Origin of the sequence: Providencia sp. PROV040 (assembly GCF_032706145.1) — a bacterium.
Classification (GTDB): Bacteria; Pseudomonadota; Gammaproteobacteria; order Enterobacterales; family Enterobacteriaceae; genus Providencia; species Providencia hangzhouensis.
In genome coordinates, this window is sequence record NZ_CP120530.1 from 1,384,117 (window position 1) to 1,441,787 (window position 57,671).

Genomic DNA, 57,671 nt, shown 5'->3' on the forward strand with positions numbered 1-57,671 from the left:
TATTCCACAGCGTTATTGTGATACAGGTGATATCTACCAGCAGGAATGTGAAAAAACGGCAGAGGCGCTCCGTGAAGCGTTAAATTACCCAAGTGATAAAGTCATGCTGACCTATCAGTCACGCTTTGGACGTGAGCCTTGGCTGATGCCATATATGGATAAAACCATGCATGAATTACCCTCCCAAGGCGTAAAGTCGGTTCAGGTCATTTGTCCTGGTTTTTCAGTTGATTGCTTAGAAACATTAGAAGAAATTAGCGAGCAAAATAAAGAGTTTTTTATGAGTAGTGGTGGTAACAAATATAATTATATACCGGCATTAAATGATAATCCGAATAGCATTCATATGATTAATTCAATAATTCAAGATGTTCTAAAGTAATCAATTCAGTAAATTAATGCAGAAAAGTTTGCTTATCGATATATCAATAAGCTGATTATAGACTATAATCACTTATCTGAAATTATAAATGATTGAATAAATGTTATGTCTTTTGGAATTAATATGAGCAATAAGCAGCAGCCACCACAAGGTAATATAGAGCAGAAGTCACCTTCTGCTCATCAATTTCAAATACAGCAAAACGATGAAATTGATTTAATGGCCTTGTTTTCCATTTTGTTAAAACATAAATTTTTGATTCTTATATTTACGGTTGTTTGTATTGTGGTGAGTGTTGGTGTTGTAAAACTATTACCTCAAAAATGGAGCAGTACTGCTATTGTCATTCCTCCTGCATCTGAAGAGCTCAAAGAAGTTAACGCATTTAAAGCTCAACTGGATGTATTAGATATTCCTATTGATTTAAGTGCTCAACGTATTTTTAATGCATTTGTTGACCAGTATCGTTCGAAAGTTAATCAAGAAAGTTATATAAGAAGTACTGATTATTACCATAATCTGGCAGAGAAAATTGACCCGAAAGATGATGTTATTGCTCAACAAAGGCTAGTAAATTCAATCATTTCTAATGATATTAAAATTCAAGATCTCTCAAAAGAGAAAAACAGTACTTCAAATGATATTGTTTTGAGCTTTACGGCACCTTTGCCAACGGAAGCCCAAGATTTACTTGAAGGTTATATTCGCTATAGCGCATCGAAAGTAAGGCAACAGTTAAAAGTTGAAATCGACAATATGATTTCAGAGAAACTTATTTATGCCAGTGAGTCACTAAAACGCGAAGTTAGCAAAATTCAAACTGAATACGATGTTAAGGTTGAAAGGCTTAAACGAGCCGTTGATATTGCAAAAGCGGCTGGAATTGAAAAGCCGATAGCCAGCGATTCTGTTGCTATCAATGATGACCCTGATTACCCTATTGCATTAGGAACTGAAGCGTTAGAGAAAAAATTACTGATTGAAACCCAAAATCGTGATTTGGCATTGATGAGCGAAAATTTACAGAACCGTAAAATTTACCTTGATAATTTACAAGAAGTAACCGCTAAAGAATTAGATTTTACACCCGTTAAGTTTATTTTAACGCCAGGCTTACCGTTGCATAAAGATTCACCAAAATCATCGTTAATTGTTGCATTAAGCGCAATACTCGGTTTAATTTTGAGCTGTGCATTTGTGTTAAGTCGGGAGCTTTATCGCGATTATAAATATCAAAATCAATAAAATAACTTCCAAATGACAAACAATGGGGCCAGTGCCTTCTTTGCAGGTGCTGGCTTTATTTTATCGTGCTAGAATAGGGCGATGTTCCATTGTTAATCTTCTAATTATGAAATTCCCCGGTCAACGCAAGTCAAAACACTATTTTCCTGTTAGTCTCAGAGATCCTTTATTACAGCCTTTAAAAGAAACATTGGCGGATGATGAGAATTGTAAGTCCTATATTGTTGGTATCGACCAAACATTAGTCGATATTGAAGCGAAAGTAGATGACGACTTCATTCAGCGCTATCAATTGAGTAAGGGGCATTCGCTGGTTATTGAAGACGATGTCGCCGAAGCTTTGTATAAAGAACTTACAGATAATGCCTTGATTACTCATGAGTTTGCAGGTGGAACGATTGGCAATACGCTGCACAACTATTCGGTTTTAGCCGATGACAGGTCAGTTTTATTGGGCACAATGTGCAATAGCATCCAAATTGGTAGCTATGCGTATCGCTATTTGTGTCACACCTCAAGTCGCATGGATTTGAATTTTCTACAAGGTGTGGATGGCCCTATCGGGCGCTGTTTTACCTTGATCACTGAAAATGGCGAGCGAACGTTTGCTATCAGCCCTGGCCATATGAATCGCTTGCACCCAAATAGCATTCCCGAGGACATTATTGCTGGGGCTTCTGCATTGGTATTAACGGCTTATTTAGTCCGCTGTAAACCCGGAGAAACCATGCCTGATGCGACTATGCAGGCTATTGCATATGCGAAAAAGCACAATGTCCCCGTCGTGTTAACGCTCGGAACTAAATTTGTTATTGCTCAAGACCCTCAGTTTTGGCGTGATTTTTTAGCGGAACATATTTCAGTAGTTGCAATGAATGAAGACGAAGCGCAGGAACTGACAGGGCTGAGTGACCCATTACTTGCCTCTAATATGGCATTAGACTGGGTAGATTTAGTTTTATGTACGGCGGGCTCATCAGGCCTGTATATGGCAGGCTACACCGAAGACGCCTATAAACGTACGACGCAACATCCACTATTACCGGGGGCAATTGCAGAATTTAACTTGTACGAGTTTAGCCGAGCAATGCGCCAGCAAGATTGCCAAGTTCCATTACGAATTTTCTCTCATATCGAGCCTTATATGGGGGGACCTGAGAAAATAATGAACACAAATGGGGCGGGAGATGGGGCTTTATCGGCATTACTTCACGATATTACCGCCAATTCTTACCACCGTTCTAATGTGCCTAATTCCAGTAAACATGAGCGCCAATACTTAACGTATTCTTCTTTAGCTCAAGTATGTAAATATGCTAATCGTGTAAGTTATCAAGTATTAACTCAGCATTCGCCTCGTTTGACTCGTGGCTTACCTGAAAAAGAAGATAGCTTAGAAGAGTCTTATTGGGAACGTTAAAGCGAAATAATTCTCATTTTAATTAATGATATCGATTTTAAGGCACTTCAATATAATTGTTATTGAGGTGCCTTTCTTTTTGAACAATTATTTTGATGAGTTGTTGTCACTAAATTTTATTAATTAAGGTAATTATTTACCTTCAAATTATGTATCTATAAATAATGTAATGGTTAATGATGACTAATATAGATAACCATATAGTGAGTACAATATTAATAATTGATGAGAGTTTGAGTTAATTTCAGACTAATAAATAAAAGCCGTATGCTACTTTATGAGTATTCATATTTGGCATACAGCTAATTATCTTTAAATATATAAGTATGGTTAATGCTAATTAATGTTGTTTAGCAACAGCGAGTTCACTTTCTTCTTTAACTATTTCGGCTGCTTTTGCATCTTCAGCTTCATAACGCATCGCCTGCGGTACTGAGATTTTAATCGCAATAAATACCGCTAAGAAGCCGCCTACCAACTTACCAAGTAAAATAGGTAAAACGAGAGTGGGTTGGAAGTTAGCGGTGAAAGCAAGATGGTCACCGATGGTTGCCTGTGCACAAACACCGAATGCGACACATAATACTTTATCCCTCGCACGCATTTCTTTGAATAAGTGATAAGTAGCAATAATGTTTGCCATAACCATAATAAATCCTAAAGAACCCGTATCGCTCAGCTTTAAACGGTTACTTAATGCACGTACTAAAGGCTTACAGTAGCGTTGGAACAGATAGCAAATTGGGAATGTCCCCGCTAACATAATACCGATATAGCCTGCAATTTCGATGGCGCGGAATAGCTCATTTTGGTCAGCAAATAGTGGGTCGAAGCCCCATGCGCCGAAAACTTTAGTGAATACACCAGTAAAGTGTTCAACAATGGAAAACGCTAAGACTAATTTGACGAATGCATCCATGATTTTACCGAAAATCAGGAAGCCGGTTACCATTAACATCGGGCGATATTTTAGCCCAGCAGCCAATAAGAAACAGAATACAAACAGCGGCATCAAGTATTGCAACATGGTAAAGAAATCTAAGGTTAATTGATGTGCTGCCGGTGAGTTCGTGGAAATAATATCCCTGACAGGAATATTATTGAACGTAATTAACAGAAGTGAAGCGAGTACGCCAAATGGTATTGAGATCAACCCAGCCATTGCACCAAGTGCAAGATACTTATGATCTTTGCGATTTAACATTGTTAACCCTACAGGGATCAAGTAAACAATGGTGGCACCCGAGGTATAACCGATCAGCATTGCCGTGATCCACATATCTCGATTAGTTGTCAAAGCATCAGCTAGCTGGTAACCGCCCATATCAACCGCAATAATCGATAAAGCTGCAATGGAGACGTCTGATCCGACTGAAGAAAAGACGGGACCAAGGATGTAAGAGATTAACTGTGAGAGCAGCGGCACTGCGGCCATGATCCCCGCTTGAGCAAGAAATACAGGGCCGATAGAAAAGATCCCGTTAACAAACTCTTTCCCAAGTTCACTGGTTGGTTTCACTATGGATGCGACTGCGCCAATGATGGCTCCGCACATGATCAAATAAATAATATAATTTCCGAATTCAGCCATGGTAGGGTTTCCTTTTATTATTTTAGTGTCTTAATTGGCGAGAACGGGCAATGATGTCGCGATATTGTTCCATCACACCTTGCATATTCGTTCCATCAGGATGTGTCACAGTAGCGTTGCGTCTTACCGCCATTTCGTGAGTGATCCCTATGCCTTTGCGAGCCAATAAGGCAGCGCCTAGTGCGGTTACTTCACGGTTTGCTGGTGCTTCAATGTCTTTTTGTAATAAATTAGCTAAAAATTGCTTAAAATATTGATTTGAAGAAAGCCCTCCATCGACTGAGATTGATTGGCCTAGCGGTGAAATTTTTTCCATTGCAAAAATAACTTCAGCGGAGCGTGCTGCTATACCTTCCAAGACAGACTGCATCATGTCTTTTTTGTCAGTATCTAATGAAAGCCCAGCCCAGAGACCTGCGGCACTGCGATCCCAGTATGGGCACCCTAAACCAGATAACGCTGGGACAAAGGCAAGACCACGTTTAATGGCGGATTCAGCCCTGAAATCACCCAGTTCATCGAATGAGTCAAACAAACCGATTTTGCGAGCCCAATTAATGGCAGATGCTGCGTTGTATACGCCACCATCTAAGCCAAAGACAGGGGGTTGGTTGGGAAACTTCCAACAGAGTGTCGGTAATAAACCACTGTTATGAGTTTGTGGAATATCGGTGCCAGTAAGTGCTTGCAAGAACGCGCCTGTGCCGAAGGTGATTTTGGCATCACCTTTTTCACGACAACCATGGCCGAATGTGCCAGCAAATTGGTCAACAATAATGGCGGTGACTGGGGTGAGGTGCCCATCAAGATTTATCGCGCCAAAGTCACCAATATTGTCTTTAATAGGCGGTAAACAGTGGATGGGAACACCAAAAATGTCACATAGTTCTTGGTCCCACTCCAAGGTATGAATATTGAGTAATGAAGTTCGAGACGCTGAGTTGTAGTCGGTGACAAATACGCCACATAAGCGGTCGAGGAAGAATGCATCCATCGTACCAATACGTAATTTATTTTTATCCGCTAATGTTTTCGCACCGACGACATTTTCAATAATCCAACCCATTTTGCTGGCGGAAAAATAAGGGTCTAGCGGTAAGCCTGACTTAGACTGTACCAGCGGCTCTAACCCTGCTTCCTTGAGCATTGAGATAGTTTTTTCTGTCCGTAAGTCTTGCCAAACAATAGCATTGTATAAAGGGCGCTTGCTGTCCGCATCCCACGCCACAATACTTTCGCCTTGATGGCAAAGTCCAATAGCATCAACCACTTCACAGCTATGTAAGCATTTAATGATATTGGCCAGTATTTCCTCTGGGTCATGTTCAACCCAACCACTATTCAATGTGATTTGTTTATGAGGAATGCTCATAGGGGAGTGATAATGGCCGCCTTCTTCAAAGACAACGACCCGGGTTCCCGTTGTTCCCTGATCGATAGCCGCATAACGTTGATTGAGCATCACAGTATTCCCAGTGTTATAAATGTTGTAAATAGGTCTGTTTTTTTGCTTACTATCGTTTAATCGGAAATAAAATCCACAAAAAACTCACAGTAAGTTTCACTAATGTGACAAAAATCACAATAAAGTAACAATGTGAGTAATTTTTTGGTTGTTGTTGTGCTTTGTGTTGTTTTAATTATTGTGGTTGTGGGAATTATGTGGTTTTATGTGTGCAAGTTTTAAGTTAAGGATCTCAGCCATGGATATTAATAATAAAAAAATTTGGGATGTCATTGTCATCGGCGGTGGTGTCATTGGCTGTGCTGTGACACGTAAATTCACACTGATGGGTGCCAACACGTTGTTACTTGAACGTGGAGGTGACATCCTTTCGGGAGCAAGTAAGGCAAATAGTGCGCTATTACACACAGGTTTTGACGCCACACCAGGGAGTCTAGAACTTGAGTGCATGCAAGAGGGGTATCGTGAATTCATTGAAATCAGAGAAAAAATGAATTTACCTCTTCTTGAAACAGGGGCATTAGTGGTTGCATGGAATGATGAGCAGCTTAGTAAATTGCCTGCGATAGTAGAGCAAGCACACACTAACAATGTATTAGATGTGGCAATTATTGATAAAGAAGAACTCTATCGCAGAGAACCTCATCTAGCACCGGGAGCACTCGCGGCTGTTTCTGTGCCAGGTGAAGCGGTTATTGACCCATGGAGTACACCACTTTCGTATTTAACCCAAGCGGTGAAACATGGGGCTGAATACCGTTTTCATTGTGAGGTAAGCGGTGGAGCACTCAATGATAGAATATGGCGATTAACCACATCAAAAGGTGAGTTTTCTGCCCGTTTGGTCATTAATTGTGCGGGAATTAATGGTGACATTGTTGAATCAATTTGCCACCCATCACCGTTCCAAATAAAGCCACGTAAAGGGCAGTTTCTCGTCTATGATAAAGCCGCAGCAGCGGATATCAATGCAATTATCCTACCTGTACCGACCGCTATCACAAAAGGCGTATTGTTATCAAAAACTATCTTCGGCAACCTTTTGCTTGGTCCAACAGCGGAAGAACAAGATGACCGCTGGAAAGCTGAGGTAAAACAGGAAGTCCTTGAGGACTTAATTGCCCAAGGTTCACGTATGCTACCTTCATTGCATAATTACAGTGTGACCGCAACCTATGCGGGGTTACGTCCTGCTACAGAAGAAAAATATTACCGCATTAATGATTACCCTGAAAAGCAGTGGATATGTGCGGGGGGAATTCGTTCAACAGGCCTAACTTCAGCTTTAGGGGTGGCTAGTTATCTTGGTAAATTGTATCAAGAAAACTTCACACCACTTTTTGAATTGTCACCGCCAGAAGCGCTAATTTGGCCAACCATGCCAATGATTTCTGAATATCACCAACGGGATTACCAATGCAAAAGCAATGGCGGTATTGTTTGCCATTGTGAATTAGTAACTCAGCGGGAGATTGAAGCCGCATTTGATTCGGATATTCCTCCTGAGTGTTTAGGCGCTTTACGCCGCAGAACACGAGTGATGATGGGGCGCTGTAATGGGTTTTATTGTAGTAGTCAGGTGGCTGAAATCATTAATGGTCGCTTTGACCACACACTGGCAGTGGAGGCCGTAAAATGAGTTTAAATTATGATGTGATTATCATTGGCTCTGGCCCTACTGGTGTTGCGGCAGCGCAGGCGTTACGCCGTCGTGGTGTTCAAAATATCGCTATTATTGAACGTGAAGCTCAGGCGGGAGGCGTTCCGCGTCACTGCCAGCACCCTACATTTGGCATATTAGCCTTTAAACGGCCGATGAAAGGCAATCAATTTGCAGAAAAAATTGTCAATCAACTGGGAAACACGCCAATTTTCACCCGTAGTACCGTGACTGCGTTACAACCTAATGGAAAATTAACCGTTTCAACGCCAGAAGGCCTTGTTGAAATGCAAGCTAAACGAGTATTGATAGCGACGGGGGTAAGAGAGACACCTCGACACCCGCGCTTAGTTTCAGGTTTGCGCCCTCAAGGGGTATTAACAGCCGGGGCATTACAGCAATTTGTTTATTTAAACGGTAAGAAGCCTTGCCGTAATCCAGTGATTGTAGGCAGTGAATTAGTGAGTTTTTCTGCGCTATGGACACTAAAAAACGCCGGTGTTAAAGCCCAAGCGATGATTGAAAGTGGCGAGCGGATTTTAGCGTTTAAACCCGCGACTTTATTTGCCAAAGCGATGGGAACCCCCGTTTATTTGAATAGTAAAATTACTGAAATTGGTGGCTTAGATCGTGTGGAATATGTGGTTGTTGAAACTAACGGTAAAAGCCACAAAATTATGTGTGATTCGGTCATTTTTACGGGGCAATTTGTCGGTGAAAACACGTTAATCCGTAAAAGCCATTTGGAGTTTGATGCGGCGACAGGAAAACCGGTAACAGACCAATATGGGCGTTGTTCAGATGCCAGTTACTATGCTGCTGGTAATATGTTGCATCCAGCCGATATGGGCGACCAATGCTATCAAGAAGGATTGGTGACAGGAGAGCGGATTGCTGACGATTTATTAGCGAATCATCATCAACAACAATTAAAAGTGGCCCAATGTATTCCTGTGCAGTATGACCCGAAAATTTGTTTTACTGTTCCAGCATGTATAGATATTGATGATTTATCGGTGCGACAGATTGATTTTAATATCAAAGTTACACAACCAGTAAGCGGAACCATCCGTGTTATGGCAGGGAATACTCTGTTATATGAAAAACGGCATCGCTGCTTACCAACCCGACGTATTTTACTGAAAAACATTGATTTAACAAAAATACAACGGGGAGCTACTGAAATTAGCATCACTGTTGTATAGTGCTGGAAAGTTAAATGGTTAAGAAGGATTAAACTATGTGTGAGGGACGTTCCTCAAAAGTACGTCATCAAACCATCATTGAGTTACTTTCTACTCAAGGGCAGGTTTACGTACAGGAGCTTGCTAAACATTTTAATGTCGCGCAAGAAACTATCCGTCGTGACCTTAGTAAACTTGAAACACAAAAGTTACTAAAAAAAGTCCATGGTGGAGCCGTAAACATTCAGTCAAAATTTGAACGTAATTTTACGGAAAGAGCCCAAGCCGCGGTTGATGAGAAAAAAGCGATTGCAGCGAAAGCCGCGGAGCTGATTAAACCCGGAGACACATTGTTTATCGATTTTGGCACGACGACCTTTGAATTTAGCCAAAGAATCAAGTTGATTGATAATTTAACGGTTATTACGAATTCGCCTTTATTGGCAAATACGTTACAAGAAAACGTAACTATCGAAACAATTTTGATTGGTGGGCAATTTAACGCCGCACAAAACGCATGCTTAGGTGCTATTGCGCTAAAAAATATTGCTGAGTTTTTTGCAGATTACGCAGTGATTGGGGCAGGGGCGATACATGCATTGCATGGTGTGATGGATCAGCACGTCGATGAAGCCGCAATTGCGCAAAAGATGATGGAAAACAGCGATAAATTAATGGTGTTAGCGGATGGCACAAAGGCTAATAAGCATGCGATTAACTTTGTGACGAGTTGGGACAATATTGATTATTTGGTGACAACCAGCAAAGAATTTAAATTACCTGAAAATAAAAAACATCCTAAAACGAAAATTATTGTTGCGGATGTTGAATAAGCTTTAATTTTTATCATTCAATTATAAACACTCCCTATGAAATATATTTAATTATTTTTCATAGGGTTACTTTACCCAAAATTTGATTAACGCCAATACTAGGAATGGTTATGAGCCTCTATTTTATTGCTTGCCCTTATTCAGACCCCGATAGCAGTGTCGTAGAAATGCGCTTTGCTGAATGTACTAAATTTGCGGCAGAACTTGCGCTTAAAGGTATCGCTACTTATAGCCAAATCACGATGACCCATCCAATTAACCAATACTTGGCCTCACAGGGGCAAAAAGTCGCATGGTCTTCTATTGATATGGAATTTCTAAAGCGCTGTGATGGTTTAATTGTGCTAACATTGCCAGGCTGGGAAAAGAGCGGTGGTGTTGCAGCGGAAATTCAGTTTTTTAAAGACCAAGGGTTGCCGGTTTGGACAGGGGATGAGTTCAAAGTACAAATGGCAGAATAACGCTTATTTATAGTTTCTTGATGATCCATGACGTTTTATCGTCATGGATTTTTTGTGCACAAAAAAGCCGTAACCCAAAGGCTACGGCTTTAAAGATAGGGCGGTGTTTAGTGGCTAGGTTTTAGATATTCATCTAAGTTTTTGCCTTCAACTTTTTTATTGTCATTATCAATAAAATCATCGATTGAACAACCGAACTCTTCCACATCATTGCACATGAGAGTCGCCATGGATTTAGCAATCTCATGTTCACCAATAATGATATGGTCTGCTCCACGCTCTTTGATAAAGCTGACTTCATCATCATAATGGGCACGAACAATCACAGTGACATCTGGGTTCATTTCTTTTGCGGTTGCGACAATTTCACCGGCTTCATAACCATTAGGGATTGTTAAAAGCAATGTTTTGGCACATTCAATACGCGCAAGGCTAATGATATCTTTATTTGCGCCATTGCCTAAAATTGCACTAAAGCCATTTTCAGCAAGTTCTTCAAACCGAGCGCGGGTATCTTCAACAACAACAACCGGAATTTCCCTTCTACGCAGTTTGTCTGCAAGCATACCACCTACTCGACCATAACCGACGATGATTGCGTGGCCGCAGATATCGACAGGAACTTGGGTTTCTTCTTCCAGAGTCTCTTCCAGCAGTTGTTCTTCGATTGTCTCGGTTTTCTCAAGGTACTTATCTAATAAGCTAAATAACACAGGATTTAGCATAATCGAGACAATTGCGCCTGCTAATACTAAGTTTTGTGCATCTTTATCCATGACGCCTAGGGTTAAACCCATACCGGCTAAGATAAAGGCAAACTCACCAATTTGTGCAAGACTAACAGAAATGGTTAATGCAGTTCGCCGTGAATGACCAAACATTCTAACAAGTACTAAGGCGGCTGCGGATTTACCAATAATGATAATGGCGAGAACGGCTAAAATCCCTAGTGGTTGCTCAATTAATACCACTGGGTCGAATAGCATCCCAACTGAGACAAAGAACAGGACGGCAAAGGCATCGCGTAATGGCAGCGTGTCTTGTGCAGCACGGTGGCTGAGCTCAGACTCATTTAATACCATCCCTGCGAAGAACGCACCGAGGGCAAATGAGGCATCGAAAATAGCCACAGCGGCATAGGCAATACCCAATGCAAGTGCTAGTACGGCAAGAGTAAACAGTTCACGAGAACCTGTTGATGCGGTACGTGATAAAATCCATGGGATAACTTTACGCCCCACGACAATCATAATAAATATGAATAGAACAACTTTACCTATTGTCCATGCAAGGCCTAACGTGAGCTCACTGAAGCTAGCGTCATCGGTGTTCATGATAGCCGCAGCAGCAGGCAGAAGAACAAGTGTTAAGACCATAGCGAGGTCTTCAACAATCAGCCAGCCTATAGCAATTTGCCCACGCTGACTTTCAATCAGTTGGCGTTCTTCTAAAGCACGTAGTAATACGACGGTACTGGCGGTTGATAAACACAGGCCGAATACAACACCTGTAAATATTCCCCAGCCAAATAACATGGACAGGCCAAGACCCAGTAAGGTTGCTACTGCGATTTGTGCAATGGCTCCAGGAATGGCAATAGCTTTAACAGCAAGTAAATCTTTTAATGAAAAATGTAGGCCTACCCCAAACATCAGTAAGATAACACCGATTTCAGCAAGTTCAGGCGCCAATGCTGCATCAGCAACAAAGCCAGGGGTAAATGGGCCAGCGAGAACACCGGCCGCAAGATAGCCAACTAAAGGGGAAATTTTTAATCGCTGCGCGATCATACCTAACAAATATGCAAGGGCGAGACCACCAACAATGGTTGTGATTAAGGGCGTTGAATGCTCCATTTAGTCTCCTCTGGTGAATATAAAAATAGAAAGGTGGGTACATGCCGTTGACTTTTAAAATGAGGCCTTCATTTTAAAATGCAAATTGCATGTTTTTATATTCTAACTTTTTTTGAGATAAATTTCCTTAAAAAAATGAAATGTTTTTAAAAAAAAGACAGGTTAAAGGAGCTAAATCGTTACAAGCTGTGTGTTTGTGAGATTTTTATCTGAAATTAATCTGAATTATGGCAGGAAAGACCCATACTTATTTTTAGGTAAGTATGGGTAAAATAAGAAAATAAATCTATTTTTTGCCAATATTTGGCAGCAATACTGTAAAAATCCCAAGTAAGGGTAAGAAAGCACAATAATGATAAACTTGTTCAATACTGGTCTGGTCTGCGATATGGCCTAAAACGGCAGCGCCAACGCCCCCCATGCCGAATGCTAACCCAAAGAACAACCCTGATACCATGCCGGTTTTACCAGGGATCAGCTCTTGTGCGTAGACTAAAATAGCCGAAAATGCAGAGGCTAAAATCATACCAATAATTACGGTAAGTACCCCAGTCCAATAAAGAGATGCATAGGGTAAAATTAAGGTAAATGGCGCAACTCCAAGGATTGAGAACCAAATAACGTATTTACGTCCTATTTTGTCACCTATTGGCCCACCAATCATAGTACCTGCGGCAACGGCAAATAAGAAAACAAATAAATGAATCTGAGCATTTTGTACAGAAACACCGAACTTATCGATCAAATAAAAGGTGTAATAGCTACTGATACTTGCCAAATAGAAATATTTTGAAAAAATCAGAATTAACAGTACTGCCAAAGAGCCAATAATTGTTTTTCGTGGTAGGACTTTAACATTCCCTGCACTGATCGGCTTTTTACTTGCTGCGCGGTGTTGTTGTTTGTACCAGCTACTGACTTGCAACAAGATAACAATTGCAAGCAGAGCAGCGAGCGAGAACCAGCCAATATTGCCTTTTCCGTAGGGTTCAATAATTAGTGCTGCAAGTAGTGGCCCAAGGGAGGCGCCCAAGTTGCCTCCGACTTGGAAAAATGATTGTGCCAGACCATGACGCCCCCCTGAAGCCATACGAGCAACACGAGAAGATTCAGGATGGAAGACAGAAGAACCAGTTCCAACCAATGCTGCTGCAAGTAATATGGTCGGGAAGGTTTCTGCCATCGCTAACAAGATTAACCCCGTTAGCGTGAAGCTCATTCCTATTGGCAAGGAATAAGGTTGTGGATGTTTGTCCGTATAGTAGCCAATAATCGGTTGCAACAGTGATGCGGTAATCTGATAAGTAAGGGTAATCATCCCGATTTGGGCAAAACTCAATGAGAAATCAGATTGTAATAAAGGATAAATGGCTAAGATCAGTGACTGGATCATGTCATTGAGTAAATGAGAAACACTGATCGCAGTTAGGATACTAAAGACCGTTTTCCCTGTTTTATTTAATGGCTTTGACGGGCTTGGGTTGTTGGGGGTTGTGGTTTGCTCACTCATGTCATTATCAACTTTTTGTGTTACATAATTGTTATTAATATAACTGAAATACAATTTATTTAAATGAATAAATAAATCACGTGAATAACTAGTGCTCGTTAATTATTTGATGGCGATCTCATTTTCATGAAACGAATTTCTTATTCTGCAATAGGTATCAAATCCTGCTCATATTTTTATGCTATAAGACAGCAGGTAGTGACAAACTATAATCTAATATGACTGTATAAAAATTCCTATACCAGCAGGGAGAAATGTATGAAGTTTGCATTTAAGGCATGCGCATTAACGGTATCGTTAGCGTTAATACCCGCAACTATGGCAAATGCGTGGGAAAAAGACAAAACATACAATATTACCATTTTGCATACCAATGACCATCATGGCCACTTTTGGCACAACGACCACGGTGAATATGGTTTAGCAGCGCAAAAAACGGTAGTTGATGAAATTCGTGACGAAGTTGCTAAGCAAGGTGGCAGTGTTTTACTGCTCTCTGGTGGCGATATTAATACCGGTGTACCAGAGTCTGATTTACAAGATGCAGAACCTGATTTTAAAGGAATGAACTTAGTCGGTTACGATGCAATGGCATTAGGAAACCACGAGTTTGATAACCCACTTGAAACGCTGCGTCAGCAAGAAAAATGGGCAACTTTTCCGTTTTTATCCGCCAATATTTATCAAACCAGTACAGGTAAACGCCTTTTCAAACCTTACCAAATCTTTGATAAACAAGGTGTAAAAATTGCTGTTATGGGGTTAACCACTGACGACACCGTGCGTATTGGTAACCCTGCCAACTTCCCTGATGTCGAATTCCGTGTGCCTGCGGACGAAGCCAAAAAAGTGGTTGAAGAGCTCCGTGCGACAGAAAAACCAGACATTATCATCGCCGCAACCCATATGGGGCATTATGATGATGGCAACCATGGTTCGAATGCCCCAGGCGATGTAGAAATGGCACGCAGCTTACCTGCTGGTTATTTAGATATGATAGTGGGTGGTCACTCACAAGACCCTGTTTGTATGTCTCAAGAAAAGAAAAACTACAAACAGGAAGACTATGTACCCGGTACACCGTGTGCGCCAGATAACCAAAATGGAACTTGGATTGTGCAAGCCCATGAATGGGGTAAATATGTTGGCCGTGCGGATTTTGAATTTAAAAACGGTAAGTTTACCCTGAAGCACTACCAGTTAATCCCAATTAACTTGAAGAAAAAAGTCACAAAAGAAGATGGGACTAGCGAGCGAGTTTACTATACGCAAGAAATTGCTCATAACCCTGACATGATGAAATTACTGACACCTTATCAAGAAAAAGGTGACAAGCAATTGAGTGTTAAAGTGGGCTCTGTTGAAGGTAAACTTGAAGGTGATCGCAGTAAAGTGCGTTTTGTGCAAACCAATATGGGGCATCTTCTGTTAGCTGCACAAAAAGAACGCGCAGGGGCTGATTTCGCGATTATGAGCGGTGGCGGTGTTCGTGATTCCATTGAAAGTGGCGATATCACTTATAAAGATGTGCTTAAGGTTCAACCGTTTGCCAATGAGTTAGTTTATGTGGACTTCAAAGGTGATGAAGTTATCCCATATCTGACTGCGGTTGCGAATATGAAACCAGATGCAGGCGCGTATGGTCAGTTCTACAATGTGAATTTAACCCTGAATAAAGATGGCACGATTAGTGATGTCAAAATTGATGGGAAGCCTGTTGACCCGGCCAAGACGTATCGTATGGCAACGTTGAATTTCAATGCAATTGGTGGGGACGGTTACCCGAAAATTGATAACCACCCTAATTATGTTAATACCGGCTTTGTCGATGCGGAAGTGCTCAAAGGGTATATTGAAAAACACTCCCCGCTGAAAGCGGCAGACTATGAGCCAAAAGGTGAGATTATTTATAATAATAAATAATTAAATCATTATTACCTTGAAAGCCTCACCGCTCGCGGTGGGGCTTTTTATCGTCATTATTTAGAGCAAAAAACATGAGCGACTAAATGAGGGCCTTCATAAATATCAAATGAATGATAATTTAATAAATATTCATGAGGTGCATGTTCAACAAGAAAGCGCACAGTTCCTCGGCTTATTTGTCGATTATGGCTATTGCGTAAATGAAACGCTAGCTGGAATATCACACTCCAAGATTCATCGGGTTTGAGGCTGAAACGAGCAACAGCACAGTAAGACCCAATTGCTGGCGGCTGTTGCCTACCGCCTTCTTGAGCCGATAACCATTCAATCGTCGCTGCGATTGTCACGGGTTTAATATCATTTACGTATTTCAGCGAAGGTTGCATTCAGCACTTTGGCGAGATCGGTAGGAGCAAGTTCAATATCTAGCCCACGTTTCCCACCTGAAACAAACATAGTGGCATATTGCTGAGCTTGGTCGTCAATTACTGTTGGTAAGCGCTTTTTTTGACCTAATGGGCTAATTCCCCCAAGCAAATATCCCGTTGTTTTTTGAGCGATTTGTGGGTCCGCCATTTCAACTTTTTTGACCTTAAACACTTTGGCAACCTGTTTTAAATCTAATTGCCCTGAAACAGGTGTTACGGCCACGGCTAACGTTTTTTGATCGCCATTGAGTGCGACTAACAAGGTTTTAAACACTTGCTTGGCATCTAACCCAAGTTTTTGTACTGCTTCATCACCAAAGTTACTTTCATTTGGGTCGTGGTCATAAGGATGTAAAGTGAAGGAAATTTTTTGTTTTTCGAGTAATTTAACGGCTGGGGTCATTTTGAGCCTTCTATTTATGACTTAGTTTCGCAAATATTCTACCAGACTATTTTCACCAAACAGGTGTAACGCACCAACAGCAACCACATAGTTACCATCAGGAAGTGACCTAAGTTGTTCGCTCCAATTCGCGTTTCGTTGCTTCATCAATACTTGGTAAATATCTTCGCTAAAGGTATTGGGTAAAGCGGTACGATTATTGGGTTGGTAGTCTAGCCACCAGCCTATCATCGTTTGTAGCGAGCGCGCGTTTTCACGCCAGTGGTTCAATGAGTCTTGTAATAACGCTAACCCATTATTAGGCAAAGAAAGCAGCAATTCAACTTGAGAGGCGGTTCCTTCTAGTTCAATAATTGGTTTGAGTTGTGATTGCGCATTACGGATAAGTTGGTAGTCAATACCGTAATGGCCTCTAAGCCCGAGCTCTTGGGCTTGGGTTGCTTGCAAAATCAGGGCGATTTGCCATGAGGGTAAGGCATTAAAGCGTTCGGGGGATTGGCGGAGCTCTAAGCAATATTGTTGAAAAAGGTGATATTCATCAAGAGTGAGTCGTTGTTCGACAGGGATAAGTTCGGTGGTATCGCTAGGAAATGGGGAGTGAGTTTCAGTGATATCCGCCTCAACGATCAAGGCATCTGCGAGATTGAGTTTATCTAATAATGTGGCAGACAAAGGAAACATATTTTCTGTTCCCATATGGATGCTACCCACAACGTGCAATTTAAGATTTTTTGATAGCCGAATATCAATGGCAGGGTAAGGGTAAACCGGAGCGGTTTGCGTATGAAGCCAATTTTTTAAATTTTCGAACAGTTTACCCACGATTTCGTCCCTGTGTTATCTCTCATTTTATTAGGTTAAACAATCTTACCGTAATTTGCGAATACTCATCGGCAATTACGCATTTTTTAGTAGGTTGATGACATCGTGGAGGCGAAAAAATGCCCCAGTCAAAGGGGCATGGTAGGTTAATTATTTTTACTGATACCTTTAAATACACTGAGTAACGTGAACAAACTAAAGGAACTAAATACCATTTCGATACCAATTAGGGTTGTCAGTAAGGTAATTGATGTAATTGGGCCATTACCGATAAGTAAATAGGCAATAAAGAAATCTAACAGCCCAATGATGATTTGTAACCAGCCACCCGCTGAGCTAATTTGTTGGAAGCCGACATACAGCCGAATGACCCCACCCACGATAAATAAAGCCGCCACTAAAATAGCCAAAGCTACCAAACTTTGTAACGGGTCTTTAATAAACGAGTAGCCGACAATGATATAGATAAGGCCAATAACAAAACCAAATAACCGGGACCAACCGGTATAGATCACGGTACTTAGAATGCTTACAATCGCGCCAACGCCCCCAATAATCAGGAGCACCCCAAGTACGGTACTAACGGCAATGCCTGAAATCATTGGGTTGATAATGCAAAAAATTCCACCAGCCAACAGTAAAATGGATAAGATCACCAAAAAGGTACGTTGCTTTTTAAACTCTTCGCCTGCAAGTTTGGCGAGTTTTTCACGATCAATATTAAGCATTTTGTACTCCAAATATTAAGTAACTAACTATTTATAAGTATAGGCTTAGCTTGATATTAATGACATAAAAAATAATGCGATTTTTACTTAGTAAGAAAATGAAGTGTTGTAGTGATAAGGTTTAGATATGAACAGCATTCATCATTAAAAAGGGAGGAACTCATGTTCCTCCCACTTTTGGGTATTATTTTTCAGGTTTAAAGCGTAATAAGCGGTTTGCGTTACTGACCACGGTAATGGATGATAAAGCCATTGCTGCGCCTGCAACGACAGGGTTAAGTAAAGTCCCGGTAATTGGGTATAAAATACCCGCGGCAATTGGGATACCTAAGGTATTGTAAACAAAGGCCCCAAATAAGTTTTGCTTCATATTACGCAGTGTTCCTTTCGAAATAGACACTGCATCGGCTACACCATGTAAGCTTTGGCGCATCAGGGTAATCGATGCAGTTTCAATAGCGATATCACTGCCGCCGCCCATCGCAATACCTACGTCAGCTCGGGCTAGAGCAGGGGCATCATTGATACCATCACCCACCATCGCAACTTTGTGGCCTTTAGCTTGTAAGGCTTCAATCGCGGCGGATTTACCGTCTGGCATGACGCCTGCTATTACCTCATCAATACCCGCTTCTTTGGCTATCGCATTGGCAGTTACTGGGTTATCCCCGGTTAACATGACTAATCGGAAACCTTGTTTATGTAACCGCGCCAGCGCGCTTATGCTGTCTTCACGCAATGGGTCACGGATAGATAACAGTGCGGCAACTTTACCATCAACAGCCAGTAAAACAGGCGTTACGCCTTGAGTGGCTTGCTGGTGTAATGTTTCTTCAACGTCACGGGTATCAACATTATTTTGCGCTAACAGTTTTTGGTTACCTAACAAAATAGTTTGGTCGTTAATTATTGCACTAATACCTAACCCAGCTAAGGTTCTAAACTGCTCATTAGCGGGTAGTGTTAAGCCTTTTGCGCGACTTAAAACAGCGCGGGCAAGTGGGTGATTAGAGCCATTTTCTAATGAAGCGGCAAACTGTAAGGCGGTATCTTGTTCGAACCCATTAAATACGTGGATATCCGTAACTTGAGGCATTCCTTCAGTCAATGTGCCTGTTTTATCAAAGACAATGGTATCTAACTCACTGGCTTGCTGTAATGCATCCGCATCCCGTACTAACACGCCAAACTCAGCCGCTCGGCCCACGCCAGAAATAATCGACATTGGTGTTGCAAGGCCTAGCGCACAAGGGCACGCAATAATTAACACGGTTGTGGTGATAACGAGTGCGTAAGTAATCTGTGGTGCAGGCCCAACAAAGTACCAAATTGCACCTGAAATTAAGGCGATAGCCACTACAATCGGCACAAAGACGGCAGAAATACGGTCAGCAAGCTGGCCAATTTGTGGTTTACTACTTTGTGCTTGGCGAACAAGGTGAATAATTCGAGCTAAAGTCGTTTGGCTGCCAACAGCAGCGGCACGAAATAGCACGGTACCATCTTGTACCACAGTACCTGCATGGACTTGATCCCCTTTGCTTTTTTGCTGTGGGATCGGCTCACCCGTGAGCATGGCTTCGTCTAACCAAACCTCGCCTTCGATAATTTCACCATCAACAGGGACACGGTCACCAGTTGCTAAGCGTAAAACCATCCCTTTTTTGACTTGCTCCAGTGGCATATCCACTTCGCCTTGCTCTGTGACAACACGGGCAGTTGGCGGTGTCAGGTCTAGCAAGCGTTCAAGGGCTTTTGATGAACGTTGGCGAGCTCGCTGTTCTAGGGCATGACCAAGGTTAATAAGACCGATGATCATGGCACTGGCTTCATAATAAAGGTGGCGAGCTTGGTCTGGGAATAACTCAGGCCAAATATTCACCACAATCGAATAAAGCCAAGCCGCTCCTGTTCCTAACGCAACTAAGGTATCCATAGTGGCGCTGCCATTTTTCAGGCTTTGCCATGCATTACGATAAAAGTGCCCCCCTGCAAGTACCATTACCGCAAGGGTTAATGCACCAATGGTGAGCCAAATGGTATGGTTTTGCTCAGTCAGCACCATGTTATCGCCCATCATCCCCCATACCATCACAGGGATACCAAGGGCAAGAGCTAATGCCGATTGCCAGCGGAAGCGGCGCATATTGGCTTGCGCGACTTCTTGTTGGCGCTCACGGCGTTTGGCTTCATCTTGAATGATCTCCGCGCCATAGCCTGCTTTGACAACCGCGTCGATTAAATCATTTGGTTCAGCAGTTCCGGTGACTAAAGCACTGCGCTCTGCTAAGTTGACACGTGCATTTTCAACGCCCGGTACGCTATTTAAGGCTTTCTGGACTTTGTTGACACAACTGGCACAGGTCATGCCATCGAGCAGTAACTGTATGCTGTCATCCATTGGGCTAATTTCGGGCTGTTCACCTAAATCAGACTCTTGTGCCGGGATCTCACAGATTGCCGCTGAATCAGCTTCCGGCTGTTCAGTTGTGGTACTCAGCGGCTCAGTTTTTGGGTGAGATTCATCCACAGTGGCTTGGTAGCCAGCGGCTTGAACCGCAGCAATTAAGGCGTCTACGGAGGCCGTACCACGAACAACAGCGGTTTGGGTATCGACAGTTGTGCTTTCAACACCATCAACCGCTTCTAGCGCCTGCTGTGTTTTAGCGGCACATTTCATGCAAGTTAGACCCGAAAGGGCTAAAGTGATCGCTTTTGTTTGAGCCAGTTCTGCGTTGTAGCCTGCTTGTTGAACGGCAGCGATTAACGTTTGCGCATCGGCAGTGCCATATACCTTGGCGCTAGTCGTATCGACAACAGCAGCGGCGACACCGTCAACCTCTTCGAGTGCTTTTTGTGTTTTACCCGCACATTTCATACAGTTGAGGCCAGAAAGTTGTAATTCGATATCTGGGGTTGTAGCCACTTCAGCTTCATAACCTGCGTCAACGATGGTTTTAATTAAATCAGCCACATTGGCATCACTTTCCATCACGGCATAATCGATAGTGACTTTTAAGTTAGTGACATCACCGCGCCCTTCGAGCGCTTTAGTGACTGAGCCGACACAGTGCATGCAGCTTAGCCCCTGTAATTTTAAAATAATCATGTTACTCATTTTGCAGCCTCCAAAACCCGTTTGATGTATTGGGTCTATAACTTTATCTACAATTAGGTCTATAATTCGACAATGAGCAAAGGTTACACCTTCCAGCAAGGTTAAGGTCAAGAGGAATTATGAATATTAGTGAAATTGCCAAAAAAACGGGCCTAACTGCAAAAGCTATTCGTTTTTATGAAGACAAAGGGCTAATTACACCGCCTGAAAGAGGGGAAAATAGCTACCGTTATTATCAGGAGCGTCATTTAAACGAACTCGTATTGCTCAAACAGGCAAAAGATGTGGGTTTTACCTTGGATGAATGTGGCGAACTGTTAGGTTTATTTCGTAATCCAACCAGACATAGTGCGGATGTAAAAACGACAACGATAGCGAAGATAAATGAAATAGAGCAGACAATCGTTAAATTGTCTGCTATTCGAGATACATTACAAGAGCTCGTGGACGTATGCCCTGGGGATGATGGTGCAGATTGCCCAATTATTGACCACTTGGCACGTGGGTGCTGTCATCATGCGAAGGCTTAACCTGCAAGGTGATGCCGTCTACTGCGATGACCACCACTTCTGTATTGGCACTTAATGGCGTGTCGCTATAGACACGCCAACTGCCATCCGCAAGGCGTACACGGCTAAAACCTTCTTCAGTATCTGACAACAAACGGCTTTTAACACCGATGAGTTGATGGCTAATTTGGTTGACGTTATCTGCCTTATTTTTTTGCCTATTCCTCAACCAGTTGCGCCATAACACAGCAGAGACAACGGTAAAAATGGCAAATAAAATCCCTTGCCACTCCCAACCGATAAATGGCAGTGCCCAAGCGATAACCCCAACAAGCACCGCAGCAATACCCGACCATAAAAGATAGCCTGCGGTACCAAGAAGTTCACCAATCAGCAATAGCCCACCAAGGCACAGCCAAAACCATGCGGGTTGAGCACTGATAAGCTCTATCATTCTTTTACCTGCTTTTTCATGGCACTGGTTTTCTTGCTTTCTCCGATTAGCTCAGTAATCCCACCAATTGCGCCCATTAAATTACTGGCTTCTAATGGCATCATGATGACTTTGCTGTTTTCGGCAGAACCAATACTGGTCAGTGCATCGGTGTATTTTTGCGCCACAAAGTAATTAATAGCCTGCATATCACCAGCGGCGATAGCTTCAGATACCATTCGTGTCGCTTTTGCTTCCGCTTCCGCGGCTCTTTCACGCGCTTCGGCTTGTAAAAATGCCGACTGGCGTTCCCCTTCGGCTTTGAGAATTTGTGACTGTTTTTCACCTTCAGCTTTTAAAATTGCCGCTTGTCGGATCCCCTCGGCCTCAAGAATATCGGCACGTTTAGTACGTTCAGCCTTCATCTGCGCATTCATCGCACTAATCAATTCTTTTGGTGGCTTCACGTCACGAATTTCGATACGGGTAATTTTGACACCCCAAGGGTTGGTTGCTTCATCCACCACGTGCAGCAAGCGGCTATTAATGGAATCACGTTGTGACAACATTTCGTCTAGTTCCATGGAGCCTAATACGGTACGAATATTCGTCATGGTTAAATTCAGTACTGAAAGCTCAAGGTTACTAACCTCATAGGCTGCACGTACTGGGTCAACGACTTGGATAAAGCAGACAGCATCAATAGTGACATTGGCATTATCGCGAGAAATAACTTCTTGAGATGGGATATCAAGGACTTGTTCCATCATATTGATACGACGGCCAATTTTGTCCATAAATGGCACAATAATATGTAAGCCGGGTTGCAACGTACGGGTATAGCGACCGAAGCGCTCAACGGTCCATTGAAAGCCTTGCGGTACTGTTTTAACACAGGTAAAAACAATAACGACAGCGACAAAAATGATAATCGGTATTGCACCAAAGGCGAACAAGTCCATATTTAACCCTTAATTAGTAAAGTAATGAATATACTTGGCGACGGTATTTACTGGCAATTGCATCACCGGTTCCCATTGCCGACATAATATCCATCATGGTTTTTCTTACTGCGCCGTCACCCGCACCCAAGTCGGTACGTAAAAAGCCGAATAACATTTCCAGCGCTTCTTCGTTGCGGTTCACCTCATGCAGTTTTAGGGCTAATTGAACCGCTAACGTTGTATTTTGTGGATCTTGATTGAATTCATCTTGTAATTGCTGAATTTCAGGGGTGTCCGCAGCTTGCTTCAATAATTCAATTTGTGCGATTAAACCTTGGTAACGACTGTCTTTATCCTGTAATGGGACAGCTTCTAAAGTAGCTTGTGCGTCATCAACGAGATTTAAACCGATTTGTGTTTCTGCCAATAATAACGTGATGTCGCTATTTTTGGGGTTCAACTGATGCGCTTCTTTTAACAATGGCAGCGCTTCTTGTGTTTTACCTTCAGCAATTAATTCAGCGGCTTGTGCTGCTTTCATTTCTTCTGGGCTTGGCAGCACGCGAGATAAAATTTCCAACACCACCTCTTCTGGTTGTGGCCCTTCAAAGCCATCAACAGGGCGGCCATTTTGTAATACATACACAGTAGGGATCGCTTTTAAGCCAAACTGGCTTGCGATCATTTGTTCTTCATCACAATTAACTTTAGCTAAAATAAATGACCCTGCGTAGTCGTTGGCAATTTTTTCCAACATGGTACCGAAATCTTGGCAATGAGGGCTACGCGGTGACCAAAAGTAAAACATGACAGGTAAGTTCATTGATTGTTCAATGAATTGGTGTAGGTTGGTTTCGTTAATATCAATTATCTGAGCGTTAGCAAACATAAGAAGTCTCTTTTGAATTTGTTATCAATAGAATTTGTGAGCAATAGTAATAAAATGGGGCTGATTTTGCTTTTTTCAAGCTTTTTTCCCCTGATTTGCCAGTATTTTATCCATTATTTTGTCAGGTAAAATACGTTTTAAGATACGCACTGCGACGGTTAATAACGTGACAGAATAGCGTACTTTTGGGCGCGAGCTTTCTAACGCATGGATCAGTTTTTCTACCACATGTTCTGGTGTTAAGGTGAAACGTGAAGCAATACCTGGGTTTTTAACGGGTTTATCTTTTTGTGTTTGTTCAACATTTTGAGTAAAAGCCGTATGAATCGGGCCCGGTTCAATCAAACTCACTTTCACCCCTGTTCCTGCCAATTCTAAGCGTAGTGCATCGGACCAGGCTTCCAATGCGTATTTGCTGGCAGCATAAGCGCCACGTCCGGGAGTTGAAATAACCCCCATCACTGAACTAGTTTGGATAATTCGCCCTTCATGGTGCGCTAGCATTGCAGGTAATAGCAAAAACGTTAACTGGTGAACACCAAAAAAGTTAGTGGAAAACTGGGCTTCAAGTTGTTCGCGGCTGACGCTATTTAATGGGCCATACACCCCAAAACCAGCGTTGTTGAATAATCCGAAAAGGCGGTGATTACAGAGTGTTAACACCGTTTGAGCCGCGGTTTCTATGCTATCCTTATTATCGAGGTCAAGGGAGACAGTGTCATAACCTAGCTCTTTTAGGCGTAAAATATCGCTTTCTTTACGGCAGGCAACAATAACATGGTAGCCACGCTGCCGAAGTGTCTGTGCAGCACAAAAGCCAATACCGCTTGATGCACCTGTGACCAGAACTGATTTTTTGTTTCGTGCCGATGTTTGCATAACTTTACCTTGGTTTCATGCAGCTGAATCTATTTCGGGTATAAAAGAGCGTTTTAGTACCCTTGTTTAACGTCTGTTTTATTTGCTAGACGGTAAAATATGTTCGAAAAGCTGTTTTTCCATAAAATCAGCAATGGATGGCTGGGCTTCAATGGTAGGGTGAATACCATCTTGTTGTATCCATTCAGGCTTAGTTATCACGGTTTCCATATAAAACGGCAGTAATGGGATTTGATTACTTTGCGCCAATTTCGGATATACTTTTTCGAAACTTGTCGTATAACGTTTTCCATAGTTAGGTGGAATGCGAATTTGCATTAAGAGCGGTTTCGCACCCGATTGCACGATTTGCTCGATAATCTGTTGTAAATTAGCTTCGAGTTGCTCAACTGGGAGAGCTTGTAAGCCATCATTTGCACCTAATTCGATCAATACCCAGTTAGGTTTGTTTTGTTCGAGTAAAACGGAAAGGCGTTCTAACCCCTGTGCAGAGGTATTCCCACTAATACTACCGTTAACAATAGCAACGGGTGGGGAAAGTTTCTGCCAACGTTCGGCAAGCAAGGAGGCCCAAGCCTGCTCAGCCGGTAAACGGTAGCCTGCACTTAGGCTATCACCTAAGATTAATAGCTTAGTTGACGCAAGTGCGTGCCCACTTGCAGTCAGTAACAGGAGAAATACCAATATATGTCGGCGAATAATATTCTTGAAGTTCATCATCTCATTAAACGTGTTGGTCAAGGTGAACATGAACTGACTATATTGCAAGGTGTTGAGCTAATTGTCGAGTCCGGGCAAACAATTGCTTTAATTGGGGAGTCAGGTTCGGGGAAATCAACCTTGCTAGGGATTATTGCGGGGTTGGATGACGGTTCCAGTGGAACGGTTAATTTATTAGGTCAAGACCTCACTAAAATGGACGAAGAGCAGCGGGCACGCTTACGGGCACAAAGTGTCGGTTTTGTGTTCCAATCCTTTATGTTGATCCCAACCTTAAATGCCATTGAAAATGTACAACTTCCTTCTTTGCTACGTGGCGAATCTGAGTCTGAAAGTTATCAACACGCGGCGAGTTTACTGACGGATTTAGGCTTAAAAGATCGCCTAAAACATATGCCACCACAGTTATCAGGGGGGGAGCAACAGCGTGTTGCACTTGCTCGTGCCTTTAATGGCCGCCCACAGATTTTATTTGCTGATGAACCAACGGGAAATCTCGATCGCCACACAGGGGATAAAATTGCAGATTTACTGTTTGATATGAATAAACAGCACGGGACGACCCTTATTTTAGTGACTCACGATAACGAGCTGGCTGCGCGCTGCCAACGCCGTTTGCGCTTGGTCGATGGGCAGTTGAGGGAAGAAGCATGATTTGGCGTTGGTTTTGGCGTGAATGGAAAACCCCCTCGTTACTGATTGTTTGGCTTGCACTCACCCTTGCTGTTGCTTGTGTACTAGCTTTAGGGCGAATTAGCGATCGCATTGAAAATAGCATGAGTTACCAAAGCCGTGAGCTATTAGCGGGTGACTTAGTGTTACGATCTTCTCATCCAAGCGACCCTGCATGGTTACAAGAGGCCCAAAAAGAGGGTTTAACGTTAAGCCAACAAATATCATTTTCTACTATGGCTTATGCGACAGAAGATGAAGACGCTCGGCCACAACTGGTGTTAGTGAAAGCAGCGGATAAGGCATATCCATTATATGGTGAGCTTATCACTGAACCTGCTGGGTTAACCCCGACAAAAGGGGAGATATTAGTCGCTCCGCGGCTATTAGAATTATTGAACCTCAATGTAGGGGATAACATTGATATCGGAGATGCAACGCTAAAAGTCTCGGGTAAATTAATTCAGGAGCCCGACAGTGGTTTTAACCCGTTCCAGATTGCTCCAAGAGTATTGATAGCAATTGAAGATGCACCATTAACAGGGGCAATTCAATTGGGCAGCCGGTTAACTTATCGCGACATGTTTGCCGGCGATCGCCAACTTATTGATGCATTTCAACAAAAATATGAGCAAGACCTACGAAATGATCAGCGTTGGTTTACGTTAAGCGAAAATAACGGTGCAGTGGGGAAAACCTTCCAACGTGCCCAACAGTTTTTATTGTTGTCAGTTTTATTAACCCTGCTGCTAGCCATTGCTGCGGTCGTGGTTTCAATGACGCATTATTGTCGTAGCCGCCATCAATTAATTGCGGTATTAAAAACCCTAGGCGCAGGGCGTAGCGCGTTGCGTCAATGGATTATTGGGCAGTGGTTAGTCATTTTAATTGCCGCGGCTTTACTCGGCTCATTATTAGGTTTGGCTTTTGAAGGCATTTTAATGCAAATCTTAGGGGCTATGTTGCCGAAGGAATTGCCGCCTGCGAGTTTGATGCCTTGGGTTTGGGCGATTGGTACATTATTTATTATTGCGATTATTGTTGGCAGCCGTCCCTATTACCAACTGATGGCAACTCAGCCTTCTAGAGTATTACGTGAAGATGCCAAATCACCCGTTTGGCCGCTATATTACTATCTGCCGATTGTTATTTTAATTGTGGTTGGCGGCTTATTTGTGTTTGCTGGCGTTAACCCTCTGCTGTGGTCAATTTTGGCGGGTATTGTCGTGGTTGCCGTTCTACTTGCGCTGATTGGTTGGGTAGGCTTATGGGGGCTACGCCATATTAAGTTCCGTCAATTAAGCTTGCGTTTATCTGTTAGCCGTCTATTGCGCCAGCCGTTGCAAACCATCACGCAAATGAGTGCTTTTTCATTGTCATTTATGTTGTTGGCGCTGCTGATTTTAGTGCGTGGTGATTTGCTTGACCGTTGGCAGCAGCAATTACCCGCAGATAGCCCGAATTATTTCTTGATTAATATGAACCAGTCACAGCTTGAGCCTGTTACCAAGCTATTAGCTGAGTTTGACGTGAAACCCACAGAGTTCAACCCTGTGGTGTTAGCGCGTTTAACCGATATTAATGACCAGTCAGCGATTGAGTGGGCGGATCAACGTGATCCAAATAATAATACGGTACGACGTGAATTGAGCTTAACTTGGCAATCTGATTTAGCGCCAGCCAATGTGGTTGATGAAGGGACATGGCCACCGAAAGCGGGAGAAGTCTCAATTGAACAAACGGTCGTTAAAGAACTCGGGTTGAAATTAGGCGATAAACTTACATTTAACGCAGGGGCTCAGGTCTTTAGTGCAACAGTCAGTAGTATTCGTACGGTTGATTGGGAAAGCCTGCGACCGAACTTCTATTTTATTTTCTCTGAAGAAAGTCTGTCTCAAATGCCAGCTACTTGGCTGAGCAGTTTCCACTATGAAGGCGATGGGCAGCTATTAACGCAACTTAGCCGCCATTATCCAACCATTAATGTGCTCGATACTGGTGCAATTATCACCCAAATTCAGCAAATTCTTCAGCAAGTGAGCCAAGCCTTAGAAGTGATGGTGGTATTGGTTATTTTCTGTGGCTTGTTACTGCTGTTGGCACAAATTCAAGTGGGAATGAGCCAGCGAGAGCGGGAGCTTGTGGTATACCGAACGTTAGGCGCCAGCAAAAAGTTAATGCGTAGAACATTATGGAGCGAATTTGCATTACTTGGCTTAATGGCAGGGCTTGCGGCGGCATTTGGGGCAGAAATTGCATTATGGTTGTTGCAAAGTAAAGTGTTTGACTTCCCTTGGCAGCCAGAATGGCGTATGTGGGTATTATTGCCTTTGTGCGCGGCAATTCTATTGTCTATTTGTGGTAGTTGGTTAGGACTGCGTTTATTAGGGACGGGGAGTCAGCACCGTCGTTTACCTAATAGTTAAATGCTCGTCATACTTCGAGTTGCATGGTCATTGACTGCGCTTAGATAGGTTGATCTACATGCAACTCGAGTTATTTAGAATATGGTGGTATTAGGGAAATACCTTAATACCACTATTTATTGAATATTCTAAAAACAATCGATTTTTCAGTAAAATAACTGTCTCAAATTCATCACAAAAATGTCATTCATTATGGTTATGATTCCCACATCAATTATTGATGACCTTAAAATGGAAACATAACAATGCAGAATAACCATTCGATTAAACGTAAACTGGGCTCGTTATCTTTATTGGCTGGTTTAATTTCATTTAGCATCACCGGGTTTGCACAACAAGAAGTGCCAGCAACGTTAGCGGGTCACTCCATTCTTCCAGTTAATTCAACGGTTTCTTCCCCCGAAAATGCACCTTCAGACATGCAAGTGAGTGGTAAATTTACCACTGGCGTTCGTGTTGATAGTTTGGGGAAAGTGGAAGGTAAATCCGCAGATCGCCCAACAGGAATGCATATTCCAATCAAAGGCCAGCCACGTCAAGGGCACTCGGGTATTAAACGTATGGCGGATGGCACTTACTGGGTTTTAACTGATAATGGATTCGGCAACAAAGCCAATTCTCCTGATTCGATGTTGTATGTCACTCAATATGATATTGATTTTCAATCAGGTAATACAACGCCATTAAAAACGGTTTTCTTCCATGACCCCGATAAAATTATCCCTTTTCATATTACGAATGAGAGCACAAAAGAACGCTATTTAACAGGCAGTGATTTTGACCCTGAAAGTTTTCAATTTGCGGGTGGTGCTCTATGGGTTGGCGATGAGTTCGGCCCTTACCTAATCAAAATGGATTTGGATGGTAAAGTATTAGCTTTATTTGAGACACAAGTAGATGGAAAGAAAGTCGTTTCTCCTGATCACTACCAAATCACAACACCGGGTAAACCCGCAGATAAAGTGAATTTCCAAGTCAACCGTTCAAAAGGTTTTGAAGGTATGGCGTCATCGCCAGACGGTTCTAAGCTCTACCCAATGCTAGAAGGGGCGATTTGGCTTGATGACAAACAAGATTATGAACATGTTGATGGCAAACGCGCAGCACGTATTCTTGAGTTTGATGTAAAAAAACAAAATTGGACAGGCAGAAGCTGGTTGTATGTCTTTGAAGACAATCAGAATGCCATTGGTGATTTTAACTTAATTGATGATACCCACGGCCTAATCATTGAGCGTGATAATGGTGAAGGTACCGCAGATAAAGCCTGCACGGCGGGAAGCAGTAATACTGAAAATTGCTTTAGTAATTTAGCTAAATTCAAGCGTGTTTATCGTATTGAATTTTCAGATAACAATATAGGCAAACCAGTAGATAAGCAGGCTTATATTGATTTAATGAATATCAAAGACCCGAATAATATGGCAAGAAAACCGCTTAATAACGGGGTGTTTACTTTCCCATTCTTCACTATTGAAAACGTGGATGTGGTTGATAGTGAACACATTATTGTTGGTAATGACAATAACTATCCGTTTTCATCTAGCCGTGAGCCAAATAAAGCGGATGATAATGAGTTTATCTTATTAAACGTCCCTGAGTTGTTAAAGCCGTAATTGATTTTGCGCCACCATTTAATTTTTTCGGTGGCGCAAATAAGCAGTATGTTTTGATCCAATATCTGGTCTTAAGCTTGTTTTCCCTTTGGTTTTAATTTTCCCGAGCTAATCACTCGGGATTTTTTATTTGTGATTGAGGGCTGGGGGCTTCATCATCAAAGTAAGGAATAAAATAACCACAACGGGAGCCGCGATAACCAAAAAAGCAGGGGTGAAACTTCCTGTGAAATCTTTTATTGCACCCGCAATAAAAGGTGCTAAGCAGGCAACCGTTGAAATTAAATTTACGACAGAGAATAGTTCTAAGTATGGGCCTCGGCCGAAATAATTTGACAGTAAAACACTTGATGCCAAAAAGGTCATGCCGTAGCCAATACCAACGCATAACACAAATAAAATAAGCCAAAGCCATGAGGTGGCAATACTGAGGAAAATGACACCTAATACCATGATAATTAGGCTACCGATTAATAGTTTCTTCGGTTCTAACCATTCACCTGCCGCTCCACCAATAAACCTTGAGAATGCATTCACAAATGCCATTGTGCTTAATAATGAAACCGCCACTGTCATGCCAAAGCCGCGCTCTTCAATATGGGCGACAGCAAAGCTGTTAACGGTGATACCACACCATAAAAACGAGGTATAAGTCGCAGCAATCAAGTAGAACTGCCATGTACGTAGTGCTCTGCCGACTGTCCATACTTCTGCAGTGCGATAAATAGGTTTACTTGCGTCACTAACTTGTTTTTGCATTACCTTTTTTGCGTGCTCTTGCTCTTTTTTACCTTCTCGCAGCATAAAAATCGTGATTAACGTGACAATGCTAAGATAAACGGCACATAGAACCCAATGCATACGCCATGAGCCTAATTGGTTTGATGCGTAAAAGTAAATCCAAGGGCCTGCAACACCCCCCAAGCCCCCGATGGTGAAATATAACCCAAAGGCAAGGGATTGTTTTTCAAATAGCCGCGAAAGTACATAAGTCCCCGGAACCGTGGCGAGTAAGGTGAAACCAATACCAATCAATGCAGTACCTAAAAAATAGGTGCTGATGGCTTGTGTGGAATAAAGGCTATAAAAGCCAGCAACAAAGACACTGGTGCCTAGCAATAAAGTGGCTCGTACACCCACTTTGCGGATTAACAGAGACGGGAGAAAACTCGCCAGCCCGCAAGTTAAACCCAGTAGCGTAAAACCAAAACCAGCCTCACTCCAGCTCCATTTGAGCTCACTAATCATCTCAGGTAAAACCACGCCAAGAGAGGTAAAGGTTGTCGCGGTGGCTAAAAAATAAACCAGCCCTAACAGAATAAGAATGCACCACTGATAAAACGGACTAAAAGTCTGCGAGGACATATTGACTCCAGTAATGCCGCACACCTTAAATCAGGATATTTGTTTTCTGGATGACGGCGAAAATAGCATAATGCCCGAAAATAGTTTCGGGCATCGAATCGGGCTATTTTCCCTATTTATTGATGAGAGTACCAGTCTAATTTTGCATTTGCCCACTCAATGCCACTTTTGTACTCATTTGGCAGAAGTGGGATCAAAGCCGCCAGTGTGGCAGATAATTGGTGGCAGTCACGATGGGAAAGGTTTAAATGACCCACTTTTCGGGCAGGGCGTACCTCTTTTTCATACCAGTGAAGGTGAACGAGGGGTAAGCTCAGCCAGTCTATATTTACATCAGTGCCGATTAAATTGACCATCACGGCAGGGCTATATACCTCTGGAGATGGCATTGGCAGGTTTAAAATAGCACGTAGATGTAACTCAAACTGGCTAATGGATGCGCCATTTTGTGTCCAATGGCCGCTATTATGTACTCGAGGCGCAATTTCGTTAATCAGCAAGTTATTGCCCACGACAAAGCATTCCATTGCCATCACACCGATATAACCAAGTTCATCCATCACTGCGCTGAGCATGGCTTGAGCTTGTTCTTGCTGCGGATTAGTTGACTTAGGGAAGGCCACACTGGTACGCAAAATGCCTTCTTGGTGTAAATTATGGGTGATCGGGTAAAAAACGGATTCCCCCGCTGCATTTCGGGCACCAATGACAGACACTTCCGCGTCAAAAGGGATACCTTGTTCAACGATGCATTCACCATAAATTTCAGCAGGCAGGTCTTTTTCATCACCAGGGCGAACACGCCATTGACCTCGCCCGTCATAGCCACCAGTTCTGCGTTTTACAATGAGAAACTCACCGAGTGTGGCAAACAGCTCAGGCCATTGTTCAGGGGATTCTAATAATGCCCAAGGTGCAGTAGAAAGTTGTAAGCTATCAAATAAGCTTTTTTGTGGAAACCTATCAGCTAAACGTGGAAAAATATCACGGTTAATAAAGGCATTATGGCGAGCTAATTCTTTTGTTAGCGGGGTTTCTGGCCAACGTTCAATTTCAGCGGTGATGACGCTTTGCTGATAAGGAACCGCTTCAGGTTCTGCATCAAGCCCTACAGGAAAAACAGCAATGCCTAATGGCTCACCCGCTTGACGCAGCATGCGGCCGAGTTGGCCATTACCAAGCACACAAACGGGTTTCATTATGCTTCCCTCGGGTCTGGGTTGTTCAGCACATCATTGGTTTGGGCTTCTCGCCACGCTGAGAGGCGGTTGAAAATAGCAGTATCACTTATTGCTAATACTTGAGCGGCTAAAAGTGCTGCATTTGCTGCACCTGCTTTGCCGATGGCTAGTGTGCCTACAGGGATACCTTTAGGCATTTGCACGATAGAATATAGGCTGTCAACACCACTTAATGCAGCGCTTTGTACAGGAACACCAAAAACAGGGACTAATGTTTTAGCGGCGATCATTCCTGGTAAGTGAGCAGCACCACCAGCACCTGCAATAATCACATCAAACCCATTTTTTTTCGCATTTTCAGCAAAGGAAAATAATTTATCCGGGGTGCGATGTGCAGAGACGATTTCGACGTGAAAAGGGATTTGGAGTTCAGTTAATACATCAGCTGCGTGCTGCATTGTCGTCCAATCACTTTTCGAACCCATAACAATGGCGATTTTTGCCGCAGATTGAGCAGGAACTTGGGCAGTCATTTGGTGCTTTCCTGTATTGAAAAAAACATCACCCTGAGGTGGGAAATTGAATTGTCTCGATCATATCATGGTAAAGCAGCAAGGAAAACGTTTGCGTGATTAATAAGTGAGCAAACAGTTGTGGCGATATATTAAAAATGGTTCGTTAGGCAAAATTACTCGAAAGGAAAGAAAATCAGTTCAATGCCTTGCTCGTTAATTACAAAGGCGGAACCTTCATAGTGCCAAGCACCTAATACACCCCGATAATGCAACTTGCCTCCAATATTTACTTCATGAATAGCAGGGCGGTGAGTATGACCATGGATCATCCATTGCGCTTGGTGCCTTTGTAATGCATCAATAACGGCTTGTGAATTGACGTCCATAATCGACTCGGCTTTCATGCTGCTTGCATACTGGCTATTTTGGCGCATTTTTTGCGCGATACGGCGACGCACAAAAAGAGGGAGTAACAAAAACAGCCGTTGAACCCAAGGGGTATGAACTTTTTTACGGTAATTTTGATAGGCAGCATCGTCAATACATAATGTATCACCATGCAGAATTAAAATGCGCTTGCCGTAAAGTTCGAGCAATGTTTCCTGCGGGAGTATGGTCATGCCACACTGTTTCGCATAGCGTTGACCGATTAAAAAATCCCGATTTCCATGAATGAAATAGCAGGGAATTCCACGGTCAGTGAGTTGTTTGAGTTCGTTGGCAACTTGTTGATGTAGCGGATTGTTATCATCATCGCCCACCCAATAATTAAAAAAATCACCGAGAATATATAGGCTTTCGGCATGGATGGCTTGCTGTTGAATAAAATTAATAAAACCGGCGGTGATCGCCGGTTCATCTTCACTCAAATGCAAATCTGCAATGATGTAAGTGGACATGCGTTCAGGTTTACTCGCTGACAGTCACTTTTTCAATGATGACGTCTTCGCGTGGAACGTCTTGGTGGAAGCCGCTGCGGCCAGTTGAAACACCTTTGATTTTGTCAACAACATCCATGCCTTCAACGACTTCAGCAAATACACAGTAGCCCCAGCCATCTGGACGCTCTGAACGGAAGTTCAAGAAGTCGTTGTCAACAACGTTGATAAAGAATTGTGCTGTTGCTGAATGAGGGTCGTTAGTACGAGCCATTGCCAAAGTACCACGGGTATTTTTTAAACCGTTGTTTGCTTCGTTTTTAATAGGCGCTTTAGTGTTTTTTTGTTCCATTCCTGGCTCAAAACCACCGCCTTGGATCATGAAACCATTAATAACACGATGGAAAATGGTATTATTGTAAAAACCTTCACGGCAGTAAGTTAAAAAGTTTTCGACTGTAACGGGTGCTTTATCGTCAAACGTTTTGATAACAATGTCACCGTGATTGGTATGAAATGTAACCATAATAGCTATCCTGAATAATTGTTTTTTGTGCGCTAACTTGCGAAAGCGTTGAGATCAGCACGTTTATATCACAGATAAAACCTGACTTGAAGCGGAAGGAAGCGTAGTCGGCCGTTTATAGCATAATAGATGTGTATTAAACCTAATCAATAAACTGAAAAGGAAGCGGGTAAACCCTTGCATTCTTAAGGTGATCGGGGTTCAATAACATGATATTTTATCGGTAGAAATCGATAATCATTTTTCAAATAAATGGAAAAGTTCAGATGCTACAAATTTTTAATACACTAAGTCGTCAAAAAGAAGAGTTTAAGCCCATCCACGCAGGGAAGATTGGGATGTATGTGTGTGGCATCACTATCTACGACTTGTGTCATATCGGCCATGGCCGTACATTTGTGGCATTTGATGCAATTAGCCGCTATTTACGTTATTTGGGTTACGACTTAAATTATGTACGCAACGTCACCGATATTGACGATAAAATCATCAAACGTGCAGCAGAAAATAATGAAAGCGTCGAAGCGCTAACAACGCGTATGTTGGCTGAAATGCACAAAGATTTTGATGCCTTAAATATTTTACGCCCTGATAGCGAACCACGAGCAACGCGTCATATTGGTGAAATTATTGAATTAACCCAAAGCTTGATAGAGCGTGGTCATGCTTATGTCGCTGCGAATGGCGATGTGATGTTTGAAGTCAAAACCGACCCAAATTATGGTCTGTTATCTCGCCAAGATTTAGAGCAGTTGCAAGCAGGTGCTCGCGTTGAGGTCGCTGATGTAAAACGTAATCCAATGGATTTCGTCTTGTGGAAAATGTCTAAAGAAGGCGAACCAAGTTGGGAATCCCCATGGGGTTTAGGCCGCCCAGGCTGGCACATTGAATGTTCGGCAATGAACAGTAAAACGTTAGGCAACCATTTTGATATTCACGGTGGCGGCTCTGATTTAATGTTCCCACACCATGAAAATGAAATTGCTCAGTCTACCTGTGCTCATGATGGCCCTTACGTGAACTACTGGATGCACTCCGGTATGGTCATGGTAGACAGAGAGAAAATGTCTAAATCTCTCAATAACTTCTTTACTATTCGTGACGTACTTGAGTATTACGATGCAGAAACAGTGCGTTATTTTCTGTTATCAGGCCATTACCGCAGCCAATTAAACTACACAGAAGAAAATTTGAAGCAGGCACGTTCAGCACTTGAGCGTATGTACACTGCATTACGTGGTACAGATAAGTCAGCCGTACCTGCTGGTGGTGATGAATTTAAAGCACGTTTCATTGAAGCGATGGATGATGACTTTAATACACCTGAAGCCTATTCGGTATTATTTGATATGGTTCGTGAAGTTAACCGCCTGAAATCAGAAGATATGTCAGCAGCAAATGGTATGGCTGCACAATTGCGTGAGTTAGCAAGCGTACTGGGTTTATTAGAACAAGACCCTGAAGTCTTTTTAAAAGGCGGCGCACAAACTGAAGATGATGCGGAAGTAGCAAAAATCGAGGCATTAATTCAACAACGTCTAGATGCACGTAAGAATAAAGATTGGGCGCAAGCGGATGCGGCTCGTGATGAACTTACTGCCATGGGGATTGTGCTTGAAGATAGCGCACAAGGAACTATTTGGCGCCGTAAGTAAGTTTTACATTTAAAAATTAGCCCGTTAACAGTACTTAGCGCTACCAGCACTAGGTAATGTTAGCGGGTTTTTTATTGGTGTTGGCTAAATTTGAAAGAACTTACGTAATGGAGCGGTAATAATCGGATCACGTAATATGTAATTTAAACCGATTGATTAGACTGTTAATTGCTAACTAAGGAAAAACAAATGAAATTATGCCCCACGGACAATAATACACCACCAGCCCCTCCAATCCGAACAACGAGTCTTGAGCAAGTCGCTAATACTGAATATAAATCTGCAAGGGCTAGAATATCGGATAGTATGAGTCACATTAAAAATACCACCGTACCTACGCCTCAGAATACGACATCAACAAGATGGAACTATAGCCCCTCGTTATGCTTTTAATTCTAGAACGGTTGATTCAAACCCAGCGGTTGAATTGGGTGCTGCTGCTTCAACACTGGCTACTCAATCAGTAAAATATATTGATAACTTTAATAAACTAGAAGAATTCACGAAACTGCAAAATTTCCAATATTGTGACCAACAAGAAGTTAAAGGCGCTCGTTTTTCTGATATTAAAACGGCTAAAGAAACGCAAGTTTGTATCACGAATAGTGAAGGTATTCAGATTGGCTTACCGGCAAATAGGGTAAAAGTTGGTGATGATAATTTATTTATTCGGTCACAATACCCTAAAAATATAGAGAATCATTTACAGATGTTATATGAGAATAGAACCCCTATGCTATGTATTCTATCGTCTAATTCTGATATACGTGATCTAAAGTTACCGCCATATTTTCGGATGAATGGTACGTATGGCAGGATGGAAGTTAAGACAAAAGAAATTCAGCCGGGTGATGGTAAGCCAAGTAAAATTGGTAGTTTAAATGTAAAACACTACAGTATGAGGCTGACCTATGATAAGAAACCCATTAATATTCCAGTTGTTCATGTTGACAATTGGATTGACAGAACAAGCGCAGGTACGGAAGAATTAAAAGAATTAGCTAAGTATATGGCAGCTGGGATTGAGGAAAAAAGGCAATTTTATGAATTTGCTGGTAGCCGAGCGATCAATGATAAAGATAAATTGTTACCAGTCATTCACTGTGCCGCTGGTGTTGGTCGAACAGGGCAAGTTGCAGCAGCAATGCAGTTAATTAAACCTAATAATGAACTGAGCGTACCGGAGATTATTATGGATATGCGTAAAACGGGTTGCGGCAAGATGGTTCAAAAAAAGGAACAATTTAACGAATTGCTTAAACTTGAAACATTATTAAATGCTGAAAAATTAGCACAATAAAAGTTATTGAAATACCCCCCCAATTAAGGGGGGAATGAAACTTAAATTGGTGTGATTAAGCGATACTCGCCATTTCTTGTTGAGCTTCTTTGGGCGTTGCTTTTTTGACAATGGCATAAAGCACACCAGAAACCACCGTGCCAGCTACTATCGCGAATAAATACATCAATACATGATTAATAGCTCCGGGTATTAACAGCACAAATAAACCGCCGTGAGGTGCCATTAGCTGAATACCAAAGTACATGGATAGCGCCCCAGTTATCGCGCCACCAATAATGCAAACAGGAAGAACACGAATCGGGTCTTTGGCGGCAAATGGGATTGCACCTTCTGAAATAAAACATAAACCTAGAACAAAAGAGGCTTTACCCGCTTCGCGTTCAGCAGGTACAAACTTATGTCGTGCTAATAGTGTTGCGATTCCCATTGCTAGTGGTGGCACCATCCCCGCCGCCATAATGGCTGCCATTGGTGCATAGGTTTGTGAACTTAATAGACCGACACCAAAGGCATATGCCGCTTTATTGACTGGGCCTCCCATATCCGTACACATCATCGCCCCTAAAATTGCGCCTAAGATCACCGCATTAGTCGTCCCCATGGTATTTAGCCAGTTAGTTAGCCAATCCATTAACCACGCTACAGGGTGACCAATAACATAGATCATGGCTAAACCCGTAAATAAAGTGGAAATGAGTGGCACGATTAAAATTGGTTTTAACGCTTCCATGGTTTGTGGCAATTTTAATCGGGTGCTAATAAAGTGAGCGCTATAACCTGCAAGGAAACCGGAAATGATCCCGCCTAAGAAACCGGCGCCTAAGGTGGTTGCAAGTACCCCACCAACTAAACCTGGGGTTAAACCCGTTCTGTCGGCAATGGAATAGGCGATATAACCGGATAATACGGGGACCATTAAGGCAAGGGCAGTTTGCCCGCCAATGAGGCTAAGCGCCCAGGCTAGAGAGCCTTCTACATTGGATGCATCTAAACCAAAAGCAAATGAAAGTGCAGTACACAACCCCCCAGCGACAACCATGGGGAGCATATATGATACCCCGGTAAGTAAGTGCTTATATACTCCGCGTTTTTCGTTGGATTGGCTTGATTGTGATGAATTTTTTCCATTTTGTGGTGTGAATATATTCGCTTCTTTTACTGCTCTATCCATTTCTTGTGCTGTTTTCTTCAATGCGGCACTGGTGGAGGTGCGGTACATGGGTTTCCCCGTAAACTTATCCACATTGACTTCGATATCAGCTGCGACAATGACTAAGTCAGCTTGTGCAATTTCTTCTGGCGTAATTTCATTCCCAACCCCGACAGAACCACGGGTTTCAACTTTGATATTCCAGCCGCGTTTTTTTGCTTCAGCTTCAAGTGCTTCTGCAGACATATAGGTGTGCGCAACCCCTGTAGGGCACGCTGTAACGGCTAATACAGAGTACGATTTTGTGTGCTGTGGCTCACTGATGTGTTGCTCACAAAGTGTGGCTTCGTTAATTGCTGATGTTAGGAATTCAGCAGGTTGCCTAACAGCGATATCGGGGTGACCGAAATAGATTTTTTTATCTGCACAATTAAAATTTTCAGGTAACTCGGTATCAAAACAAATCACAATATCTGCATCAGTAAGTTGTTCAGTGAAAGTGATATTTTGTAAGGCAGATACATTCTTTAAAGCATCGATGGCTAGCCAGCAAATAGCAGGGCCGTGCTGGTGGCTTGGAGCGATTAATATTTTCATGTTTTTCATCCTCATTCAGCCGTAAACGGTTGTAAGTCAACCTTTGTCATCATATGTGCAAGTTGCGCTCGGTCAGTGATACCGACATTGGGTTGAGAGACTGCAAGCGCGGAGATAGCGGTAGCTAAGCGTAGTGTGTGCTCACTTGTTTGCCTCATCATTAACCCATAAATTAATCCACCAACCATTGAATCCCCTGCGCCAACGGTACTAATAACGTCACATTCAGGTGGTTTAGCAAACCAAGCGCCTGATGAATTGACCCACATAGCGCCTTTTTCGCCTAAAGAAACTACTACATGCGCAATACCTTGTTGGCGAAGTTGATTCGCGGCATCAACGATATCTTGATGAGTTGGGAGCGGTTTGCCTGCCCAAATTTCAAGTTCACGATGATTAGGTTTTACTAACCAAGGAGAAGCTTTGAGCCCAGCAACAAAGGCTTCGCGGCTACTATCAAAAATGACACACATGCACTGTTCTCTAAGGCGTAACATCCATTGAGTAAAGTCTTTTAAATCAACTCCTTGAGGCAAGCTCCCACTGACGCAAATCATATCAAACTGACCTGCCCAGCTAAGTGAGTCGGTGACGAAACGTTGCCAGTCCGCTTTAGTGACACTGAAGCCTGAGAAGTTAAAATCGGTAACTTCGCCTGTGTGCTCTGTCAGTTTCACATTGATACGGGTGCGGCCTTCAACAACTTGAAAGCGGTTAGCAATTCCTGTTTCGCTGAAAGCTTTTTGGAAACCATCTTGGTTTTCTTTGCCCAAAAAACCACCAACAGTGACATCAATCCCTAAATTTTTAAGTACTTTGGCCACATTTATGCCTTTTCCAGCGGCATGAAGCCCAGCCGTTTTGACTAAATTCACATCACCTCGATGAATATCAGGTAATAGCCCAACCAAATCATAGGCGGGGTTCAAAGTGATAGTGGCGACTCTTCTGCTCATGCGATTTCTTCTCCAAGACCTGAATTAATTGCCTCACCGATGGTAACGATGGCTTTTTGTGCATCTGTGCCTTCTGCGTGAATTCGTAAACGGTGCCCACATTTAGCGCCCAAACTAACAATTTTCATTAAGCTACGGCCATTTACGGGAGTTGCGGTACCATCAAGATTACTGACGGTAATCGTGCTTTCGAATTGCTTAATGGTGGTAACTAACTGGGTGCTAGGGCGCGTATGTAACCCATGTGGATTAAGAACGGTGAAGTCCTGAGTGATTCCAGATGTACTCGTATTCGATGATCCGTTTTCAGCGTGTGAGTTTTCACTGCGCAATAAACCAATTAGGCTGTTAACGTTACCATCATCGGAAATTAGATTTACTTCTTTATTTTTCAATAAGTCATTAATTTTTAGTAAAAAAGACTCTATTTGATAGTTGGCATAAGAAAGGGTGATTAGGGCGTTGACCGGGTTATCTTGAAAGTTAAATGGATTTTTTACGGTCGCTATTGCAATTGCATTCTGAATATTTCCAATAGGGCTATCACTTAACCAAATACCTTGACCTAAATATGAAGGTGTTTGAGTGAGAACTTGGGTAATGAAGTCGGTGCTAACAGCTTGGGCGTTTTGTAGGTTAATAATATTCTGTATTTTTAATGTGTTTATATTATCAACACTGGCATTAACCGTGACCATAGAGTCATCAAGTTTCACCGGTTGAGTTTGGCGTTCACCCATTAGAAGTTGTTTTAAGGCTTCGGGGGTGTTTGCTTTGGCCATTGCATCCGCTGTGTGTTCATCACTGATTATATGGGTTAATTGACGAAGTAATTCGAGATGTTCGTTTGATTGAGCGGCAATGCCAATAACAATATAAGCAGTTTGGTTATCCCCCCAATCAATACCATCAGGGAATTGGAAAACAGCAAAACCTGTTTTCAACACTTGGTCTCGTGTCTCTGTTGTCCCGTGTGGGATAGCGATGCCATTTCCTAAAAAGGTAGGAGCTTGGGTTTCTCGGTTAAGCATCCCTTGCGCATAACCGCTTTTTGCATAGCCAGCATTTTCTAATGCTTTAGCGACTTGTTCTATTGCATTTTTTTTATCAGATGCAGCAGCTGCAAGGTGGATATCACTTATTGGTAAGTTAAACATAATTTCTCCTGATTATTATTCATAGACGGATCAGCCAGAAGACTTGCAAGCGGACCTGATTATTTGTTAATCATGTTATCGTTAACAAGATTAGCTGAATCGTTTAGTCTTGTCTATGCAGTTAAGGTGTGAAATACAAAAAATGAGATCTAAGTTAAATTTTTATAAGGGGGGATTTTCGCGTTTTTTATCTGTTTTAAGTTAAAGCTGAAGTGGTTGCTGAAGCTTTTTATTTATATAAAACAATAAATTAATTTTTCAATATATTTGATTGCTTAAATACTTAATACAGTAAAAATGATTTAAAGAAAAAATTCGCCTAGAACTTCAAAATGGCTTTGTCAGTCTTGTAATAAATCAGAATATTTTGAATAAAAGGGAGGGGGAGTGCATTGTTGATTCTAGAAAGGAGGTAAGCTGAAATTTTTCAGCTTACCTAATTGTATCTATTCTACTATTCTACAACTTTGATTTTTTCGCTGCCCATTGAAACGATTTTACCCGCTACAATTTTACAGCGCTTGCGTGTTTCGACCACGCCATCAACTTCAACTAAGCCATCTGCAATCATGGCTTTTGCCATTGCTCCGCTTTCAGCCCAGCCTTCAATTTTTAGCAAATCACACAGTTCGACGTGTGGATGGCCATCTAAATTGAATATATCCATGATAACTCCAAAATTACATTAAATATCGTGGTACTCTTCACATGCCTGAAGGGTATTTTGAATTAAAGTTGCAACAGTCATTGGGCCAACACCACCAGGAACTGGGGTTATCCAAGCGGCGTTTTTCGCGGCTTCGTCAAAATCGACATCCCCCGTGACTTTGCCGCTCTCTAAACGATTAATACCGACATCGACCACAATCGCTCCAGGTTTAATCCATTCACCAGGAATAAAATTGGGTTTCCCCACAGCGACGACAACTAAATCAGCATGGCGAACATGGTGTTCTAAATCTTTGGTAAAGCGATGCGTTACTGTTGTGGTGCAACCTGCTAGCAGAAGCTCTAGGCTCATTGGACGACCAACAATGTTGGATGCGCCAATAATGACGGCGTTTAAACCATAAGTGTTGATACCGCAACGCTCAAGTAGAGTAACAATCCCTTTGGGAGTGCATGGACGAAGGCGTGGTGCACGTTGGCACAAGCGACCAACATTATAGGGATGAAAACCATCGACGTCTTTGTCTGGATGAATGCGCTCAATGACTTTGACGTTATCAATACCCGCAGGTAATGGAAGTTGAACTAAAATTCCATCAATTTCAGGATCTTGGTTTAAATCATCAATTAGCTTGAGTAATTCAGCTTCTGTCGTTGTATCTGGTAAATCATAAGAACGTGAAATAAAACCGACTTCTTCACAAGCACGACGTTTGCTGCCGACATAGATTTGTGAAGCTGGGTTAGCGCCGACTAAAATAACGGCAAGACCGGGAGCACGTTTTCCCTGTTCTAAACGTAATTGTACTTTTTGAGCAACTTCCTGCCTAATTGTCTGCGCAATCGTTTTCCCATCAATAATTTTTGCTAACATCTGTAACTTAATCCATATATGAGACACGGTAATGGCTCTATTTTGTCAGAAGTTAGCGCCCTTGTCAGTTCAAACTGTTACATAAAATGAGCATATAGTTATTTTAGTAGCGAAAAGCCATTGACTCAGCGCTCAGCAACCGTATAATTCAACGCCATCAGCCAGATAGGCTGCCTGCATTATCAATGCGCCCTTAGCTCAGTTGGATAGAGCAACGGCCTTCTAAGCCGTAGGTCACAGGTTCGAATCCTGTAGGGCGTACCATTAATTTTCAATCACTTACCATCATTTAAAATTCTCCACTTTTGCTAACTGGGACGTATTTGGGACGCAAGTACCGAAAATCGTGTCTATTTGCTTCGCATGTTCAGTTAAATGATTAGGTGCTAAGTGAGCATATCTTCTCACCATATCAACCGACTCCCAGCCGCCCATTTCTTGTAGAACTGAAAGCGGGACGCCAGACTGAATCAACCAATTCGCTCATGTATGCCGCAGATCATGAAAGCGGAAATTTTCTATTCCTGCTCTTTTTAATCCTGCATACCAAGCGTTACTATCATCAACTTGCTAGGGGTATTGTTGGTTATTGCCTGAAATCTGTATCTATCCTAGTATTTGTTTTCTATACAACTGGAGGGGGTGATATGCGTAATTGGCTTGGGTACTTAATATATTTCTCTATTATATTCGCTATAGCAAAATGCACTATGACTATAGCTCCAAATGCCAATATTCCAGGATGATGTTTTATCAATGAAAAATGGAGGTTTTCAATAAAACCATGGAATCCTTGGGTTGGGATGACGGTGTTAGTCGTAATCATATTTCTAATAACGCATTGCACTTTGACTATGTTCCCAGGCTATATGCCTCCAACTAATTAACTTCAATTTGCACTTCCGCTAAGCTAACATGACTGAAACTAATTGACGGGATAGTGAGATGAAAGGATACATAGTTGCTAGCTTGCTAATGATTGCCTGCTCTGGTTTTTATGCACATTCTAGTAATGGTATTGATCCATTAGTAGCAGATGGAAAAAGGTCTAATTATGGTGATTGGGATTTTCTTTATGCTGAAAAAATGAACTATGATTTATGTAAGCTATCAGTAGAGGCTATTTATACATCTGGCGCAATCGATCATAAATTGACATCAATAACTCATTTTGAAAACGCGCACACATTAATAACACAGACACCAAAACATGTAGTTAGGATTGATTGCAACGGACATGGAGGAAATATAATGATATTGACCGCTGATTATATTGTTCAATAGTTAATCTAGCATTAAGAGACTCTGAAATTAGTGGCTCGTCACTGGCTGGCAATACTCTAATAATGCCCATGAGATAAAAGTAACCACAATGCAGATAAGTATTGCGATACCTGCAGGACAATTTGGTCCTCTGAATAAATATCAATAAGTTACAGCAAAGAAAATAGAAAGAAAGCTACGAGTACATAGCTTTGGTGAGTATTTATAGTAATTTAAATAACATTCGTTATTCTAGATAAGCCCCTCAGTGCTACAGCATGAATTACAGGTGAGACGCTTGTACAGCAGTTACCTAATACTGATAATTTATATTTTTTTGCTTGTTCAGAAATAGCAGTAAATAGGACGCAATTTTGAGTCATCATCCCGCATAATTCGATATGGTTAATATTATGTGTTATAAGCAAGTCATTGAGATTTGTTTCATCAAAGGAATTACCATGCTTTTTAGTCACAATCAAATGGCCTGGAGATAAGCTAGTGAGTTTAGAGATAACTTCACAACCATCTGTTGTTTCATCAAAAAAAGCGGCTCCTTGTGGTGATAAGTGTTGAATAAAAATCACAATATCACCAGTTCTTTCATACTCTGAAATTTTATTGGATATATGCTCCAAAGTAGTATCAATATTCCATAAGGGAAACCGACCATCAGAAAGATAGTCATTTTGTGCGTCAATGACAATTAATGCCTTGTCCATAATGCCTCATTAATTTTAGTTAAGTTCTATTTGAATATGAAATAGGACGATAGAAATTACAATAATTTTTTAGTGTTAAATATCAATTATAATCGGCAAGATTACAGCAAGGGTTAAGCCAATAACGGTGGGATTACGCTAAGGTTTAAAGAGGTCACAGTGATCGTTAGTAATAAAAACAATGTGTTGCTGCTTATTGCCATTGGTCACTGAAACGATGACCAATTATCATTATTCTGGTTTTGTGACAAAATTAAGCATTATCAATAGATTATATCTACATGCGGTATAATCCCGCATGTGGTCTACTGCAAACTATCTTATTGTGTTTTATCTATTTCATTAATTCTCTTTAAAGCACGAGTGATTACGTTATTAGCGTATTCCATTGAGCTAAGGTAGATAATATTATTTTTATCAAATCCCGTTCTGTTAAATTGAAACCTTAGACCTGGAGTGTAAATGAGCAGTTTTGCATTTTGAGAAATTAATTTTTCTATGTCTGACTCTGTATTATCAGGGTAAACTTCCCAATCTAAGTTAATTTTGTTTATCTTATTTTGTAGGGCTTCGGCTATAGATTAAATAAATTTTATTCTTTTCCATTTCGCTCCCTAAGATAAACCCATATATGAAAATGATTATTATACTCATTAATGTAGGTGTCAATTTTATTGTTACCGTCACTTGTTTAGTTTTAGTTACTTAGATATAGCTACGAGCTTATGACCTGTCAGAAAGAAAACAATGTAATCGCTACAGGCACTATGGATGGTTTAATGGTTATCAGCTAACAGGAGCGCGGATAGCTACCTACCTTTAACTGACCCTCTTTAAGATGACCAGATCATTTGCTCCGAAGTTACCGAGGCAATTTCAAATATATCTATAAAATTTTAGTTACTTGTGTGCTCAATTAATTCATAGTTAATCTACTAACTTGTTGTGCAATGACACACTTATTGAGGCGCAAATATGATTATACGTTGCTATAGTGGCAAAATAAGCGATAACAAAATAGATGAGCTGACCAATTTATTGTATAGATGCGTCCTTGGTGGGGCTAGTGTTGGGTATACTGACGCAAAAGCTCAAATAGAGGATATGAGAAATTATTGGGTTGGTGTTAATCACTCTTTATCAACAAGTAATTTTAAGCTGATCTCAGTAGAGGTAGACAATAAAATTGTTGGTATCGTTGGGCTTGAGCTATGTATAAAACCAAATGGTAAACATCGAGGGGAAATTTGTAAGTTATTGGTGTTACCTGATTACAGGCGCAAAGGGCTAGCAAGGAGACTAATGCTAGCGGCTGAGCAAATAGCATGGGAAACAGGATTGGCACTTTTAACATTAGATACAAATACCAAAGGAATAACTGTTAGCTTATATAGTTCTCTAGGATGGCAGGTTAGCGGTGAAATCCCTGAGTTTGCTCAATCAGTTAATGGTGACCTTGAATCAACTACCATCATGTTCAAGCTAAAGCCTGAAAATGAAGTTTAAATAAGATTGGTTAATCACTGCCGTCATTTGAAATCGCACTAGTGTTAATTTTACGATTCCGTTTGAAACGGAGTTGTGGAAAACACGAGTAGGGGGGCTGGTCGGAGTTTCATTATCTGCAATAAAAGCTTTAACTGATGATGTTTTTGCAATGTTGGTGGTTTTGGGAAAATAGAAGCTTAAACCTCTTAATTTTTGAGTCATAAAATAAAAAGGGGACATGGTACGAAATTGAATAAATTTAAGCTGTTTATAATCAATGTGATATGGATTTATATTGAATCCTGTAGGCCTTTAATCCTTCTTCGTTCAACTGACGTCTAGCTATATCAGTTTCTTAAATGTATTGATTATCATGGAAACGCGACTGTTCATCATGCGCCAGTCAGTTAGTGCAAAAAATCAAAATAGTTCATAAATAATATATGCGATTTGACGTATGTATTATTTATGTGTAATTTAAAGAAAAGATTGAAGAGGTACACATGGAACCATTACAACTGTTTAAAATTTTAGGTGACCAAACAAGGCTCGATATCGTGCTGCTTTTGAAAGCAGCTGGTGAACTGTGTGTGTGTGATATTTATACGGCTTTAAATCTATCGCAACCAAAGACATCTCGGCACTTAGCAATGCTAAGAGAGTCAGGTCTTCTGTTAGATTCAAAGCATGGCAAATGGGTTCACTATCGCTTATCTCCGGCATTACTACCATGGGTAAAAAGCATTATTGATGTCACCTATGCTACAGAGAAAAATAGAGTGTCAGGCTTACTTCAAAGTTTGAATGCAAAAGAGATAAATAATCATTGCTCTTAGTGGTTTTTTAACTAAACGCATATGAAAATTCGTATATGTTGATTCAATAAGTATTAAATACATATAGTCGATAAGGCTTATTTTAGAGGAGTAAAAGGTGCACGAAAGCACCTTTTAAATGAGGTTGTTATGTTTATTGCCGCATTCATTTTTATTTTAACGATCACCTTTGTTATTTGGCAGCCCAAAGGACTGGGTATTGGCTGGAGTGCTACAGTAGGGGCTGTATTGGCACTGATCTTTGGTGTGATCAGTTTTCAAGATATCCCGATAGTTTGGAATATTGTGTGGAATGCCACTGCGACATTTGTTGCAGTAATTATTATTAGCCTACTTTTAGATGAAAGTGGTTTCTTCGAATGGGCGGCATTACATGTTGCTAAGTGGGGCGGGGGTAAAGGAAGATTACTATTCAGTTATATCGTGCTACTTGGTGCAACGGTGGCGGCTTTATTTGCCAACGATGGTGCAGCATTGATATTAACGCCCATTGTGATTGCGATGTTATTGGCACTTGGTTTCAACAAAGGTACGACATTGGCATTTGTTATGGCTGCTGGGTTTATCGCAGACACAGCGAGCTTGCCGCTGATTGTTTCGAACCTCGTGAATATCGTTTCTGCGGACTTCTTTAATATTGGATTTACGGAATATGCATCAATTATGGTGCCAGTGGATATTGCAGCAATTATCGCAACGCTCGTGACGTTGCATTGGTTTTTCCGTAAAGATATTCCTAAGCAATATGATGCCACTAAATTGAGTGCACCTGCTTTAGCTATTAAAGACATAACGACGTTTAAAGCAGGTTGGCTTGTATTAGTGTTATTACTTGTTGGTTTTTTTGTCTTAGAGCCTTTAGGTATTCCGATTAGTGCGATTGCCGCTATTGGCGCCTTAATTCTTTGGGTGATTGCGGCCAGAGGCCATACGATTAATACCAAAAAAGTATTACGTGGTGCGCCGTGGCAAATCGTCATTTTTTCCCTAGGTATGTATTTGGTTGTTTATGGTTTAAGAAATGCAGGGCTAACCGATTATCTTTCTGAAACGCTCAATTATCTTGCTGATAAAGGACTATGGGTAGCAACGCTAGGCACTGGATTTATTACGGCATTTTTATCATCCATAATGAATAACATGCCCACGGTATTAATTGGGGCTCTATCCATTGAAGGGAGTGAAGCGACAGGGTTAATTCAACAAGCGATGATTTACGCCAATGTGATTGGTGCAGATTTAGGTCCTAAAATCACCCCAATAGGGAGTTTGGCGACATTGTTATGGCTGCATGTTTTATCACAAAAGAACATGACCATTACATGGGGATATTATTTCAAAGCAGGGATTATCATGACTATCCCTGTACTCATTATCACACTCGTTGCGTTAGTGCTTCGACTTTCACTGTTAAATTAAAGGTAACCCAATGAATGAGATTACCATCTACCATAACCCCAATTGCGGTACTTCGCGCAATACCCTAGCCATGATCCGTAATAGTGGGGTTGAGCCGACGATTATTTATTATCTAGAAACGCCACCAACTAAAGATGTGTTAATAAAACTTATTGCCGATATGAAAATTACGGTAAGGGCATTATTACGAAAAAATGTTGAGCCGTATGAGCAATTAAATTTAGAACAAGATAGCTATACTGATGACCAAATTATTGATTTTATGTTGCAATACCCAATATTGATTAATAGGCCAATTGTCGTCACGCCGTTAGGCGTAAAGTTGTGTCGGCCTTCTGAAGTTGTGTTAGATATTTTGCCTCAACCTCTTACAAGTGATTTCATCAAGGAAGATGGTCAAATAGTGATTAGTAATCACCATGTAAAACACAAAAAAGAATTAGGTTAATTAGTTTAAAATCTAAGAAAGTTGAGTGTTTTATCTATGTAATTAAATAAAACTTGTTCTAGGGAACACAATACAACTAACTATTATTCACGTTAGCTATCGGTTCCCTATTTTCTTGCTAATCATCTCATGGAAATCTAGCTCTGAAGTGGCATAGTGATATACATTTCAATAGCTTGATTTAAAGTTTTGATTGATCGCATTGTTTGGTTAAATTGTAATATTACTTCATCAGATGTATTACCAGTAAGGAAGTACTCTTCTAGTAATTTACATTCTAATGCGATTTTTTTAGCACCAATAATTTGGCTAGAACCTTCTAAACGATGGCAATAATGCGCTAAATTAAGCCAGTCTTGTTTTTCGAATAAGCGTTCTGCTTGTTGTATATCTTCTATATTTTCTTGAAGACTCGTTTGAAGTAATTTATTTAATAGCTGTTGGTCATCTTGAGTCAACTGCATTAATGCATCTAAATTAATTAAACTATTTAACATTGGTGGAATGGGCTCTTCTGTATCTTCTTCTATTTGTTGAAGGGTGCAGCGTAATAGCAGGGCTTCAATCTGAGATAGACGTAAAGGTTTAAATAGGCAGTCATCCATACCCGCCTCTATACAGCGTTGGCGTTCTTCTTGCCTTGCATCTGCAGTTAATCCAATAATAATTAGAGTTTGGGGGGAGATTTCCCGTAGTTGCCGAGTTAATTCTAACCCATCAATATCAGGCATATTACAATCGGTAATTACTATGTCTATTGCATTTTTTTTCCATAATTCGAGGGCTTGTTTCCCGCTCTTTGCTTCAGTGACATGATGACCAAATCTTGTTAATTGACGTACTAATAGCAGGCGATTTGCAGGATGGTCATCAACGGCAAGTATTCGTAAGCGTTTATTATTTTTTGTGGTCTTATAAAGTGTCGGAAGCGAAACTCTAGTGTTTTTACGATGCTTGACGGGGATATCTATTAAAAATTGAGTGCCATGCCCTAATTGGCTGTATAAGGTAATAGTCCCATTCATCATGGATATAAGTTGCTTACAAATAGCTAAGCCAAGACCTGTTCCTTTATGTTTACTGCTTGATTCAGCTTGGGTATAGGGGGAAAAAATCAATTCTTGTCTGTTCTCTTCAATTCCCATTCCTGTATCAGAAATAATGATCCTTAAAATATTTTCCTCATGGTTTTGGGGGAGATAATTAATGATAACTTCAATAGTTCCTTCTGAAGTAAACTTAATTGCGTTGTTAAGTAGATTGGAAATAACCTGACGTAGTCGAAAAACGTCAATATATATTTCATCAGGATGGATTGCATTAAGATGATAATGTAGAGAAATACCTTTTTGTTTAGCTAATCCTTCAAACAAACGGACAACGGGAGTTGCTAATTCATTACTTTTTACCCACTCAGGAACGAGTTCCAGTTTTCCTGACTCAATTTTTGCCATATCTAAAATATCGCCTATAAGTCCCATCAATGATAATGCGGACTCATACGGTATTTGAATTGATTCTGTTATATCATCTTGCTGATTTTTATTCGTGGCGGCTAATTCTAATAACCCAATAATTGCGCTGATATGGGTACGAATTTCATGGCTCATGATAGCAAGGAAATTGCTTTTTGTTTGGCTTGCATGTTCTGCGCGTTGGCGAGCACTAGAGAGCTCGATAAGGAGCTGTTCATGTTCAGTTATATCTTGCCAACTACATATAAGGCCAGAGATATTGCCTTGATTGTCTCTATATGCGACGGCTTGATGCACTATGACCCTTTCACCCATTCTATTTTTTATTTGATAACGTTTAGGCGGAGAAACTAGCCTATTAGGCTCATCGAAAAGAGAATGCAATTCTTGATAAATTGTCGATAGCGGGTGTTGTTGTGATGTCAATGAAAGTTGTTTTATGTTTTCATTATCAGGGCTGAAAAAACTCTCCCATGCTGAATTACTATTTATTATCGTTCCGCTTTTATCAATGACATAAATAGGAACAGGAGTACCATTATAAAGAGTTTCTAAGAATATAGCCTGTTCTTGTAAGCGTTTTTGTGTATATTTTCTTAATCGAATTTCACGATGTAAATAATAATTCCATATTAAAGACGTAATAATAAGAATAGTAGCAATGCAAGCTAATGTGTAGAACTCGGTGCGGTATACTGTCCATGTATCCATTTTAACATCTGGTGAGCCTAGCTATTTATTAGTTAATACTGATATATCTCTCGGCGGAATAGATGCAATCGCTTTATCTAATATGCTATATAACTCAGGCTGGTCACGTCCTACGGCAAACGATATATAAGCTGTATCCTCGCTTAATTGTTCGCTGATTTTTAATCGACTACGAAAATATCGGTCAATCATATAGTGAGCGCTGATAAGATTCTCGATGGTACCATCTACTTTTCCTTCATTGACCATTTGCAAAGCAGTATAGGTATCTTGAGCTTCAATTAATTCCACTTGAGGATAGTTTTTTGTTAGCCAGTCGTGAATTGCATTATCAGGGGTAATCGCAAGTTTTGCTGTCTGAGCAATTTTTTTATGTGCTAATGGCGTGTCTCTAACAATTAAAACAAATGGGGGGAGAACATAAGGACGAGTAAATAGTAATTCTTTATCATTTTTTGAATTTTTTGTAATTGAAGCAATGAAATCCCCTTTATTTTTTTTCAATAAAGCAATCTCATCTTTTTCAGAGCTTGCTTCAATGACTTTAAAATTAATATTTGTTTTGAAATGGATGAGGTTAAGTATATCTGCAGAAAGGCCATGAAATTGTTTTTGTGAATCATAAAATGTAAAAGGGGCATTTAATGAATTGATAACGACCTTTAATTCATTGTGTTGTTTTAGCCAATCTATTTCCTTTTGTGTGAATACCACAGATTGTTTTAGTGCCCATAAATCGGGTTTTGAACTCCAATGATGGAAAATAATATCATGCTGAGCTAATGATATTGAGCTTAAAATGATATCCACAGTACGCTTTAATTGCGCATTTTTAGGATGGAAGAGAAAGACTGGGCCAATATTTTCATTAGAGAAAATCTCAGCAGTGGATAATGTTGTTGCATAGTGGCGTTCAAGTAAAAAATTAGCCACGATCATTCTGCCTAGGAAATAATCATTTTCACCAAATGCGACGGAAGATAACGCATTTTGCGGTAAAGGAAAACGTTCAATTTTAGCATCAGGAAAATATTTTTTGATCCATTCATTGCTTGGATAGCCTTGAACGGTAGCAATACGAGCACCATGAGGTATGGGATGCTTGTTGGACATTGCCGCTTTTCGTGAAATAAGTACAGGATAATCAGGGATATATGGAGTACTTTTGAGAAAACCATAGCTCTCGTTTCTTTGTCTTTTGCCATCATCAGCTAACATATCTATCTCGCTATTGAGCAGGCCCTGTAATGCCATATCTCTATCAGGATAGTAGATGATTTTGAAACGCAAACCTAAGTTACGCATGATGGTCATAATGCTATCTGCAGAAATCCCTTTATAAATTCCTGATTCTAATACTAAATCAAAGGGGGGGTTATTAGGAGCGTAGACACCAATCGCTAATTCTTGTTTTTCTCCTAGCCATCTCCAATCATAATCACTTAATTCAAATTTTGATGGGAGAATTTCAATTTGGCTATAAAGTCTGACTTCATAAGGTTGGAATGCAGAAAATGAGCAAGGAAACAGACCAATAAGCAAGCAAACTATTAGGATTAGGTTACGCATCGATATATTAATCCAAATTATTGCGTTGAATAAAGTCGTATAGCTCTGCAATATTATGAAGATCTAATTTAAGCATTAGTCGTCTTTTATAAGTGCTAACAGTTTTATCGCTGATGCGCATTTGTTGTGCAATGTTAATGCTTTTCATCCCTTTAGCCAGTAAATGTAAGACTTGTAGTTCTTTTGTGGAGAGCTCGGCGATTTTTTGTTTGTCATTAAGATGATTACTAGGGGAAGCATCCATTTTATTCAGATTAAGTGGAAAGTAGCCATATCCATTTCTAATCGCATGAATTGCGACATGTAGTTCCGTTAAGTTATTGCGTTTGCTAATAAAACCACTGGCACCGACACTTGCACAGCGACGAATGTAATGGTCATCATCCTTTGCAGATAACACAAGAAGCCCTCCCGTGTAGTTATTTTTACGCAATCGCTGCATGACATCAATCCCATTAAGTGATGGGATATCTATATCTATCATGATTAAGTCGGGAGAGAGAGTTTTAGCAAGTTGGATAGCTTCATGGCCATCAGCGGTTTCCCCTACAATGGTCATGTCATCTTTTTCTAATAGTATTCTTACAGCAAGCCGTGCTACTGGATGGTCATCGACTATCAGTACTGTTTTCATGTTTTTCCCTTTCTGGCTAGTAAATTAAAGCGCGATGAACTTAGGTGCAGGTGCCAAATGAAAAATTAATTGTTTTTTTATTAGTTTAATGAGCGTTTGAATTTGCTGCAATGTATATTTTTGTAATATTTATCTGTCATAAATTTAATAATTAACTTACATAAATTGCTTTTTTGTCTTATTACATTTTATGGCTATTCCTCTCAAAATACACCTATGCACTGTGGCTGTGTTCAGATGTCTCTACTGTTTTATGGAAAATACAATAGAGCCTTCAATTCTTAATAATTAGATTAGCCCAAACTAAACCTAGGAGGTGAATGATATAATTTTAATAGATAATGACGATCATGGAAACCAACTTTACGAAACTATGTTTTTCTCTATTTCACTACATAGAGTGTACCTAGCTATTTCTATTTGACAGATTAATAGCATAAGGATTAATAAGTTAATGGATTAAACAGGTACCACAGACATTAATGGGAATTAATGTGGTAGTGATAACCATAATATATTAATAAATTAAATATTTTAACACTGGGTTATATATTGATTCAGTAAAAAAGGAATTAGAAATGAAAAAGATTATTGCTACTGCTATTTTTGCTGCGCTTTGTGTTGGTCAAGTTGCTAATGCTAAAGACGGTACAGTTAAATTCGTAGGTGATATCGTGACTGCACCATGTGAGGTAGCACAGAACTCTTGGGACCAAACTGTTCAAATGGCTCAAGTTAAAACAGCTACATTCGCAGATGCAGGAGCTAAATCAGCGGATAAAAAATTCCAAATCAGCTTGCTGACTTGTGATGTAACTCAATTTAAGAATGTTTCAGTTTCATTCGCTGGCCAAACTAACGGGGATGATGCAACACTTTTAGCACTTGATGGCGGCCAAGGTGCAGCTGAAAACGTTGGTATTGCAATTTATGACAGTAAAGGTAAAAAATTGGCTTTAGGTACAGCAACAGCTGATACTGCATTACAAGTTGGTTCAAATACTCTTTATTTCTCAGCAGCTTATGTTTCTACTAAGAAAGATGTGAAAGCGGGTTCTGCTAATGCAACAGCAGACTTCAACCTGACATATAAATAATATTGAATTTCCTTCAGGCCACTATGTTGGTGGCCTGCTTTTTGTTCGAAGGGGATGTAATGATTCTTAATAGCCTTTTTATTAATAAGTTAATACTTGTTTTTTTACTCATGTGTTTTAGTTTCTCTATTTATGCTGCTGGTGGTGTTGTTGTTGGTGCCACCCGTGTTGTATTTGATGGCTCAAAGAAAGAAGCTAATCTTAGTTTAAAAAATAATAATGATAAAAGTACTTATTTAATCCAGTCTTGGGTTGAAGATGCCTCAGGGAATAATAAGACTCCATTTATTATAACACCGCCACTTTTTAAACTAGACCCTGTTAAAGAAAATATGTTGCGTATTGTACGTGCTGGCGGAAATTTACCTGAAGATAGCGAATCGGTTTATTATGTCAATGTAAAAGCTATTCCACCCGCTCCAGCTGAAGAAAGTGCTAATACTTTACAACTAGCAATTAAAACTAGAATGAAATTATTCTATAGACCTGCTGGTTTGAAAGGTAACCCAATGGATTCCTATAAGGCTCTAGTATGGAAAAAAGAGGGTGATAGCTTGCGTATAGTTAATAATACACCTTTTTCTGTCACATTAAGTGAAGTGAAAGTGAATGGTAGTGAAATAGATAAAGTCGACCTTGTCCTCCCGATGAGCAGTACTAGCTATAAACTACCATCAAAAGTAAATATAGGTGCTCAGATAGTATTTACAACTATCAATGATTATGGCGGCACTTCTGAATTGCAAAAAGCAATACTTCAATAAACAAGCAAAATATTAAATAAAATAATAACGTTTAATGCATTTTATTATTGGTTTTTTATAGGGAATTTTTTGCGCAATATAATTATTAGAGGGAACGAGGGAATGAACAAAACACGATATAGAAAGAATTTTTTGGCCTTCTCTTGCATTACATTGGGAATATTTAGCGCCTATCCTGTTTTAGCCAAAGAATTGTTTAACTCTCAATTTTTAGAAAATATTAATAGTAATAGCGTTGCGGATTTTTCTTTATTATCAAAAGGTGATGTAGACCAATTACCTGGTGAGTATTTGGTTGATATTTATGTTAATGAACAATCAGTAGCGAAACAGAATATAAAATTCAGTACCAGAGAGAATAAAGCAAGCTATTCATCTGATAGCGTAGCACTTGAGCCTTGCATTTCATATGAGCAACTAGAAGCTTACGGTGTACGTGTTGAAGCTTTTCCACAGTTAGCACAATATGGAAAGGATCCCGTTCAATGCAAGCCATTCTCGGCTTTTGAGAAAATTATCCCTTATGCATCATCTCATTTTGATTTTAATCAACAGAGATTGTATTTAAGCTTTCCACAAGCATCTTTGACCAATTTAGCAAAGGGAACGATTGATCCGTCAATGTGGGATGAAGGGATCCCCGCACTACTAACAAACTATAGCTTTACAGGGAGTAACTCGACGAACACAGGCAGTCATATTAGTGATAAGTCGAGTGATAGCTATTTTTTGAGTTTACGTTCTGGGCTTAACGTGGGGGCATGGCGCTTACGCAATTATTCAACGTGGAACAGTAGTAATGGTAATAATAGCTGGAGAAATATTAATACCTATCTCCAGCGGTATATTGTTCAGTTGAAGTCGCAAATAATTATGGGTGATACCTATACACCTGGCGATATTTTCGACAGTGTACAGATTCGTGGTGCACAAATCGGTACCGATGATGACATGCTAGCGGATAGCCTGAAGGGCTATGCACCCGTGGTGCGTGGGATTGCGCGTACTAATGCGACGGTGACGATTAAGCAAAACGGATATACCGTTTACCAGAGCTATGTGGCTCCTGGCCCATTTGCTATCACTGATTTGTATCCAACCGCCGCGAGTGGCGACCTTGAAGTAGAAATAAAAGAGTCGGATGGAACAATCCAGAGCTTTATTCAACCCTTTGCGAGTGTGCCTGTTTTGCGTCGTCAAGGGCAAATTAAGTACGCATTTTCAGCGGGGCAATATCGTAATGGCCACAGTAGCCAGCGGCCATTTATAACGCAGGGCTCACTTGTTTGGGGGATCCTAAATAGCTTGACCGCTTATAGTGGTGTGCAAGTTGCAGAACGCTACCGTTCTCTGGTACTAGGGATTGGTCAGAATATTGGCGATTTTGGTGCATATTCTTTTGATATTACGACAGCTCATAGTGAAGATGTAACACGATATGGTAATGGTTCTACAGGCCAATCTTATCGCTTACTGTACTCTAAATCTTTTGCAAATACGGGAACGGACTTTCGTTTATTAGGATACCGTTACTCAACGGAAGGGTTTTATACCTTCCAAGAAGCCGTTGAGCGTCGATATCAAGATTGGGATCTCGCAGATGATAGCCGCTATTCTTATCACCGACGCTATCGCCTTGAAGGAACATTAACACAGCAGCTAGGTAAAGACTTAGGGTCTATCTATTTTTCTGCTAACCGACAAGATTTCTGGAAAGGGCAAGGTAAGCAAACTCGATTGCAAGTAGGTTATAACAATAGCTGGGGTCCTTTAAATTACGGCATTTCATATAGTCGAGCAACATATCCAAACCAAAGAGAGACAGACCAAATATTCAGCTTCAATGGTTCATTTCCGCTCTCTGCGTTATTACCTAACACATGGGCGACCTACAATATGGTTAGCCAGCGCCATGGGCCAACAACTCACCAAGCGGGGATATCAGGCACATTACTTGATGACAATAACCTAAGTTATAACGTGCAACAAAGTTATGGTACTAAGGGGAAAGGTAATGGTGGTAGTGTAAGTCTTAATTACCGAGGCGGCTACGGTAATATGAACTTTGGTTATAACTATAGTAAAGATTCTCGGCAGTTAAATTATGGTGTTGAAGGTGGTGTTTTAATCCATGGGGATGGTGTAACACTTTCCCAACCAATTAATGAAACTGCAATTTTAGTGAAAGCTTCAGGTGCTGCAAATACCAATGTTACAGGCTATACCGGTGTTAAAACCGACTGGCGGGGTTATGCCGTATTGCCTTTTGCTCAAGCCTATCGATTTAACCATGTTGAGT

50 protein-coding genes, 1 tRNA gene and 1 pseudogene (2 of these 52 only partly in view) are annotated in these 57,671 nt (G+C 41.0%); 23 read left to right on the forward strand and 29 right to left on the reverse strand.

Annotated elements, in window-relative coordinates; genetic code table 11:
* The 3 genes from hemH to P3L40_RS06300 form a co-directional block, all read left to right on the forward strand.
* On the forward strand, positions 1 to 382 hold the 3' portion of the coding sequence (gene hemH / locus P3L40_RS06290) for a ferrochelatase (protein ID WP_094960967.1). It extends 584 nt beyond the left edge of the window; 382 of the gene's 966 nt are visible here — the last part of the coding sequence; its start codon lies beyond the left edge, outside the window; its stop codon occupies positions 380 to 382.
* A 123-nt stretch (positions 383 to 505) separates the two neighbouring features.
* Positions 506 to 1,627, forward strand: a complete 1,122-nt coding sequence (wzz(fepE), locus tag P3L40_RS06295) for an LPS O-antigen length regulator Wzz(fepE) (protein WP_272693260.1) — start codon at positions 506 to 508, stop codon at positions 1,625 to 1,627.
* A 106-nt stretch (positions 1,628 to 1,733) separates the two neighbouring features.
* Positions 1,734 to 3,047 (forward strand): inosine/guanosine kinase, encoded by a 1,314-nt coding sequence (locus P3L40_RS06300; protein WP_136134013.1) that lies wholly within the window; start codon positions 1,734 to 1,736, stop codon positions 3,045 to 3,047.
* 340 nt (positions 3,048 to 3,387) lie between these two features.
* Here P3L40_RS06300 and eutH read toward each other — a convergent pair whose 3' ends face one another.
* Complete coding sequence (gene eutH, locus P3L40_RS06305; RefSeq protein WP_004260372.1) at positions 3,388 to 4,638, reverse strand: ethanolamine utilization protein EutH; 1,251 nt, start codon at positions 4,636 to 4,638, stop codon at positions 3,388 to 3,390.
* A 22-nt stretch (positions 4,639 to 4,660) separates the two neighbouring features.
* A complete protein-coding gene (locus P3L40_RS06310) occupies positions 4,661 to 6,100 on the reverse strand; it encodes an FGGY family carbohydrate kinase (RefSeq protein ID WP_004260369.1) in 1,440 nt (479 codons plus the stop codon).
* A 241-nt stretch (positions 6,101 to 6,341) separates the two neighbouring features.
* Here P3L40_RS06310 and P3L40_RS06315 point away from each other — a divergent pair, with 241 nt between their 5' ends.
* The 4 genes from P3L40_RS06315 to P3L40_RS06330 all read left to right on the forward strand — a co-directional run bounded on the left by P3L40_RS06315 (position 6,342) and on the right by P3L40_RS06330 (position 10,241).
* Positions 6,342 to 7,742, forward strand: coding sequence for an NAD(P)/FAD-dependent oxidoreductase (locus tag P3L40_RS06315; protein ID WP_112307158.1), 1,401 nt, complete (start codon positions 6,342 to 6,344; stop codon positions 7,740 to 7,742).
* Entirely contained in the window at positions 7,739 to 8,968 is a 1,230-nt protein-coding gene (locus tag P3L40_RS06320; protein WP_094960969.1) for an NAD(P)/FAD-dependent oxidoreductase, read from the forward strand. The genes P3L40_RS06315 and P3L40_RS06320 overlap by 4 nt, the downstream gene beginning before the upstream one ends.
* Before the next feature lie 35 nt (positions 8,969 to 9,003).
* Positions 9,004 to 9,780 (forward strand): DeoR/GlpR family DNA-binding transcription regulator, encoded by a 777-nt coding sequence (locus P3L40_RS06325; RefSeq protein WP_004260363.1) that lies wholly within the window; start codon positions 9,004 to 9,006, stop codon positions 9,778 to 9,780.
* Between the two features lie 110 nt (positions 9,781 to 9,890).
* On the forward strand, positions 9,891 to 10,241 hold the full coding sequence (locus P3L40_RS06330; protein WP_036958284.1) for a DUF1937 family protein: 351 nt from the start codon (positions 9,891 to 9,893) through the stop codon (positions 10,239 to 10,241).
* Positions 10,242 to 10,348: 107 nt separating this feature from the next.
* Here the strand turns inward: P3L40_RS06330 and ybaL are convergent, their stop codons facing one another.
* Together ybaL and P3L40_RS06340 are read right to left on the reverse strand one after the other, a co-directional pair.
* Complete coding sequence (gene ybaL / locus P3L40_RS06335) at positions 10,349 to 12,097, reverse strand: YbaL family putative K(+) efflux transporter (protein ID WP_094960970.1); 1,749 nt, start codon at positions 12,095 to 12,097, stop codon at positions 10,349 to 10,351.
* 286 nt (positions 12,098 to 12,383) lie between these two features.
* Entirely contained in the window at positions 12,384 to 13,607 is a 1,224-nt protein-coding gene (locus P3L40_RS06340) for an MFS transporter (protein WP_004260347.1), read from the reverse strand.
* Between the two features lie 258 nt (positions 13,608 to 13,865).
* On the opposite strand from P3L40_RS06340, the gene ushA reads away from it, so the two are divergent.
* The gene (gene ushA, locus P3L40_RS06345) at positions 13,866 to 15,530 is read left to right on the forward strand and encodes a bifunctional UDP-sugar hydrolase/5'-nucleotidase UshA (protein ID WP_096863262.1); all 1,665 of its coding nucleotides are present in this window, start codon (positions 13,866 to 13,868) and stop codon (positions 15,528 to 15,530) included.
* A gap of 56 nt (positions 15,531 to 15,586) precedes the next feature.
* Here the strand turns inward: ushA and P3L40_RS06350 are convergent, their stop codons facing one another.
* From P3L40_RS06350 to copA, 5 genes are all read right to left on the reverse strand, one after another.
* The gene (locus P3L40_RS06350; RefSeq protein WP_164455211.1) at positions 15,587 to 15,919 is read right to left on the reverse strand and encodes a hypothetical protein; all 333 of its coding nucleotides are present in this window, start codon (positions 15,917 to 15,919) and stop codon (positions 15,587 to 15,589) included.
* Entirely contained in the window at positions 15,891 to 16,364 is a 474-nt protein-coding gene (ybaK, locus tag P3L40_RS06355; protein ID WP_004260336.1) for a Cys-tRNA(Pro)/Cys-tRNA(Cys) deacylase YbaK, read from the reverse strand. The genes P3L40_RS06350 and ybaK overlap by 29 nt, the downstream gene beginning before the upstream one ends.
* A 21-nt stretch (positions 16,365 to 16,385) precedes the next feature.
* On the reverse strand, positions 16,386 to 17,186 hold the full coding sequence (locus P3L40_RS06360; RefSeq protein ID WP_210852370.1) for a TraB/GumN family protein: 801 nt from the start codon (positions 17,184 to 17,186) through the stop codon (positions 16,386 to 16,388).
* A 146-nt stretch (positions 17,187 to 17,332) separates the two neighbouring features.
* Positions 17,333 to 17,914, reverse strand: coding sequence for an HdeD family acid-resistance protein (locus tag P3L40_RS06365; protein ID WP_004260329.1), 582 nt, complete (start codon positions 17,912 to 17,914; stop codon positions 17,333 to 17,335).
* Between the two features lie 184 nt (positions 17,915 to 18,098).
* The gene (gene copA, locus P3L40_RS06370; RefSeq protein WP_136133993.1) at positions 18,099 to 21,032 is read right to left on the reverse strand and encodes a copper-exporting P-type ATPase CopA; all 2,934 of its coding nucleotides are present in this window, start codon (positions 21,030 to 21,032) and stop codon (positions 18,099 to 18,101) included.
* A 119-nt stretch (positions 21,033 to 21,151) separates the two neighbouring features.
* On the opposite strand from copA, the gene cueR reads away from it, so the two are divergent.
* Positions 21,152 to 21,562, forward strand: coding sequence for a Cu(I)-responsive transcriptional regulator (gene cueR, locus P3L40_RS06375; protein WP_094960975.1), 411 nt, complete (start codon positions 21,152 to 21,154; stop codon positions 21,560 to 21,562).
* Here the strand turns inward: cueR and P3L40_RS06380 are convergent.
* The 5 genes from P3L40_RS06380 to tesA all read right to left on the reverse strand — a co-directional run bounded on the left by P3L40_RS06380 (position 21,516) and on the right by tesA (position 25,406).
* Positions 21,516 to 21,995 (reverse strand): NfeD family protein, encoded by a 480-nt coding sequence (locus P3L40_RS06380; RefSeq protein WP_172766870.1) that lies wholly within the window; start codon positions 21,993 to 21,995, stop codon positions 21,516 to 21,518. The genes cueR and P3L40_RS06380 overlap by 47 nt on opposite strands.
* The gene (locus P3L40_RS06385; protein ID WP_094960977.1) at positions 21,992 to 22,936 is read right to left on the reverse strand and encodes an SPFH domain-containing protein; all 945 of its coding nucleotides are present in this window, start codon (positions 22,934 to 22,936) and stop codon (positions 21,992 to 21,994) included. The genes P3L40_RS06380 and P3L40_RS06385 overlap by 4 nt, the downstream gene beginning before the upstream one ends.
* Positions 22,937 to 22,949: 13 nt before the next feature.
* Positions 22,950 to 23,807 carry a co-chaperone YbbN gene (locus P3L40_RS06390; RefSeq protein WP_210852371.1) on the reverse strand — a complete coding sequence of 286 codons (858 nt, stop codon included), beginning with the start codon at positions 23,805 to 23,807 and terminating at the stop codon, positions 22,950 to 22,952.
* Positions 23,808 to 23,882: 75 nt separating this feature from the next.
* Complete coding sequence (locus P3L40_RS06395; protein WP_004260306.1) at positions 23,883 to 24,686, reverse strand: SDR family oxidoreductase; 804 nt, start codon at positions 24,684 to 24,686, stop codon at positions 23,883 to 23,885.
* A 78-nt stretch (positions 24,687 to 24,764) separates the two neighbouring features.
* Complete coding sequence (gene tesA / locus P3L40_RS06400) at positions 24,765 to 25,406, reverse strand: multifunctional acyl-CoA thioesterase I/protease I/lysophospholipase L1 (protein ID WP_210852372.1); 642 nt, start codon at positions 25,404 to 25,406, stop codon at positions 24,765 to 24,767.
* On the opposite strand from tesA, the gene ybbA reads away from it, so the two are divergent.
* The 3 genes from ybbA to P3L40_RS06415 all read left to right on the forward strand — a co-directional run bounded on the left by ybbA (position 25,374) and on the right by P3L40_RS06415 (position 30,120).
* Positions 25,374 to 26,060: a putative ABC transporter ATP-binding protein YbbA gene (ybbA, locus tag P3L40_RS06405; protein ID WP_004260298.1), complete on the forward strand. Its 687-nt coding sequence runs from the start codon at positions 25,374 to 25,376 to the stop codon at positions 26,058 to 26,060. The genes tesA and ybbA overlap by 33 nt on opposite strands.
* Positions 26,057 to 28,504 (forward strand): putative ABC transporter permease subunit YbbP, encoded by a 2,448-nt coding sequence (gene ybbP, locus P3L40_RS06410; RefSeq protein WP_164564780.1) that lies wholly within the window; start codon positions 26,057 to 26,059, stop codon positions 28,502 to 28,504. Before ybbA ends, ybbP begins: the two co-directional genes overlap by 4 nt.
* Positions 28,505 to 28,749: 245 nt before the next feature.
* Positions 28,750 to 30,120: an esterase-like activity of phytase family protein gene (locus P3L40_RS06415; protein ID WP_144140466.1), complete on the forward strand. Its 1,371-nt coding sequence runs from the start codon at positions 28,750 to 28,752 to the stop codon at positions 30,118 to 30,120.
* Positions 30,121 to 30,246: 126 nt separating this feature from the next.
* On the opposite strand, the gene P3L40_RS06420 is transcribed toward P3L40_RS06415, so the two are convergent.
* From P3L40_RS06420 to ppiB, 5 genes are all read right to left on the reverse strand, one after another.
* A complete protein-coding gene (locus tag P3L40_RS06420; protein ID WP_094960983.1) occupies positions 30,247 to 31,485 on the reverse strand; it encodes a CynX/NimT family MFS transporter in 1,239 nt (412 codons plus the stop codon).
* Between the two features lie 116 nt (positions 31,486 to 31,601).
* Positions 31,602 to 32,684 (reverse strand): 5-(carboxyamino)imidazole ribonucleotide synthase, encoded by a 1,083-nt coding sequence (purK, locus tag P3L40_RS06425; protein WP_004260270.1) that lies wholly within the window; start codon positions 32,682 to 32,684, stop codon positions 31,602 to 31,604.
* Positions 32,684 to 33,199, reverse strand: coding sequence for a 5-(carboxyamino)imidazole ribonucleotide mutase (gene purE / locus P3L40_RS06430; protein ID WP_094960984.1), 516 nt, complete (start codon positions 33,197 to 33,199; stop codon positions 32,684 to 32,686). Before purE ends, purK begins: the two co-directional genes overlap by 1 nt.
* Before the next feature lie 155 nt (positions 33,200 to 33,354).
* On the reverse strand, positions 33,355 to 34,080 hold the full coding sequence (lpxH, locus tag P3L40_RS06435; RefSeq protein WP_004260263.1) for a UDP-2,3-diacylglucosamine diphosphatase: 726 nt from the start codon (positions 34,078 to 34,080) through the stop codon (positions 33,355 to 33,357).
* A gap of 10 nt (positions 34,081 to 34,090) precedes the next feature.
* The gene (ppiB, locus tag P3L40_RS06440; RefSeq protein ID WP_004260260.1) at positions 34,091 to 34,585 is read right to left on the reverse strand and encodes a peptidylprolyl isomerase B; all 495 of its coding nucleotides are present in this window, start codon (positions 34,583 to 34,585) and stop codon (positions 34,091 to 34,093) included.
* A 266-nt stretch (positions 34,586 to 34,851) separates the two neighbouring features.
* Here ppiB and cysS point away from each other — a divergent pair, with 266 nt between their 5' ends.
* Positions 34,852 to 36,240 carry a cysteine--tRNA ligase gene (gene cysS / locus P3L40_RS06445; protein ID WP_153673155.1) on the forward strand — a complete coding sequence of 463 codons (1,389 nt, stop codon included), beginning with the start codon at positions 34,852 to 34,854 and terminating at the stop codon, positions 36,238 to 36,240.
* A 427-nt stretch (positions 36,241 to 36,667) separates the two neighbouring features.
* Positions 36,668 to 37,540 carry a protein-tyrosine phosphatase family protein gene (locus P3L40_RS06450; RefSeq protein WP_210852374.1) on the forward strand — a complete coding sequence of 291 codons (873 nt, stop codon included), beginning with the start codon at positions 36,668 to 36,670 and terminating at the stop codon, positions 37,538 to 37,540.
* Positions 37,541 to 37,595: 55 nt separating this feature from the next.
* Here P3L40_RS06450 and fruA read toward each other — a convergent pair whose 3' ends face one another.
* The 5 genes from fruA to folD form a co-directional block, all read right to left on the reverse strand.
* Positions 37,596 to 39,290, reverse strand: coding sequence for a PTS fructose transporter subunit IIBC (gene fruA, locus P3L40_RS06455; protein WP_196731624.1), 1,695 nt, complete (start codon positions 39,288 to 39,290; stop codon positions 37,596 to 37,598).
* Positions 39,291 to 39,301: 11 nt separating this feature from the next.
* Positions 39,302 to 40,246: a 1-phosphofructokinase gene (gene fruK / locus P3L40_RS06460; RefSeq protein WP_004260245.1), complete on the reverse strand. Its 945-nt coding sequence runs from the start codon at positions 40,244 to 40,246 to the stop codon at positions 39,302 to 39,304.
* Positions 40,243 to 41,403 carry a fused PTS fructose transporter subunit IIA/HPr protein gene (fruB, locus tag P3L40_RS06465; RefSeq protein ID WP_210852375.1) on the reverse strand — a complete coding sequence of 387 codons (1,161 nt, stop codon included), beginning with the start codon at positions 41,401 to 41,403 and terminating at the stop codon, positions 40,243 to 40,245. Before fruB ends, fruK begins: the two co-directional genes overlap by 4 nt.
* A 454-nt stretch (positions 41,404 to 41,857) precedes the next feature.
* Positions 41,858 to 42,070: a ribosome-associated protein YbcJ gene (gene ybcJ, locus P3L40_RS06470; RefSeq protein ID WP_094960990.1), complete on the reverse strand. Its 213-nt coding sequence runs from the start codon at positions 42,068 to 42,070 to the stop codon at positions 41,858 to 41,860.
* An 18-nt stretch (positions 42,071 to 42,088) separates the two neighbouring features.
* Positions 42,089 to 42,946 (reverse strand): bifunctional methylenetetrahydrofolate dehydrogenase/methenyltetrahydrofolate cyclohydrolase FolD, encoded by an 858-nt coding sequence (gene folD / locus P3L40_RS06475; protein ID WP_102139361.1) that lies wholly within the window; start codon positions 42,944 to 42,946, stop codon positions 42,089 to 42,091.
* Between the two features lie 187 nt (positions 42,947 to 43,133).
* On the opposite strand from folD, the gene P3L40_RS06480 reads away from it, so the two are divergent.
* Positions 43,134 to 43,210, forward strand: a tRNA-Arg gene (locus tag P3L40_RS06480).
* Positions 43,211 to 43,231: 21 nt separating this feature from the next.
* Here the strand turns inward: P3L40_RS06480 and P3L40_RS06485 are convergent.
* Positions 43,232 to 43,516, reverse strand: a pseudogene (locus P3L40_RS06485) (tyrosine-type recombinase/integrase); the annotation flags it as partial.
* A 375-nt stretch (positions 43,517 to 43,891) separates the two neighbouring features.
* On the opposite strand from P3L40_RS06485, the gene P3L40_RS06490 reads away from it, so the two are divergent.
* Positions 43,892 to 44,230, forward strand: coding sequence for a hypothetical protein (locus P3L40_RS06490; protein ID WP_004262443.1), 339 nt, complete (start codon positions 43,892 to 43,894; stop codon positions 44,228 to 44,230).
* A gap of 212 nt (positions 44,231 to 44,442) precedes the next feature.
* Here P3L40_RS06490 and P3L40_RS06495 read toward each other — a convergent pair whose 3' ends face one another.
* A complete protein-coding gene (locus tag P3L40_RS06495; RefSeq protein WP_136134002.1) occupies positions 44,443 to 44,931 on the reverse strand; it encodes an isochorismatase family protein in 489 nt (162 codons plus the stop codon).
* A gap of 975 nt (positions 44,932 to 45,906) precedes the next feature.
* Here P3L40_RS06495 and P3L40_RS06500 point away from each other — a divergent pair.
* From P3L40_RS06500 to arsC, 4 genes are all read left to right on the forward strand, one after another.
* Complete coding sequence (locus P3L40_RS06500) at positions 45,907 to 46,437, forward strand: GNAT family N-acetyltransferase (protein WP_136134003.1); 531 nt, start codon at positions 45,907 to 45,909, stop codon at positions 46,435 to 46,437.
* A gap of 485 nt (positions 46,438 to 46,922) precedes the next feature.
* A complete protein-coding gene (locus P3L40_RS06505) occupies positions 46,923 to 47,255 on the forward strand; it encodes a metalloregulator ArsR/SmtB family transcription factor (protein WP_004262433.1) in 333 nt (110 codons plus the stop codon).
* 129 nt (positions 47,256 to 47,384) lie between these two features.
* Positions 47,385 to 48,674, forward strand: a complete 1,290-nt coding sequence (locus P3L40_RS06510) for an arsenic transporter (protein ID WP_110592217.1) — start codon at positions 47,385 to 47,387, stop codon at positions 48,672 to 48,674.
* A gap of 10 nt (positions 48,675 to 48,684) precedes the next feature.
* Positions 48,685 to 49,122: a glutaredoxin-dependent arsenate reductase gene (gene arsC, locus P3L40_RS06515; RefSeq protein WP_096863247.1), complete on the forward strand. Its 438-nt coding sequence runs from the start codon at positions 48,685 to 48,687 to the stop codon at positions 49,120 to 49,122.
* 137 nt (positions 49,123 to 49,259) lie between these two features.
* Here the strand turns inward: arsC and P3L40_RS06520 are convergent, their stop codons facing one another.
* Genes P3L40_RS06520 through P3L40_RS06530 form a run of 3 tightly spaced genes read right to left on the reverse strand, consistent with a single transcriptional unit; the run spans position 49,260 to position 53,511 of the window.
* On the reverse strand, positions 49,260 to 51,308 hold the full coding sequence (locus P3L40_RS06520; RefSeq protein ID WP_210852377.1) for a response regulator: 2,049 nt from the start codon (positions 51,306 to 51,308) through the stop codon (positions 49,260 to 49,262).
* A gap of 21 nt (positions 51,309 to 51,329) precedes the next feature.
* Complete coding sequence (locus P3L40_RS06525; RefSeq protein WP_210852379.1) at positions 51,330 to 52,877, reverse strand: transporter substrate-binding domain-containing protein; 1,548 nt, start codon at positions 52,875 to 52,877, stop codon at positions 51,330 to 51,332.
* A gap of 7 nt (positions 52,878 to 52,884) precedes the next feature.
* Positions 52,885 to 53,511, reverse strand: coding sequence for a response regulator (locus tag P3L40_RS06530; RefSeq protein ID WP_004262426.1), 627 nt, complete (start codon positions 53,509 to 53,511; stop codon positions 52,885 to 52,887).
* Between the two features lie 578 nt (positions 53,512 to 54,089).
* Between P3L40_RS06530 and P3L40_RS06535 the strand changes: the two genes are divergently transcribed.
* From P3L40_RS06535 to P3L40_RS06545, 3 genes are all read left to right on the forward strand, one after another.
* The gene (locus P3L40_RS06535; protein WP_004262424.1) at positions 54,090 to 54,608 is read left to right on the forward strand and encodes a fimbrial protein; all 519 of its coding nucleotides are present in this window, start codon (positions 54,090 to 54,092) and stop codon (positions 54,606 to 54,608) included.
* Between the two features lie 59 nt (positions 54,609 to 54,667).
* A complete protein-coding gene (locus P3L40_RS06540; RefSeq protein WP_210852381.1) occupies positions 54,668 to 55,372 on the forward strand; it encodes a molecular chaperone in 705 nt (234 codons plus the stop codon).
* 102 nt (positions 55,373 to 55,474) lie between these two features.
* Positions 55,475 to 57,671 carry the 5' portion of a fimbria/pilus outer membrane usher protein gene (locus P3L40_RS06545; protein WP_210852383.1) on the forward strand. Its footprint extends 383 nt past the window's final position, so 2,197 of the gene's 2,580 nt are visible here — the first part of the coding sequence; it begins with the start codon at positions 55,475 to 55,477; its stop codon lies off the right edge, out of view.

Coding starts and splice junctions, on each gene's coding strand:
- P3L40_RS06365 (WP_004260329.1), bottom strand. CDS start 17,914: ATGCTTAATATTGATCGTGAAAAACTCGCCAAACTTGCAGGCGAAGAG.
- lpxH (WP_004260263.1), bottom strand. CDS start 34,080: ATGTCCACTTACATCATTGCAGATTTGCATTTGAGTGAAGATGAACCG.
- folD (WP_102139361.1), bottom strand. CDS start 42,946: ATGTTAGCAAAAATTATTGATGGGAAAACGATTGCGCAGACAATTAGG.
- P3L40_RS06320 (WP_094960969.1), top strand. CDS start 7,739: ATGAGTTTAAATTATGATGTGATTATCATTGGCTCTGGCCCTACTGGT.
- ybcJ (WP_094960990.1), bottom strand. CDS start 42,070: ATGGATATATTCAATTTAGATGGCCATCCACACGTCGAACTGTGTGAT.
- P3L40_RS06505 (WP_004262433.1), top strand. CDS start 46,923: ATGGAACCATTACAACTGTTTAAAATTTTAGGTGACCAAACAAGGCTC.
- tesA (WP_210852372.1), bottom strand. CDS start 25,406: ATGATGAACTTCAAGAATATTATTCGCCGACATATATTGGTATTTCTC.
- P3L40_RS06380 (WP_172766870.1), bottom strand. CDS start 21,995: ATGATAGAGCTTATCAGTGCTCAACCCGCATGGTTTTGGCTGTGCCTT.
- P3L40_RS06535 (WP_004262424.1), top strand. CDS start 54,090: ATGAAAAAGATTATTGCTACTGCTATTTTTGCTGCGCTTTGTGTTGGT.
- P3L40_RS06495 (WP_136134002.1), bottom strand. CDS start 44,931: ATGGACAAGGCATTAATTGTCATTGACGCACAAAATGACTATCTTTCT.
- P3L40_RS06310 (WP_004260369.1), bottom strand. CDS start 6,100: ATGCTCAATCAACGTTATGCGGCTATCGATCAGGGAACAACGGGAACC.
- P3L40_RS06490 (WP_004262443.1), top strand. CDS start 43,892: ATGAAAGGATACATAGTTGCTAGCTTGCTAATGATTGCCTGCTCTGGT.
- ybbP (WP_164564780.1), top strand. CDS start 26,057: ATGATTTGGCGTTGGTTTTGGCGTGAATGGAAAACCCCCTCGTTACTG.
- P3L40_RS06330 (WP_036958284.1), top strand. CDS start 9,891: ATGAGCCTCTATTTTATTGCTTGCCCTTATTCAGACCCCGATAGCAGT.
- P3L40_RS06500 (WP_136134003.1), top strand. CDS start 45,907: ATGATTATACGTTGCTATAGTGGCAAAATAAGCGATAACAAAATAGAT.
- P3L40_RS06390 (WP_210852371.1), bottom strand. CDS start 23,807: ATGTTTGCTAACGCTCAGATAATTGATATTAACGAAACCAACCTACAC.
- P3L40_RS06510 (WP_110592217.1), top strand. CDS start 47,385: ATGTTTATTGCCGCATTCATTTTTATTTTAACGATCACCTTTGTTATT.
- P3L40_RS06315 (WP_112307158.1), top strand. CDS start 6,342: ATGGATATTAATAATAAAAAAATTTGGGATGTCATTGTCATCGGCGGT.
- P3L40_RS06395 (WP_004260306.1), bottom strand. CDS start 24,686: ATGCAAACATCGGCACGAAACAAAAAATCAGTTCTGGTCACAGGTGCA.
- arsC (WP_096863247.1), top strand. CDS start 48,685: ATGAATGAGATTACCATCTACCATAACCCCAATTGCGGTACTTCGCGC.
- cueR (WP_094960975.1), top strand. CDS start 21,152: ATGAATATTAGTGAAATTGCCAAAAAAACGGGCCTAACTGCAAAAGCT.
- ybaL (WP_094960970.1), bottom strand. CDS start 12,097: ATGGAGCATTCAACGCCCTTAATCACAACCATTGTTGGTGGTCTCGCC.
- P3L40_RS06415 (WP_144140466.1), top strand. CDS start 28,750: ATGCAGAATAACCATTCGATTAAACGTAAACTGGGCTCGTTATCTTTA.
- ushA (WP_096863262.1), top strand. CDS start 13,866: ATGAAGTTTGCATTTAAGGCATGCGCATTAACGGTATCGTTAGCGTTA.
- fruA (WP_196731624.1), bottom strand. CDS start 39,290: ATGAAAATATTAATCGCTCCAAGCCACCAGCACGGCCCTGCTATTTGC.
- purE (WP_094960984.1), bottom strand. CDS start 33,199: ATGACTGCCCAAGTTCCTGCTCAATCTGCGGCAAAAATCGCCATTGTT.
- fruB (WP_210852375.1), bottom strand. CDS start 41,403: ATGTTTAACTTACCAATAAGTGATATCCACCTTGCAGCTGCTGCATCT.
- P3L40_RS06385 (WP_094960977.1), bottom strand. CDS start 22,936: ATGGACTTGTTCGCCTTTGGTGCAATACCGATTATCATTTTTGTCGCT.
- ybbA (WP_004260298.1), top strand. CDS start 25,374: ATGTCGGCGAATAATATTCTTGAAGTTCATCATCTCATTAAACGTGTT.
- ppiB (WP_004260260.1), bottom strand. CDS start 34,585: ATGGTTACATTTCATACCAATCACGGTGACATTGTTATCAAAACGTTT.
- cysS (WP_153673155.1), top strand. CDS start 34,852: ATGCTACAAATTTTTAATACACTAAGTCGTCAAAAAGAAGAGTTTAAG.
- P3L40_RS06350 (WP_164455211.1), bottom strand. CDS start 15,919: ATGCAACCTTCGCTGAAATACGTAAATGATATTAAACCCGTGACAATC.
- P3L40_RS06540 (WP_210852381.1), top strand. CDS start 54,668: ATGATTCTTAATAGCCTTTTTATTAATAAGTTAATACTTGTTTTTTTA.
- eutH (WP_004260372.1), bottom strand. CDS start 4,638: ATGGCTGAATTCGGAAATTATATTATTTATTTGATCATGTGCGGAGCC.
- P3L40_RS06300 (WP_136134013.1), top strand. CDS start 1,734: ATGAAATTCCCCGGTCAACGCAAGTCAAAACACTATTTTCCTGTTAGT.
- P3L40_RS06525 (WP_210852379.1), bottom strand. CDS start 52,877: ATGCGTAACCTAATCCTAATAGTTTGCTTGCTTATTGGTCTGTTTCCT.
- P3L40_RS06340 (WP_004260347.1), bottom strand. CDS start 13,607: ATGAGTGAGCAAACCACAACCCCCAACAACCCAAGCCCGTCAAAGCCA.
- P3L40_RS06530 (WP_004262426.1), bottom strand. CDS start 53,511: ATGAAAACAGTACTGATAGTCGATGACCATCCAGTAGCACGGCTTGCT.
- P3L40_RS06520 (WP_210852377.1), bottom strand. CDS start 51,308: ATGGATACATGGACAGTATACCGCACCGAGTTCTACACATTAGCTTGC.
- P3L40_RS06325 (WP_004260363.1), top strand. CDS start 9,004: ATGTGTGAGGGACGTTCCTCAAAAGTACGTCATCAAACCATCATTGAG.
- ybaK (WP_004260336.1), bottom strand. CDS start 16,364: ATGACCCCAGCCGTTAAATTACTCGAAAAACAAAAAATTTCCTTCACT.
- copA (WP_136133993.1), bottom strand. CDS start 21,032: ATGAGTAACATGATTATTTTAAAATTACAGGGGCTAAGCTGCATGCAC.
- fruK (WP_004260245.1), bottom strand. CDS start 40,246: ATGAGCAGAAGAGTCGCCACTATCACTTTGAACCCCGCCTATGATTTG.
- purK (WP_004260270.1), bottom strand. CDS start 32,684: ATGAAACCCGTTTGTGTGCTTGGTAATGGCCAACTCGGCCGCATGCTG.
- P3L40_RS06420 (WP_094960983.1), bottom strand. CDS start 31,485: ATGTCCTCGCAGACTTTTAGTCCGTTTTATCAGTGGTGCATTCTTATT.